Here is a 57,671-nt window from a genome sequence, read left to right as displayed (position 1 = left end):
TGACATCTTCTTGCCAATTTTTGGTATCGTTTAGCTTTTTTAAAATTTCTATATGATCTATCAAAAAATCAGCATTAGCAGTAAATAGCTCTAATTCAAGAATATTTATTTTTTGAACTTGGCTGAGGTATTGATGTTGCTCATTTAACTCCAGAATAATATTTCCTATTTTCTTTAAAATCTCCTGCTTATTCATCATATTGATTATATTTTTTGGCTCAACGATGTTGGTAAATACTCAGTCAAAAATAACATTAAAATTCTGATATTCGTTTCACTCAACGCTTACAGAAGCAAATAATTATATTATTAAAGACAATATCTTGAAAAGAAAAAGCGAATTTGGCGGAAACATAGAAGTTATTTGTGGCTCTATGTTTTCTGGTAAAACAGAAGAGTTAATCAGAAGGTTAAGAAGAGCTGAGATTGCTAAATTGCAGGTAGAGATTTTTAAACCTAAAACCGATACCCGTTATGATGAAGTTGCTGTTGTATCTCACGATTTAAATTCTATACACTCTACCCCGGTTGAGCATTCATCAGCCATACTATTATACGGTAGTAATACCCAGGTGGTTGGTATTGATGAAGCACAGTTTTTTGATGAGGAATTACCCGATGTTTGTATTAAACTTGCGAATAAAGGTATAAGGGTGATTGTTGCTGGTTTAGACATGGATTTTACAGGCAAGCCTTTTGGGCCTATGCCCGCTTTAATGGCCATTGCCGAAGAGGTTACCAAGGTACAGGCAGTTTGTGTAAAATGTGGAGGACCAGCACTCTATAGCTATAGACTGATAGAAAACACTAATAAAGTACTTTTAGGAGAGAAAGAAAGCTACGAGCCTCGTTGCAGGGTTTGTTACCACAATTCTTAGTTTGTTAAAATTAGCTTAACAACTTCTTTGGTTTGGCGATACTGAAACTCTGCAAAATAAATTCCAGCAGATAAATCATCAAGTGTGGTAGAAAGGGTGTGCTTGCCTGCACCTAGAAGGGCAGTGCCATAAATTTGCTTGATTTTCTTTCCAGTAATATCATACAAATCAACAAATAAACTGCCTGCTTCTGGCAAAGCAACATCAAAAAAAGTATTTCCTTTTGTTGGGTTTGGATAATTTTGAGAAACCTCGAATTTCAAAACTGGCTCTGCTTCAAAAAGCTGTAAGCTTGCAAACTTTTCTTGTGCTGCATCTGCTGATAGGATGATATCATTTAAATTGTCTCCGCCTATAAAGGCAAAAGCTACTTGTATAGAATCTTTTGATGCCACATTGTAAGGGCCTACACCCATGGTATACATCACATCTAAACCGCCTAAACTTTCGCCAAGTTCTGTTTTAAATATACCACTACTTAAACTGGTAAATTTTTCTGCCCGGGTAAAAGAATCATCTTCTAAAATATCACCAACCAATTGGTAAGACATGGGGTAAAATTGTACAGATGCGTTTGTATTTAGCACTTTAACGGCTGTATAAGGATTTCCGGGGTTTACAGAATAGGTATATGCTAATGATTTATCAGGCCTGTATTTTACAATATTTTCTTCACTATTATCAATATCCCAATCACAAAATAAACCTACATACAAGCCATTTAATGGCACAATACTATTATTTTTAATCAAGTACTCTACGATAACATATTTATCATCTGGGGCATTTTTATAAGCATAATGCTTATTTATAACTTGTACATCTAAGGGACTGTTAGAGCCATAATCATTAAAAGTTGAGGCTGCAACCAGCACATTTGTATCATCAATTTCTTTTAAAGGTCTGGCGATTTTAAGAAAATCTTCCTCGGCTCTGCCAATTTGTGGAGCTCTTGCATTATTAGAAATTCTACTTGTACTATTCCCTATCATTAAGGAAGCTTCATAAAGTAAATTTTTATTCTGATACACAAACCCTAAGCCGTTTTGAGCATCCTGAGCGCTAAATCCTACCCTTCCGTTACTTGTTAATGTTGTAGCTATTTGATTTTCATTGATATTCAAATAATCAAGATTTACCCTCAATGCAAAAAACTCTTCATCCTGGTAATTTGAGGATGCGTATTGAAGTTTAAAAATTACCTCAACATTTTCTTGAGTTCTTGGGGCTAAGAATACTTTGAAAAAACCAAGTTGCTTGGTTTCATCTTGATTTAATTGCGTTAAAACTAAATTTGATGTAATAACGGTTACATCAGGATTATCTGTGCTGAGGGTTACATTTAAATTGGATACATTCCCTAAAATGCTTTTTAAATCTATAGCCAGTTCAACCGTATCTCCGCCGGCTAAAACTCCGTCAGAATTATCTTGTAAGATGATATTTTGCTTTCTGATGGCTATAGCAGGTGTACTTTCTAATGCTTTAGCAATATTTAACCTGCCTTTGCCCAGTTTATTTACAAAATTGCTATTCCCACTTAAGCTGTAAATATTATCGGTACTTAATCTTAAAATTTCTCCGATGGCAGGCCCAGATAGCTGAGGATATTTTGCAGCAACTAGAGCCGCTGCACTGGATACTAAAGGAGTAGCCATAGATGTACCTGATTTTGTTCCGTAAGTATCATTATTTAGCGTACTCCAAATATTTTGACCGGGTGCGGCAATATCTACATCAAAACCATAGCTAGAACTGCTTGATTTAATATCACTATTATTGACGTTTGCAACAGCCAAAACGCCATTATAAGCTGCTGGATAGTCTAATCCTTCTTTCGCACTATTACCTGCTGCTGCAATTACCAAACATCCGTTACTTACCGCAAAATTAATCACATCCTGTCCGTAAGCACTAAAGCCAGGCCCACCCCAAGAACAGTTGATAATTTTTACTCCTTTATTAACTGCATATAAAATGGCCTCGTAACCTCTGTATATAGCTGTAGCATTATCATCAGAACCTGCTTTTAAAATCATTAATTTGGCATCTTTAGCCAAACTAGCTATCCCAACACCATTATTAGCTACAGCAGAGGCAATGCCAGCAACATGCATTCCGTGGTCTAAACTATCAGACGGAATATCGGGATTGTTATCTGGTCTTCCGTTTGTAAAAGAAGCTCCAACAAAATCCCAACCTCTGTAATTATCAATGTAGCCATCGCCATCATCATCTATACCATTTACAGGATCATTATTGTTCAGATAAATGTTAGCGGCTAAATCTTCGTGTTCTAAGTCTGCCCCAGAATCTACAACGGCAATAATTTGCCCGTTTGCAGCATTTTGTATATTCCATGCTTCTACAGCATTTACCCGCAAAAGATGATTCTGAGTTCCTTGCTGAAAAAATGGATCATTAGGCTCAGAAGAGGTATGGTAGATATATCTTGGCTCGGCATATTCTACTTCTTCTTGTTCTAGTAAGGTGTTTATAACATTTTCTATAGACTGGCTAGAACGGTATTCTATTTCATAAACCTTATTTAAACCTGCCTTATCCAAAGCTAATTGTTTGTGGATAGGTAAGTCATAGATATGGTTTAATTTTATAACAGGTTCATGCTTTAAAAACTGAATTTTTTGTTTTCCAGAGGCGATGTTGTTTTGTACGGAGCGTGTTGCAGCAGTACTGATATTTTTGTATTTAATGATTAAGCTATTAGGGATAATATCTTTGACGGTAACACCTGGAGGCAGTTTAAACTTTTTATTTTTCAACCCATCATTAGCTAGCGTGGTAAAAACGCTAAACAGCCAGAAACACACTAATAATGAAGAGCTTATTCTCATATATCGCTAAAGGTTTTGCTAAGGTATGGATTTTAAAGAAATGTTAGCATGTAAAAACCCTATTTTTAACCGTAAAAACACCATAATGTAACAAAAGCATTATATGCTCATGACAATACCATGACGATTACAACCTAAGATAGTGTTAATTTTACACCATCGTAAAGAACGTAAGTGTTTATACGAATTTTAAAGTGTCCTATCATAAAAATTAGGTTTATAATTGGTTAGTTTAAGCTCCATTCCTCCCCGGTTTGGGGCTTAACGTTTTTATGGGCTTTTGTGTATTATCTACTTGACGATGCTCGTTGAACAATTTCTGTCTTTACTTTAATAGTTTTTATCTCTTCATGCTCTTTTTGTTTCATCACTTCGCTAAAATAAAGCTCGGCAATTTGCTCGCCCATTTCATAACTAAATTGGTTTACGGATGATAAAGAAGGCTGAACAAGTTGTGTAAACATTTCGTTTGCAAAACCTATAATGCCAACATCCTTCGGAGATGATAAATTTAATTGCTGTAAAGCCTCTAGTACCCCTAAAGAAACATAATCAGAAGTGCATAAAAAAGCATCGGGTTTTACATTAGTCTGGAGTAAATGCAGTGCTTCTTGTTTACCACTTGCCGTAGAAATAATTTCATCCTTCACAAAGTCTTCGTAAAAAGTTAATCCGAAGTCTTTGAGTGCATTTTTATACCCTTGTTTTCTTTCCTGATAAAGATTTAAATGAGCAGGACCACCAAAATAAGCTATGTTTTGGTAACCTTGTTTGGCTAAATGCGCTACTGCTTGATAAGAGGCTGCTTCATTATCATTTACAACAGTATAGCTATCTATGGCTGGCGATATTCTATCAAACTGTATGAAATGGATGTGGTTATTCTTGATTTCTTCTAGGTGTGCTGTTGATTGTGTTTCTAGCGATAAAGAGATGAGGATGCAATCTACATTTTGTCTGATTAAAGTTTGTACCGCATTCACCTCTTTTTCTAGTGATTCTTCTGTTTGACAAATAATTAAACTATGCTGATGCTGCACACAAACTTTTTCTATCCCGGCGATGATATTAGCAAAAAAAGACTCATTTATTTTAGGTACGATAACGCCAATAATACGCGTAAAACCTCGTCTTAAATTAGCAGCATTGGTATTATGCACATAATTAAGCTCTTTAGCTTTATCCTCCACCATCTTTTTTATTTTGCTACTGATGGCATGCGAATTATTCAATGCCTTCGATACAGACGATGGTGCAATGTTTAATGATTTTGCTAAATCATAAATGGTTATTCTCTTTTCTCTTTTGGCCATGGGAACGATAGCCATAAAACTACATAAAACAGTTTAAAAAAAATGAAAGAATATTTTAGAAATCGATTTCCTATAGCCTATATTTGTTGCTAACCTACTATAAGCTTTAAAAAAAATGAAATCAAACAACAAACCTTTATTTGCGGTAATCCTAATTACCTCACTATTCTTTTTATGGGGTTTTGCTTTAAACCTCAACCCTATTCTTATCCCTCACTTAAAAAAAGCTTGTCAGCTAACAGATACACAATCTGCCTTTATAGACTCTGCTTCTTATATTGCTTACTTTTTATTTGCCATACCGGCAGGTAAATTTATGAAGCGTTTTGGTTATAAAGGCGGTATCATTTTTGGATTAATGATGTTTGCCATTGGTGCATTCTTATTTTATCCGGCAGCAGAAACACGTTCTTTTGTATTCTTTTTAGCTGCTTTATTCATCATTGCTAGTGGCTTAACCTTTTTAGAAACTGCGGCCAACCCGTATATGACAGTCTTGGGCGACCCTGCCACAGGCACACAGCGACTAAACTTTGCGCAATCTTTTAATGGCTTAGCAGCTTTTTTAGCTCCGGCTATAGGTGGGCGTTTCATCCTATCAGGAAAAGAATTTAATACCGATACGCAAAGTGGATTGTCTCCTGCTGAAATAGATAGCTTTTTACAACAGGAAGCAGCATCTGTACAGTTGCCCTTTATTGTAATTGGGATAGTGGTATTGCTGGTAGCTATATTTTTGTGGAGAACCCATTTGCCAGAAATAAAAGAAGATGATTCTTTAGAAAGCAAGGGTTCTATCTTGAAAGAAAAAAACCTAATACAAGGCGTTCTGGCTCAATTCTTCTATGTTGGTGCACAAGTTTGTATCAGTAGCTTTTTTATACGTTTTTGTGGTTATGTTGTAGGTATCAATGAAGTATCGGCAGCTTATTATTTATCTGGTGCTTTATTAGGCTTTATGATTGGCAGGTTTGCTGGTACGTTCTTTATGAGGTTTATTGCTCCACCAAAATTATTGGCTGCTTATACCATTATTGTTATTTTACTTTTATTGGTAGCGGTATTTACATCGGGTATGTTTACTATTTATGCACTTACAGCGGTACAATTCTTCCTTTCTATTATGTTCCCTACCATTTTTGCTTTAAGCGTAAGAGGCTTAGGAAGTAAAACAAAAGACGGTTCATCATTGGTGATTATGTCTATTGTAGGTGGTGCAGTTTTCCCGGTGATTATGGGTGCAGTATCAGACATCAGCAATATACAAATAGCTTATATTGTACCTGCTATTTGCTTATTCATGGTTTTATATTTTGCCATTAAAAACATCAAGATAGAAAACTTAAAACTTACAGCAGCTCATTAATTTTTTATGGATAGTAGCAAAGGACTTCAAATACCAAAAGTAATTTTTGGAACCAGCAGCCTGGGTAATTTATTTACGGCTTTAGATGATGATACCAAACTAGAAATTGTTAAACAATGCTTTCTACATTCTGATAAGCCCGTGGTGTTTGATAGTGCCGGTAAATATGGTGCTGGATTGGCTTTAGAAGCTCTAGGCAATTGCCTGAAGAAACTAAACGTTAAACCAGAAGAAGTGATGATTAGCAATAAACTGGGTTGGCTACGTACTGAGCTTAAAACTGCTGAACCTACTTTTGAGCCTTATGTTTGGAAAAACCTTAAAAACGATGCGGTACAAAAAATAAGCTACGATGGTATTTTAGAGTGCTTTGAGCAAGGCAACCAGCTATTGGGGGCTTATATCCCGCAGATGGTCTCTGTACATGACCCAGATGAGTATTTAATTTCAGCAAGCTCGGCAGAAGACCGTTTAAAAAGGTATCAAAACATTTTGGATGCTTACAAAGCCTTGTTTGATTTGAAAAGCCAGGGTAAAGTTAAAGCTATTGGTATAGGTGCTAAAGATTGGAAGATTATTAAAGAGCTTAGCGCCGATTTAGATTTTGACTGGGTGATGATAGCTAACAGCATGACAGTTTATAGTCACCCGAAAGAGTTACTAGATTTTATGACCGCTTTAAGCCAAAAAGGTGTAAGCATCATCAATTCGGCAGTATTTAATGCTGGCTTTTTAACAGGTGGAGATTTTTACAATTACGTTCCTGTAAGTAGAGATAAGCCTCAATATCAAGAGTTATTTAAATGGAGAGATCAGTTTTATAAAATCTGTGCCAACTTTGATGTTAAACCCGCAAGTGCTTGTGTACAGTTTGGTTTATTGGCACCCGGTGTAAAAAGTATAGCACTTAATACCAGTAATCCTAAGCGTGTTGAAGGTAATATAGCCATGGCAAATGATTACATTTGTGACGCTTTTTGGCAAAAACTTGAAGAAGAAAATTTAATCACCTTTAAACCTTAACTTAAGCATTTAGTACAATTATGAAAATAGATGCACATCAACATTTCTGGGTTTACGACCCTATAAAATACGATTGGATTTCTGATGATATGTCTATCATCAGGCAAAATCATTTACCTGAAGATTTACATCCTATTTTAAAAGAAAACGGTTTAGATGGTTGTATTACGGTACAAGCTCATCAATCAGAAGAAGAAAATGATTTCCAGCTCGCTAACGCTTCTAAAAATGATTTCATCAAAGGTGTAGTAGGTTGGGTTGATTTACAAGCTGACAATATAGAAGAACGTTTGGCTTATTACCAGCAGTTTCCAATTATGAAAGGTTTCCGCCATGTTTTACAAGGCGAACAAGATAGAGCATTGATGTTAAAAAAATCGTTCATGAATGGCATTTCTAAGCTTCAGCAATTTGGTTTTACTTATGATATCCTGATTTTTGAAGACCAAATTAACTTCTCCAGCACTTTGGTTGAGGCTTTTCCAAATCAGCCTTTCGTATTAGACCATATCGCTAAACCGGATATTAAACATCAAAAAATTACGGACTGGGAAAAAGCTATCAAAAAACTAGCTCAGTATGAAAATGTATCCTGCAAAGTATCGGGTATGGTTACAGAAGCCGATTGGAAGCATTGGAAACAAGAAGATTTTGAGCCTTATCTGGATATTGTTTTTAACGCCTTTGGTACAGATAGGCTGATGTATGGTAGCGATTGGCCGGTTTGCCGCGTTGCTGCTGATTATAAGCAGGTTTTAGATATTTTTAAAACTTACATACAATCTTTATCCAGCACAGAGCAAAGCAAGGTGATGGGAGAAAATGCTGCCCAATTTTATAACATATAACAGAAATTATTAATGAAAGTATTAGCATGCCAGGAACCGGGGAAATTTGTTTATAAAACAGCCGCAGAACCTGTTTTAGAAAAAGGAAAAGCCATTATTAAGATAAAAAGAATAGGCATTTGTGGTACAGATTTACATGCTTTTGAAGGTACGCAACCTTTCTTTAGCTACCCTAGGATATTGGGTCATGAGCTGGCTGGCGAACTTATAGCCGTGGATGGTGCACCTGATTTTAAAGTTGGAGAGTCGGTAAGTTTCATCCCTTATTTTAACTGTGGCAAATGTGTGGCTTGTAGAAATCAGAAGCCTAATTGTTGTGCCGCTATACAAGTTTTTGGTGTTCATATTGATGGTGGTATGGCAGAATATGTATCGGTACCCTCTTATGCCTTATTGCATGGCAATCAATTAAGTTTTGATGCTTTGGCGTTGGTAGAACCTTTGGCTATTGGTGCACATGGCGTAAGAAGAGCACAAGTTACACCTGGCGAATTTGTTTTGGTAATTGGTGCCGGACCTATTGGTTTAGGTACGATGGAGTTTGCTCGAATAGCCGGGGCAAAAGTAATTGCTTTAGATATTAATGAAAACCGACTTGCTTTTTGTAAAGAGCGCTTAAAAGTTGACTATACTATTCATGCTTTGCAAGCAGATGTTAACGAAGAACTAAAAACTATTACACAGGGAGATATGCCAACCGTAGTTATTGACGCTACCGGGAACTTAAAGGCTATCAACAATGCTTTCCAATATATGGCGCATGGAGCAAGATTTGTTTTGATAGGCTTACAAAAAGGAGATATCAGCTTTAATCATCCAGAGTTTCATAAAAGAGAGGCTACTTTAATGAGTAGTAGGAATGCCACCCGTGAGGATTTTGAACATGTGATAAAAGCTATGGAAAACAATGAAGTTGACCCTACAACTTATATTACACACCGTGTAAAGTTTGATGAGGTTAAAGATCAATTTCATACCTGGCTAAATCCAGAAAATGGCGTTATTAAAGCTGTAGTAGATTTGGATTAAAATACAAACAGGCGTTTTTGAAAAACATTGTATATCAAATTGAGCGAGGTTTACTGTACTCTGATATACTCAGAAAAAACCCAGGCACCCCTGGCTAGCTAATAGACAGGGGCCTCAGCCTGACAAAAAATGGTGATTTAACAATCTCTTATTTTTTATGCTATTTCAGGAGCATATTCTGCCATTTATAATCTATCCCATTCAGATGTATCATGAAAACTTATCTCTGGAAACTGTTTTGCTGTATATTCTAAATCCCATTGTGAGGAAGAAAAGAAAACGGGTCTGCTTTCTTTATCGTAACCTATACGAGAGGCTTGGGCTTTTAAGAACTGTTGCATAGCTGCCGGTGTAGTTGCAGACACCCAACTTGATTTAGAAAAATTTAAGGGTCTGAAAATACACGAAGCTCCGTATTCTTGTTTCAATCTAAATTGAATCACCTCAAACTGTAACTCTCCTACAGTACCAATAATTTTTCTGTTTCCAGGATTTACGGTAAACAATTGTGCTACTCCTTCATCACTCAACTGGTTAATACCCTTTTCTAACTGTTTCGTCTTCATAGGGTCGGTATTTTCCAATTCTCTAAATATTTCTGGCGAAAAACTAGGTATCCCCAAAAATTGCAGCTTTTCTCCTTCTGTAAGCGTATCTCCAATTTTAAAGTTTCCGGCATCGTATAAACCTATAACATCTCCGGGATAAGCTTCTTCTACTAAACTTTTATTATCTGCCATGAAACTGGTTGGAGAGGCAAATTTTAATTTCTTATCTAATCGGGTATGGTAATAAAAAGTATTTCTTAAGAAAGTGCCCGAGGTAATTCTGCAAAATGCTATCCTATCGCGGTGGTTGGGATCTAAGTTGGCATGTATTTTAAATACAAAACCTGTAAACTTAGTTTCCGTAGGCGTTATTGACCTTAGGTTAGCTTCGCGTCCTTGTGGCGTAGGGGCAATTTCAATAAAAGTATCTAAGAGCTCCTGTACACCAAAATTATTGATTGCACTACCAAAGAAAACAGGAGCTAAATAGCCCGAACGGTATAAGCCTAAATCAAATGGTTCTGCTACTTCTTCAATTAACTCTGCTTCTTCCCTTAATTTATTTGCAGCATTTTGCCCCAACATTTGGTCTAATTCTGGCTGGTTTAAATCGTTTATGGCGATAACATCGTCTGCAATTTCCTTTTTATTAGGGCTATAAAGGTTTAAAGATTTTTTGTGAAGTTGATAAACTCCTTTAAAAGTATGTCCGATTCCAATTGGCCAGCTTAATGGTCTTGTAGAGATATTCAGCTCTTTTTCTAATTCTTCCAGCAAATCAAAAGGGTCTTTACCCTCTCTATCCATTTTGTTGATGAAAATGATAACAGGTGTATGCCTCATTCTGCAAACCTGCATCAATTTACGTGTCTGCTCCTCAACCCCTTTAACACAGTCTACCACTAGGATTACCGAGTCGACCGCTGTTAAGGTACGATAAGTATCTTCAGCGAAATCTTTGTGACCTGGGGTATCTAAGATGTTGATTTTAATATCTTTGTATTCAAACCCCATCACGGAAGTAGCCACCGAAATACCACGTTGCTTTTCTATCTCCATAAAATCGGAGGTAGCGGTTTTTTCGGCTTTGTTACGTTTTACAGTTCCTGCCTTTTGTATAGCACCTCCAAATAAAAGGAGTTTTTCTGTTAGTGTAGTTTTACCGGCATCGGGGTGACTGATAATTCCGAAGGTTCTTCTTTTATTGATTTCTTTTTCTAACATTTTGATGAGGTACTTTAAACAGGGCGCAAAAATAAGCAATTTATCGGATGCTGAGGTAGATTGTATTAAAACATAATTTTGGATTAAGTTAAGATCTAATGCCTGCCTACTTTAGGTAAGCATTCCAATAAATTAATATAAAATAATGCGTTTAGATGGTTTTTAGCGCCTCTATTGCCAGCGAGGCTTGTTCCTTTTGTGAGACCAGAAGGAATCAAAGGAATCTTCAATGAATTTATGAATACCCCTAAAATTAATAAAAACTAATAAATAAAGTTCTAAATTGTTGCTCATGTGTTTCGGTTAGCTTGTTTTTGGTGAATCAAAAAAAGCAAAATTCATGTTTCACTTTAGAACAACTTTAGTAGCTTTGTAATGTGAGTAAAAATCAGAAGCACAGAAAGATAATATTTTATAAGAACTACTTTCAAGACTTCTTTATTAAACAAAATAAAAAAGTAAAAGCAAAAATTGTTTGGACTTTCTAATTGTTTGAAGACTTACAAAGAGTTCCAGAAACTTATCTTAAACATATTGAAAATACTGATGGACTTTATGAAATACGGGTTCAACTAGGTAGCGATATTTTTAGAATTTTTTGCTTTTTTGATGAAGGAAAACTGGTTGTTTTAGCTAACGGTTTCCAAAAGAAAACGCAAAAGACTCCAAAGAAAGAAATAGAAATAGCACTTAAAATAAAAGCAGAATATGAAAGCGAAAAATAAAAGCTTAATGACTCTTGAAGAGTTCAAAGAAAAAAACTACGGGAAACGTGGGACAAAAGAGCGTGATGAACTTGAGGCAGGTTATGAAGTATTTAAAATCGGTGCTTTGATTCATGATACAAGAATAGAATTGGGAATGACGCAAGAGCAACTTGCCGAAAAAGTGGGAACAAGCAAATCTTATATTTCAAAAATTGAGAACAACATCAAAGAAGCTCGTATTTCTACGCTTCAAAAAATTATTGAACTTGGTTTTGGTGGGCGACTTGAACTGAATGTGAAAATTTAGTAGAAATGATTAGCTTCTAAATCAATCTTAACACAATACGATGAAAGATCCTGCTAAGCCTTATCCGTCATTACCGGATAATCCGGATCTTCCAGAATATTTACATCAATTATCCCTTGGGCATTGGCTAATAAACGTCTGCAATCATCACTTAAATGTTTTAAGTGCAATTTTTTGCCTGCTTCTTGGTATCGGACTGTAAGTTTATAAACTGCATCTATACCAGACATATCTACTATCCGGCTTTCTTTAAAATCAATAATCACTTCAAGAGGATCGTTGAGTACATCAAATTTTTCTGTAAAATGAGCTACTGACGCAAAAAAGAGTGGTCCATATACTTCATAATGCTTTATCCCTCGCTCATCTATATATTTTCTGGCTCTTATTCGCTTAGCACTTTCCCAAGCAAATACCAATGCAGAAATAATTACTCCAATAAGAACTGCTAAAGCCAAATTATGTAACCAAATGGTAATAACAGCCACCATAATACCCGTAAAAACATCATGTTTAGGCATTTTATTAATGATGCGTAAACTTATCCACTCAAAAGTACCAATAGCAACCATAAACATGACACCAACTAAAGCCGCTATTGGCACTTTTTCTATAACCGGAGCACCTACTAAAACAATTAATAAAATGGTTAATGCAGCAATAATACCTGATAGCCTTGCTTTTGCACCTGCTGATAGATTGATAAGTGTTTGGGCAATCATGGCGCAACCACCCATACCATAAAAAAATCCGTTCAATAAGTTTGCTCCGCCTAGTGCCAAACACTCTTTATTGCCTCTGCCTTTGGTGTTTGTCATTTCATCAACTAAATTAAGCGTTAACAAGCTTTCTGTAAGGCCCACACCTGCCATAATGATGGCATAAGGAAAAATAACTTCTAAAGTATTTAGGTTGAAAGGTATCTGAGGGATGTAAAACGGAGGAAAACCTCCACTTACCGAGGCAATATCTTGTACTGTTTTGGTATCAATACCTAAAAATAAAACTAATAAAAACACGAAGATGATGGCAACCAGAGACGCGGGAACTACTTTAGTAATTTTTGGAAATATCAAAATAATACTGATGGTGAGTAGAATTAAACCTACCATGGTATACAGTGCTTGACCTGTTAACCACATTTCTTGTCCGTTAACTGCTGTTTTTAACTGTTGAAACTGGGAAGTAAAGATGATAACCGCCAAACCATTAACAAAACCATACATAACCGGCTGAGGAACTAAGCTAATAAATTTCCCGAGCTTAAAGAGCCCCACCAGAATTTGGATTATTCCTGCTAAGGCAACCGCTGCAAATACATAATCTAAACCATGCGATTGCATTAAAGCTATCAGAACAACTGCTGTAGCCCCTGCCCCACCAGAAACCATACCTGGCCTACCACCAAAAACAGCGGTTACTAAACCCATTATAAAAGCGGCGTATAAACCTACCAACGGAGGAAAACCAGCCAATATAGCAAAGGATAAAGATTCTGGAACCATTGTCATCGCTACGGTTAAACCTGCCAAAATCTCTATTTTATAGTCTACTTTTTGTTTAAAATCAAAAAGGGGTAAAGAAAATTTCATGTTTGATGAATAAAAGCAAATGGATAATACAGGATCTATGTTAGCCTACGTGGCAATGGTTCATTTTTATACTAAACCAATATTTGTGGGTATTTAGAACCTTGTACGACTCCTCTTCTTTCTATTTCGTTATCAATATAAGTTTGGATTTCTGATTTTTTTAAGCCCCATTTTGGAGCTATTAACATCTCTAAATCTGATATTCCAAAAAGACGTTGAATAATGATATCTGGACGAACTAAGGGTAATATCTCGCAAAGAAAATCAGTATATTCTGCTAAACTAAAGAGCTTAAAAGGTTCCTTTTTATACTTTGCGCCCATGATAGAGCCTTCTACGATATGTAAATGATGAAACTTAACGAAATTTATTTGCGGAAAACGGTTTATCTCATCAGCATATTTAAGCATCATGGGTTTGGTTTCTCCGGGTAAACCAAAAATAGTGTGTACACAAATATCTAATTTGGTATTCTCTAACAGTTTCATAATGTCTACAAACTCATCATGAGAACAGCCCCGGTTAATTTGTGCTAACGTTTCGTTATAAATAGACTCCATCCCCATCTCTAAATCAACATCAAGCCTATCGGTATAACTTTCTAATAAAGCTATTTTTTCGGCATCTAAACAATCGGGTCTGGTACCAACAGATAAGCCTACTACATCAGTAGTATCAACACTTAAAGCCTCATCATACATGGTTTTTAAATAATGTGCTGGCGCATAAGTATTGGTATTAGGCTGAAAATAAATGATGAATTTTTCTGCTTTGTAGTGTTTTCTAGCTCTTTCCATTCCAAACTCTATTTGCTCTTTCATGGTAGCCATAGTTCTGGAGGTTGGCGTAAAAGAATCCACATTACAGTAGGTGCAACCGCCATAACCTTTAGAACCATCGCGATTGGGGCAAGTAAAACCACCGTCAACAATAACTTTATACACACGTTTTACCTGATACTTTTCCTTTAAGTAAGCACTGTAGTAATTATAATTTTTTTCGCCGAATGCGAGAGATTTTTCCACTATTAAAAGATATTTTTGCAAAGATACGAAATGATGATTAATACAAATTGATGGACTATGCTGAGAATCTATTATAAAAAAAATACCCGTCTTGCAAAAGAGACAGATGTAGAGCTTTTAAGGGAAATACCTATGGAGAGCCTAGTTTGGGTAGATTTGCAGAACCCTACGGTAGAGGAAAAAGTTACCATAGAAACTTATTTTGATATTAAATATTCATCAGAAGAAGAATCTCAAGAGATAGAAAGTTCATCACGCTTTAGCGAAATGGATAATGAAATCATCATTAATTCTAATTTTTTAGCCTTGAGACAACAAGGATTTGATTACTGTCCGGTTTCTATCATCCTTGAAAAAGGTATATTATTTACCTATCGCGATGATGATTTGAAAACTTTTGGTGAAGCTGTAAAAAAGATAAAAGCCAACCCAACTTTATATGTTAATGGTTTCCAGATACTTTCTACCATTTTAGAAACCTGTATAGACCAAGATGCAGATTTGATTGAAAATATCGCCAAAGTAATATCAGAATTAAATAAAAGTTTAAAAGCAACCAGCGAAAAAGTAGATGAAGAAGATTTATTAAAGATTTCATCGCTCCAAAATGATAACATGATGTTGAGAGAAAACATCATTGATAAGCAAAGAATGATCTCTGCCCTGATGAAATCATCAACTTTTCCACAGGAATATATGGGCGTGTTAAGAATCATGATTAAAGATATTAGCTCCTTATTAGAACATAATAAATTTGCTTTTGAGCGATTAGAGTATCTTCAAGACACTTTTATGGGTTTAATTAATATTGAGCAAAACCGTATCATCAAGATATTTACCGTTGCTACGGTTGCCTTTATGCCTCCTACCTTAATTGCCAGCATTTATGGTATGAACTTTAAACTTATGCCCGAGCTTGATTGGCAGTATGGTTATGCACTAGCCATCCTATTCATGTTTGTTTCTTCTTTTGGTACTTTAATCTATTTTAAGAAAAAGAAATGGCTTTAGTTTTGCATCATGTTTCAAAAAAATAAAACATGAAACATTTAAAGTTAGCCTTTAGTGCATTTATAATTTTTGCCTTTATACTTTCTGGTTGTGCCTACCAAACAGCCGGAAATAGTGGTAAAGTACCTCCCGGACAAGCCAAGAAAATGACAGGCAGTAAATCTGCCAAACCTTTTGCACCAGGCCAAAGAAAAAAATAATTCTATTTTTTTTGTGATGATACAATAAGTGGTTTAAAAATTGTGATGGATGAAGCTGTTCATATCACAATTTATTATCTCATGAAAAATATTAGTCATTTCGTTAATTTCAAGGCCGCCAGCACTTCAGTTTTGCAGTGGATAACGTCTATTTCTAAAGTTACAGAAGCAAAATCAGCATTTTGCGATACACAACTTAAACAAAGTACCAGAGAGAAACAACTAAACCTTGTTGCAGAAACAGACAGTAGTGAAGCCTATTCTAAACAGGTAGATCAAACGACTTTATTACCTGAGTTTTTACAAGGTAATTTTTCTAACCAAATACACTATCCTATTTATAACGCACAGGAGATTTTAAAATCAGAACATCGTTTTAAACAGGTTATAGACACCCAATTTATCGTCATCAATTGCGCTTATGTGGATGAAAATGGTTTAAGGTTAGATGCTTTAACTTCTAAAATTGTGAATGATGCTAAATGTCCCGTTTTGTTTATCCCTGATGATGTACAAGAGCCACAGCAGCTTAAAAGTATTGTTTATTGCACTGATATTAGGTTTACAGAGGTAAGATTTATGAGAGCTTTTGGACAAGTAGCTAAACATTTAAACTGCGATTTAACCATAGCACACGCTTCTGATAATGGTATACCTGATTTAGATATTGAATACGGCAAACAACTATTTAACGATTGCTTTGCGGGAAGAGTAAACGATTGTAAAATGAGTCTGGAGAACTTGAGACGTTTAGATATACAAAAATATCCAGACTTAATTCATGAATATTTATTGGGTGATGTTTACAGTATGATCAATAAAAACCATTTATTAAAAGACGGAGATTATTTAGATTCGGTAGCTGTTAAATTGGCCAGAATAGCTAAAAAACCAATATTAGTGGTTAATAATTAAGAGAGACGAACAAATTTTTAATAGGGAGCTGATGAAAATGAGCTCCCTATTTTTTTTGCCCCTATAAAGAGCCATAAGATTATTACTAAAAAAGGCTTTTGTACATCATCAATTAGTTAAATTTGTTTTTAAAAACTCTTCAGCGCTATGCAAGAAAACTCCATTTATAAACCAAAAAATAAAATACGATTTGTAACAGCTGCCTCTTTATTTGACGGTCATGATGCCACTATCAATATCATGAGAAGGATTTTACAGTCGTCAGGAGCCGAAGTTATACATCTGGGGCATAACAGATCTGTTGAAGAGGTTGTAAACTGCGCTATACAGGAAGATGTGCAAGGCATTGCGCTAACATCTTACCAAGGCGGGCATATCGAGTATTTTAAATATATGTTTGACTTGCTGAAAGAAAAAAAAGCAGGTCATATTAAAATTTTTGGTGGTGGAGGTGGAGTTATTCTACAAGCAGAAATAGAAGAGTTGCACCAATATGGTATCGCTAAAATATTCTCTCCGGATGATGGCCGTACTATGGGTTTGCAAGGCATGATTAACTACATGCTTGAAAGTTGCGATTTTAACCCAATAGCAAGCTATCAACCACAGTTAAGCAGTATAAAAAATCAAGACTTTAAAGAAATAGCGCATGGTATAACACTTGCAGAAAATGAGGCTCAACAACATGGAGATTTCATTGAAGCATTAAAAAATCTTACTGATAAAAAAACTCCAGTTTTAGGCATTACAGGAACAGGCGGTGCAGGAAAATCATCTTTAACAGATGAATTGGTAAGGCGCTTTTTAACCTATACGGATAAGAGTTTAGCCATTATCTCGGTAGATCCATCTAAAAGAAAAACTGGTGGCGCACTTTTAGGAGACCGTATCCGCATGAATGCGATTAATACGCCCAGAGTATATATGCGTTCTTTAGCTACCAGACAAGCAAATTTGGCACTTTCTAAATATCTTGAAGAGTCTATAGCTATTTGTAAAGCTGCTGGTTTTGATATGATTATTGTAGAAACATCTGGTATAGGGCAATCTGATACAGCTATTACAGATTATGTTGATGTTTCTTTATATGTGATGACACCTGAATTTGGTGCCGCCACACAACTAGAAAAAATTGATATGCTTGATTTTGCTGATTTGGTAGCCATTAATAAATCAGATAAAAAAGGTGCACAAGACGCAATTAGAGATGTAAGAAAGCAATTTAAGCGCAACCATTTATTGTTTGAAACTCCGGATGAAGATTTACCCATCTTCACTACGATGGCTTCACAGTTTAATGACCCTGGAACCAATCAGCTATTTAAGGCTATCATCCATCAAATTGAAACAAAAACAGGTTTAAATTTCAATATTAAAACTGATATTGCTACTGCGGATCATGAAAAAAAATACATCATCCCACCACATAGAAGTCGATATTTAGCAGAAATAACAGAAGCAAATTTTGCTTATGCTAATTGGGTAGAGCAGCAAGCAAGTATTGCTCAAAAGATGTATCAAGTTAATGGAGCGGCAGATTTATCTTTAACTTACAAACAAGAACAAGCTGCTGAGGATTTAAAAGAGATTTACAATCACCTAGAAGAACAATTAGACATGTATTGTAAAAATCTGTTGAAAGAATGGCCTCAAACTTTAGAAAAATATCAACAGGATGAATTTATTTATCAGGTTAGAGATAAAGAGATTAAACAGGCTTTAAAAACAGTTTCTTTATCAAAACTTAAAATCCCTAAAATTTCTTTACCTAAATATGAAGCTTGGGGCGATGTTTTAAGATGGTTACTTACCGAAAATTTACCTGGCGAATTTCCTTATGCTGCTGGAGTTTTCCCTTTAAAAAGAGCAGGTGAAGACCCAACCAGAATGTTTGCTGGTGAAGGCGGACCAGAACGTACCAATAAAAGATTCCATTATGTATCTTTAGGTCAGGATGCAAAAAGATTATCTACTGCGTTTGACTCTGTTACTTTATATGGCGAAGACCCACACAGCAGACCTGATGTTTATGGTAAAATTGGAAACTCGGGTGTAAGTATTGCTACTTTAGATGATGCCAAAAAGCTATACTCTGGCTTTAACTTATGTGACCCTAGCACATCGGTATCTATGACGATTAACGGACCAGCGCCCATGCTCTTAGGTTTTTTCATGAATGCCGCTATTGACCAACAATGTGAAATTTACATTAAAGAAAATGGCTTAGAAGCAGAGATTGAAGCTAAAATACAAGCTATTTATCAAGCTAAAAAGCAGACAAGACCAGTTTATAAAGGAGCTTTACCAGAAGGAAATAACGGACTTGGTTTAATGCTTTTAGGGGTTACTGGGGATGAAGTTTTACCTTTAGCTATCTACAACCAAATTAAAGAAAAAGCTATTGCAACCGTTAGAGGTACGGTACAAGCAGATATTTTAAAAGAAGACCAAGCCCAAAATACTTGTATTTTCTCCACAGAGTTTGCTTTAAGAATGATGGGCGATATACAGCAATATTTTATTGACCAAAAAGTTAGAAACTTCTACTCGGTTTCTATTTCGGGTTATCATATTGCAGAAGCTGGTGCAAACCCCATTACACAATTGGCATTTACTTTGGCAAATGGTTTCACTTTTGTTGAGTATTATTTAAGCAGAGGAATGCATATTGATGATTTTGCACCTAATTTATCTTTCTTTTTTTCTAACGGTATAGACCCAGAATATGCCGTGATAGGAAGAGTTGCCAGAAGAATTTGGGCAAAAGCCATTAAAGAAAAATATAAAGGGAATGACAGGTCTCAAAAATTAAAATATCATATCCAAACTTCAGGAAGGTCATTACATGCCCAAGAGATAGATTTTAATGATATTAGAACCACGCTACAAGCGCTTTATGCCATTTATGATAATTGTAACTCTTTACATACCAACGCTTATGACGAGGCTATAACCACGCCAACAGAAGCATCTGTAAGAAGAGCTATGGCGATACAACTCATTATTAATAAAGAATTAGGCTTAGCTAAAAACGAAAACCCTTTACAAGGTGCTTTTATCATAGAAGAACTTACCAACTTAGTTGAAGAAGCGGTTTTGTTAGAATTTAACAGATTAAATGAGCGTGGCGGAGTTTTAGGCGCTATGGAAACCATGTACCAAAGAAGCAAAATACAAGAAGAATCTTTACACTACGAAACACTTAAGCATAATGGAGATTTCCCTATTATTGGTGTAAATACTTTTTTAAGTAAAGATGGCTCGCCTACGGTTGCACCGGGAGAAGTTATTAGAGCAACAACAGAAGAAAAAGAATATCAAATACAAACTCTAGAGGCATTCAAAGCAAGAAATTTGGATAAATCAAGTATAGAGATAGATGCATTGAAAAAAACAGCCATCCAAAACGGCAATATATTTGAAAGTTTAATGGAAGCTACAAAATATTGCTCGTTAGGGCAATTATCTCAGGCACTTTACGAAGTTGGTGGACAGTACAGACGAAATATGTAAGTTTTTGCAAGTATTTCAGCAGAAACGTTAATTTAATATTAACAAATCATTAACTTTTCAATTTGATTAAGCTATTGTTATCAGAATATTAATTTTGCGCAAATTTTAATATTTACTTAACAATTATTTATCAATGTATTTAAAAGCTGTTAATGTATTAAGTTGCCTTTTACTGTTTATAACACTAACTTTTTCTCATTTATCTCAAGCTCAAACTAAAGATACTTTAGTATTAAAACCTAAAACATCAATAGAGAAATGGTACGATAAAATTTCATTAAGAGGTTATGCGCAATTAAGGTATAACGGACTTCTGGAAAGTAACCCAGACTTAAAATGCGAACAATGCGACAGATCTTGGGGCGATGGAGGAGATTTCTTCTTAAGACGAATCCGATTAATCTTTTTCGGGCAAATAAGTAAGCAGGTTTATATTTATATTCAACCAGATTTTGCAAGCTCAGCAGGTACTTCATCAAATTTTGGGCAAATAAGAGATGCTTATGTTGATGTAGGCTTAGATAGCGATAATGAATTTAGGTTTAGATTTGGCCAGAGTAAAGTACCTTATGGCTTTGAAAACATGCAGTCTAGCCAAAACAGAATTACGTTAGACCGTAATGATGCTATTAATAGTGCAGCAGCTAATGAACGAGATTTAGGTTTATTCTTCTACTGGGCACCAAAAGAAATTAGGCAAAGATTTTCTGATTTGGTGAAACTAGGTTTAAAAGGCTCTGGAGATTATGGTGTTTTTGGCTTTGGTGCTTACAATGGACAAACCGCAAACAGAGCAGATTTAAACAACAAACAACACTTAGTAGCTCGCTTATCTTATCCTTTTTTGTTTGGTAAACAGTTTATAGAACCTGGCATACAGGCTTATAAAGGTAAATATGTAATGGCGGCAGACCAATTAAGTTCTGGTGTTAAAACCAACACCAGCAGCAACTATTTAGATCAAAGAATTGCGGCAACTTTGGTAGTTTACCCACAACCCTTTGGTATACAAGCAGAATACAACATAGGTAAAGGGCCTGAGTTTAACAAACAAACCGATTCTATTGAAGTAAAATCTTTAAACGGAGGTTATATCATGTTTAATTACATGACAAGAATCAATAAACATCTATTATATCCTTTCATTAAAGCACAATATTATGATGGTGGCAAAAAACATGAAAGAGATGCCCGCAGTTATCTAGTTAAAGAATTAGAAATTGGTGCAGAGTGGGAACCCAATAATTTCTTAGAATTGGTAGTTAACTATACTTTTTCTTCCAGAAGATTTGAAGATTTTGCGCTTCAGGATAACTTACAAAGAGGAAGCTTATTGAGGATACAAGCGCAAGTAAATTTCTAAGTTGCAGCAACCACAAAACATAAAAAAAGCTATTGGAGAATTTTCCAATAGCTTTTTTTGTTAACATTTATCGTTGCTATATTTCCATTACTCGAGGCTTAAATCTTGAAACGGTACAGCCACCATAAAATGACTGGGTTGCATTAGTAAGCTTACTTATTTGGGTGTTGCCTAAGGCCGGGCTTTCTGCTGTATCTTTTTTTATGCCAACGCTACATGTCCAAACTAAAAAAAGGATGCCCCCTTTTCTAGCGCAAGTCTTAGTGCCAAAGCCAGTGCATCTGCCTGACTTGTGCTTTATTCTAATTCTCAACCATTATCATAGCCTATGCTCGGTCACAAGTCTCCTTACTTTCTTTGCCAACCCTCGGAAGAATTGCATCAGTTGGGTTGTTAAACTTGTATTTTGTACTCATGCTTAAATGTATATTTTATTTACATAAAGCACAAGTCAGGCTCTCGCTCTTTGTCCATTTCGCTAAGACTTGCGCTAGTGGGGGAGCTACAAGTTCGCACCATCTTAATTAAAAAATTATTTGTTCAAAAAACCTTTTGTATTTATCCCCTCCAGCATTAATTACACACTGTTCTAAAAAAAACATATTTTTTATTTCATCATTTGTATCAGCTAAATTTTGAAGTCTTTGAGAATACATTTCAAAAATTGGCAATAATGCATTGAGGAAGGAGTCAATATTTCTTGCGCAATAAGATAGTTTGGTTAACTCATAATTATCATATTCAATGACTTCCGATTGTAAACTATCAAAAGCTAAAAAAGTATAGGAACTTTGTGCAAAAACGAATTTATTGTCCTTATTGATGATTTCACTTAATAATATAAAATCCGAAAACCTAAAGTATGACAAATCATAATATTGAAACAACTTAGATAAATCGGTTTCTTCTATATCAAAAATCTTTTCATTTCCTTTTGGTTGCGGACTATAATTTCTAAGTATATAATTGGGAATACTTTTAAACCCATTTTTTTTTAATAATTCTTCAGATGGTTTAAATCCCTCTAAAGTCTCAATGTATTTCTTTAAATCCATTTATTAAATCCCCTTTTGGAAGTTTGCAGCCTTAGCCCTGTGCATCGGATACTTGTGCCTAGTTTACCAAATCATCACACCTATTTATTACTTTCTTAGAATTCTTTCCATCCATTCTCTGCAAATTAAGTTTTTTTGCCTTATACAAAATATTAAAGTCTTTGCTTATATCTGGCACAAGAAGCCTTTACCCGCTTGGCTTGAATCTCATTGCGCCAAACTGGGGGGCACATTTAGCGAAGTCGAAATCTTCTCTGATATACCCAGAAAAGGCTTCGACTCCGCTCAGCCTGACACAAAATGGTAATTTGAGACAGCCTTTTTTTATCATTATTTAAGTTTAACCTTAAGGCCAAATACCCATATTCATATAAGAAACGGCTATTTTATCAACTGCAGCAACAAAAGCGGCTGTTCTTAAACTCCCTGTATTTTTAACATTTTTAATTTCTCTTATTTCATGATAAGACCTTACCATGGTATCCTCTAATCCAGAGTTTACCAATTCTAATTCTGATGGTCCTTTGGCTATCATAGCTCTTTGCTGAGGCGTTAAGGTAACCCCAGTAGTGCTTTCTATCATGCTCAAGATGTTCAAGTTATTGGTTTCATCGTATCTCCTATCCATTCTACCGAAAGCTACGTGAGATAAATTTTTTAACCACTCGAAATAAGAAACTGTTACCCCGCCTGCATTAGCATACATATCAGGAATAATCATTCCACCATTTTTAATAAAGTAATCTGCCGCATCTGGTGTGGTTGGACCATTAGCACCTTCAGCAATGATTTTAGCTTTTATTCTGGCAACGTTAGTTATGGTAATTTGATTTTCTAAAGCTGCAGGAACCAATATATCGCAATCTTGCTCTAAGCCTTCAGCAGAGTGTTCAAACTCTGATGTAGCTTTTGCATATCCTAAAATGCTACCAGTTTCTTTCCTGTGTCTTACTACATCATTAACATCTAAACCGTTGGCATTGTAAATAGCTCCATCAAACTCGCAGATACCTACAATAATACCACCTTGCTCACTTAAAAATTTAGCTGCATGGAAACCCACATTACCTAAACCTTGTACAATGATGCGTTTCCCATCAATACCTGCTGTTAAGCCTAATGCTTTCATATCTTCTGCAACAGAAACACATTCTCTCACCGCATAAGCTACACCTCTGCCTGTTGCTTCTCTTCTGCCTGCAATACCATGTAAAGCAATAGGCTTACCCGTAACACAACCTAAAGCGTCTAAAGAACCGGGGTTCATGGTTAAATAGGTATCAGCAATCCAAGACATCTCACGCTCTCCAGTGCCATAATCTGGTGCAGGGACATCAATACCAGGACCTATAAAGTTTTTCTTGATAAGCTCTACCGTATAGCGTCTGGTGATGTTTTCCAACTCTGCAACCGTGTAGTTTTTAGGATTGATTTTGATACCGCCTTTAGCACCACCAAAAGGAACATTAACAATAGCGCACTTATACGTCATTAAAGCTGCAAGGGCCATAACTTCATCTTCGTTTACGATATCGCTATACCTAATACCGCCTTTTGTAGGCAACATGTGGTGAGAGTGTTGTACACGCCAAGCATGAATAATCTCGTAACTATTGCCTTTTCTGATAGGAAATTGAAGATGATAGATGCTATTACAGGCTTTTATTTGTGCTAATAAGCCTTTATCATGATTGGTAAATGCTGCCGCCTGATCTACATATTGGCATACATCATTAAAAAAATGGTAGTCATCAAAAATAACCTCTCCTGCTTTGGTCATAGTAGTAATTTTTATGGTTTATAAAAAATTTTATACAAGTTGAGAGAAATATTTGTCTTCTCCAAATTGATAAAACCTTAGTGTTTTAACCACACAGGGGCATTTTTGTTTTAAATGTTTGTTTTTAAGGAAGATGAAGCCTATTTATCCTTTTCGATTTTTTTTAATCTTCTATCTATAGAAAATAGGTAAAAAAACAAGCCCAAAAATAACAAAGCCATCACAGCTACTACCACGTAAATTTTACCAGAAGAACGTAGGGTTTCTGCCATTTCAACGGACTGTGCTTGTGCAAATTGTACAACCAAAAAGAATATGGCAGTTAAGGAGAAAAATCTTTTCATTATTGAATTTGGTTATTTTTATTTTCTAATACTCTAATTCTATAGCGAAGTGTCATGATCCAGGTAGCTACTAAAATCCATCCTAATACAGCAGGGTAAAAAACATAGCGCATATTACTGTCTAAATCATAAGCACCAAAACCTGGGTTTCCACCGTTACCGGGATGTAAAGAATCTGTTAGTCGTGGTAACACAAAAATAAGTACTACCATGATGGGGAAGGCAAAGATGTTGTAAATAGCAGAAATTTTTGCTCTTTTCTGCTCTTCATCAATAGAGCCTCTTAAGATGATGTATGCTAAATACATTAAAGTAGCAATGGCAGAACCATTTAATTTTGGATCATTTGGCCAAGGTGCGCCCCAGGTAAAGTTAGCCCAAATCATGCCGGTACCTAAACCCAAAAAACCAAAGATAATACCTGTATTAACACTTTCTACAGCAATTAAATCATCGTTTTCTTTTCCTGAGCCCAAGTATTTAATACTATAAATAACAGAAACCAGGTAAATAATAATCATGGCAAACCACATAGGTACATGATAATACAAGTTTCTGATACTTTCATGTAAGATTGGAAGTGCCGGAACGGCTATCAATAAACCTCCGATAACAGAGAATAATACTAAAATTACAGACAACACTTTCCACCAATTTTTATACATCATTGCTTAAAAATTAATCTCGCCAAAGGTAAGGAAATAGTAATAAAGAAACAGCAATTACTACGATATTAATAAGGCATAAAACGCCAATTTCATCATAAGAAACAGAAGGGTCTAAGCCATCCATTGCATTTTTAGAAAGCTTAATAATCAGCATCAATAAAGGAATAATAACAGGAAAACTTAATATAGCCATTAAAGTACCATTATTACCCGCTTTTGATGCTATGGCAGATATCATGGTGAAAACTGTAGAAAAACTAATACTGCCCAATAAAACTGCTATTAAGTATAACCCTAAATTAGCTACCGCATTCTGAAATACGATTTGATAAGCCAGAAAAGCGATAGCAGACATAATGATCATCAATAAAATATTATAAATAATTTTAGAGATGATGATAGCTTGCGGACTAGCAATGGTGTAATAGTATAATAAGCGCCCTTTACTTTCTTGCATAAAACTTTTTGCGATGGCATTGATAGCTGCAAAAAGTAAAATAATCCAGAAAAGCGCATTCCAAACCAAAGGTGGAGTGGTTTTAAATGATAAATAACAAACAAAAACGGTAGAGATAACATAGAGTAAAATACCATTGAAGGCATATTTAGAGCGCCATTCTAATAAAATCTCTTTGTATAATAAACTCTTGACTTGTTTAATTAATATCATGCAGTAGCAAAGATAGTAAAAGCTCATATATAAGCTAAACATCGGCGTAAAGCCTTATATTTTTATGATATTTGATTGATGAACGTACAGAGTATTGAAAGTCCTTTAGGCTTTGTTATTATTAAAGAAGAAAATAATGCCATTTGTGAAATTAGTTTTGCTGATATACCACAAGAAAATGGCACAAAAACCGATGTTTTAACATTGGCTATAACTGAACTTCAACAATATTTTAATGGAGATTTAAAAAGCTTTACTTTCCCTATCAAACAAAGCGGTACAGATTTTCAACAACAAGTTTGGAGTACTTTGCAAGAACTAAATTTTGCAGAGGTTATCTCTTATACCACTTTAGCCATCCGGATGAAGAATTTATTAGCCATAAGAGCCATTGCAGCCGCCAATGGCAAAAATAAAATCATGATTGCTATACCTTGCCACCGTGTTGTAGGCATGGCTGGCGAACTTACCGGCTATGCTGGTGGTTTATGGCGCAAACAATGGTTATTAGAACATGAAACTAAAATTGCCGGGATAGGGCAAACTAAACTGTTTTAGTATTTCCCATTAAACGAGCAACATATTTACCTATAATATCAAATTCTAAATTTACCATATCGCCAGGTTTTACGCTTTGTAAGTTGGTATGCTCGTAAGTATATGGAATGATAGCTACAGAAAACTGCCCGGGTTTAGAGTTTACTACAGTTAAACTTATTCCATTTACGCAGATAGAACCTTTTTCTACTGTAACATTGCCTTTATCCTCATCATAACTAAAAGTATAAAACCAGCTTCCTTCTTGCTCTTCTAAGGCAATACAAATACCGGTTTGGTCTACATGGCCTTGTACAATATGCCCATCTAACCTACCATTCATTTGCATGCAGCGTTCTAAGTTTACCAAACTACCTTCTTGGATACTTCCCAAGTTGGTTTTTTGTAAGGTTTCATAAATTGCGGTAACGGTGTGGCTTTCCGCATCTTGCGAAACAACAGTTAAGCAAATGCCATTATGCGCTACAGATTGGTCTATTTTTAAATCTTTACTTATTGTGGAAGATACGGTAATATGTAAGTTTTCTTGCTCTTTTCTTAAGCTTGTAACGGTTCCTAAAGTTTCTATAATACCAGTAAACATGTATTGTTTTATTTGTTGAATTACCAATTTCTTCTATTTCTTAACCAGTTTGAAGTTTCTTGTGCTGCTGTTGTTAATTGCTTATTGCTTGATTTCGTAAACAGCTTGTAGGCCAAAATTGCAGCTATTTTTTCTTCCTCATCATCTTGTTTCTTTAATACTTCTGGTTTAAAATACTTAGCTACAAAATGCGTATCAAAATTTCCTGATGTAAAAGCTTCATGCTGCATGACAAAGCTACCAAAAGGTAAGGTAGTTTCAATACCACTTATTTGATATTCTTGAATTGCCCGCAACATTCTTTCTATAGCTTCTTCCCTATTTTTACCGTAGGCAACCAATTTTGCTATCATAGGGTCGTAATATATAGGTATTTCCATACCTTGCTCAAAACCGTCATCAACCCTTATACCAATACCTTTAGGCGTTTTATAAGTTTTTAGCGTCCCAATATCGGGCAAGAAATTATTGGCTGGGTCTTCCGCATAAACCCTCAACTCTATAGCGTGGCCTCTGATACTTAAATCGTCCTGAGTAAAAGAAAGTTTTTCGCCTCGGGCTATTTTTATTTGCTCTTTTACTAAATCTACTCCGGTAATCATTTCAGTTACCGGATGTTCTACCTGCAAGCGGGTATTCATCTCCAGAAAAAAGAAATTCTTATCCGCATCTAAAATAAATTCTACCGTACCAGCTCCGGTATAATTTACAGAACGAGCCACATCTACCGCACATTGTCCCATTTCGGCTCTTGTATCTGCATCTAAAACAGCAGAAGGAGCTTCTTCTACCACTTTTTGGTGGCGACGTTGTACAGAACATTCGCGTTCAAAAAGATGAACAATATTTCCATGTTGGTCTCCTAAAACCTGAATTTCTATATGCCGTGGTGATGTTACATATTTTTCTATAAAAACAGCTCCATCACCAAAGGCAGATTCTGCTTCGGAAATTGCCAATTTCATTTGCTCTTCAAAATCTTCTACTTGATGCACCAAGCGCATTCCTTTGCCACCACCACCAGCAGCAGCTTTTATCAAAACAGGAAAGCCAATACTTGTTGCTTTTTCTTTTGCCTGCTCTATATCTGTAATAGCTTCTTCGGTACCGGGCACTAAGGGAATTTGATATTTTAATGCCGCAGCTTTTGCTGATAATTTATTACCCATTATCTCCATGGCTTCTGGCGATGGCCCAATCAGGATGATACCTGCCGCTTCTACTTTTCTGGCAAATTCTGGGTTTTCTGACAAAAAACCGTAACCCGGATGAATGGCTTCGGCACCTGTTAATTTACAGGCATCAATTACCTTTTGGATGTTTAAATAAGATGTTGTGGAGGCAGCTTCACCAAGACAAATAGCTTCATCAGCATAGCGTACATGTAGGGCATTTCTATCAGCTTCAGAAAAAACTGCAACGGTTTTGATACCCATCTCTTTAGCAGAGCGCATAATTCTGAGGGCTATTTCGCCCCTATTAGCTACCAATATTTTTTTCATACGGCTAAAATTATCCCAACAAAATACGCATTTAAGGAGATAAACTAACTAAGCACCGACATGTTTTCTGAATCTAAGATTTTTACCAATAATTTTTCTTCGGGGAGAAGACTATCTTCTAAATCCTCATCAATATCGTATTGGTACAAAGTACCTTTCTCATAACTATGGAGTACAATAGGGTGTATATAGTATTTCTTACAAACCGTACGTGTATTACCCAATTTGCGGGCAACCTCATCAATAGCTTGTACTATATTCTTCTTACATATTTGTTCTTGATCAGCTTTTTCCATCTGCTTTAAGGTACATAAGGCATGTACGCTGCCAGCCCAAGTTCTAAAATCTTTAGCGGTAAAGTCTTCTCCAGTAATACTTTTAAGATATTGGTTTACATCGCCAGACTCAACACGATAATGCTTCCCTTCATCATCATAATATTGAAATAATTCTTTACCAGGGATATCTTTACACCTCTTTACTAGTGTAGCTAGTTTTCTACTTTGTAAATTGATGTTATGCTGCACACCTTTTTTACCTTTAAAAATAAAATTAACCTTGTTACCTGTAAATTTTACATGCTTATCTCTTAAAGTGGTTAGCCCAAAAGAGCCGTAAAGCTTGCTATACTCGGCATTTCCAATTCTGATATGTGTAAGCTCTATCAGTTTCACCACCAAAGCCAATACTTTCTCAAAAGGTAATCCTTTTCTATTTAAATCTGTTTCTACTTGTTTTCTGATGTGTGGGAGTGCTTCTGCAAACTTTCTTAATCGATAAAACTTGGCTTCATTTCTTATTTTATTCCATTCTGGATGATAGCGATATTGTTTTCTACCTTTCGCATCAATACCTGTAAATTGTAAGTGTGTATTTTCTGAGGGGGAAATCCAAACATGCTCGTAAGCTGGCGGGATAACTAATTTTTTAAATCTTTCCAATACTTTTTTATCAGTAACTTTTTTCCCATCTTCATCTTTAAAAATAAAACCACCCTTTGTTTTAAACCTGTTATAGCCTGCTTGTTGGTTGTTGATGTAACGTAAACCTATGGCCTTAGCAGTAATTTTAGGGTCGAGACCAATTTTTGCCAGTATTTTTTGTTGCTTATTCATTCCAAAAATTAAACATGCAATATCATGCCATTATGTTTAGTGAAACATTTCAAGTAATTTTCGAGTATTAGGTAAAGAAATATTTATTACTTTGCAATTGAAACCTTTTCAAAGCATTATGGCTACAACCAATTCGTTAGAAGAAGAAAGAATGAACGAGATTTATAAAATCACGTCTCTTTTAATTCAAACAAATATTCATGATTTTACAGAAATTCTAAATATTTCATGTGGCTTTCTACAGATGGAAACTGGTATTATTTCTCAGGTTATTCAGGAAGATTACCATATTATTGATTTTGATTCTAATAATAAGGAATTGCAACTTAAAAATCAGGTTTTTGATTTAAAAGATACTTTCTGTGAAATTACCATTAGAGAGAATAATGTTTTTGATGTCGACGATGCAGCAAATTCTCATTTAAAAGGTCATCCTTGTTACAGTAAATTTCAAACTCGTTCTTACATAGGTGTTCCTATCATATCAGAAGGGAAAAAATTTGGCACTCTAAATTTTTCTTCCTCTTATGCCAATCCTAAAAAATTTAATCAAGCTGATAGAGATTTTGTACAATATCTTGGGCAGTGGATAAGTAATTATTTAGACAAAAGATCTTTTGAAAAGCAAATAGCAGAAAAAAATGAAGAACTCTTAAAACTTAATCAAGAGTTAGAAAAAAACAATGAAAATCTGCAAAAAATCATGCAAGAGAAAGATCAGCTTTCGCAGATATTACTTCATGATTTAAAATCGCCGTTAAGCAATATTAAAATGTTATCTTTCTTATTTGAGGAAATGGTAACCAATAGCGAAACAGAAGAACTTTTTGGTATTTTTAACAAAAGTATGCAAGATGTATTTCATCTTATCAGCCAGATGGAAACACTTAACAGTATGGAGAGCACACCTATTAAACCTTATATTGAAGAGTTAGAATTAAATGCTTTTGTAAAAGATATTATAGGTAATTTCTTAAAATCTGCTGATGAAAAAAATATCAGCTTAAATTACGAGCCTTTACCCACAGCGCTAAACATCAAAACAGATAGTAATTTATTAACAAGAGTATTAAATAATCTTTTTTCAAATGCTATCAAATTTTCATCTTTTAACAAGCAAGTTTTTATTACGCTTCAAACCCAAGATGACCAGTTTAGTGTAAGTATTAAAGATGAAGGCCCGGGTATTCATCCTCATGAAATGGACAAGCTTTTTAAACGTTTTACCCTATTATCAAACAAGCCAACCAATAACGAAAGTTCTTCTGGCCTGGGCCTATATATTGTTAAGGAATTGCTAGAAAAATTAAAAGGTAGTATTGATGTCATGAGCACACCGGGGCAAGGTAGCCTATTTAAAGTAAATTTGCCTCTTACTTTAGTTGCAAATTAATACCATCAAAATGTCTTTTAAAGCTGTACCTGTTACCATACTTACCGGATTTTTAGGTGCCGGTAAAACTACTTTTTTAAACCATCTGATTGCAGAAAATCCGCAGAAAAAATTCGTTATTATAGAAAACGAATTTGGTGAAATTAATATAGACAGTCAGTTAGTTATCAATACCGATGAAAATATTTTTGAACTTTCTAACGGTTGCATTTGCTGTTCTGTAAACGGAGACTTGGCGGCTTTGCTAAACAAGCTAGTTACGGGTCCCTACGATTATGACCATTTAATTATTGAAACAACGGGTATAGCAGATCCGTCTGCCGTAGCGGCTACCTTTTTAACAGATTATAATATCCAAACTGCTTTTAAATTAGATGGTGTTATAGGTATTGTAGATACCATAAATATATTAGATGTTTTAGGTATTGAAGAAGAAGCATCCAAACAAATTGCTTTTTCAGATTTTTTAATTTTCAATAAAAGTAGCGAAGCTTCGGCAGCAATTTTAGCAGAAGTAAAAGCAAAAGTTAAAGCATTAAACCCATTTGCTGATTTCGTTTTTACCGATTATAGTAAAACCCCAAGCACAACCTTATTACAACTACATGCTTATGATAAATCTAAAGTTAGGTTTAATTTAGGTTTTAAAACAGATGATAAACCTCTTCTTCAACTAAAGCCAGAAACACATCATCATAATATCGTATCACAAAGCTATATCTTAAAACCAAGTTTCGACTTACTAAAACTAAGGCATTATTTTAGTGTGATGCTGATGATACAAGGTGCTTATTTTTACAGGATAAAAGGAATCTTAAACATAGAAGGATTTAAAAAACAACTCATCATCCAATCTGTTAAAGGGGCGCCTGTATTTACAGAAGGAGATGACTGGAAAAATGATGAAGAAAGAGAAACAAGAATTGTTTTTATTGGTAAAAACCTAAAGAGAGAGATTTTAGAGAAAGGCCTTAAACAATGTTTTTATCCATAAAATTTATTTTTTTATGCAAAAAACACTTAGTGTATTTTGTACAATAAGAAGATTTACCTATCTTTAAAAACCTAATTTAAATTAACATGATTATAATTGCCGATGGAGGCTCGACCAAAACAAACTGGTGCTTAATTACTGAAGATGGGAAAAAAGTACTTTTCAATACTGAAGGTTACAACCCTTATTTCTCTAATACCGAGTATATTTTAGAATCATTAAAGAAAAATATTGCATCTGATTTGCCTATAGCAGCTATTAAAGAAGTTAATTATTATGGTGCTGGGGTACATAACGATGAAAAAGCAGAAATTGTAGCAAAAGCAATGAGGGCCTTTTTCACCAATGCGAAAGTAAACATCGGACATGATTTATTAGCAGCTGCAAGAGCCCTATTAGGCGATGAAAGAGGCTTTGCCGCCATACTAGGCACAGGCACTAATACTTGTATTTATGATGGTGAAGACATAGAGTTTAACATTGATTCTCTGGCTTATATTTTAGGAGATGAAGGTAGTGGCTGTTATATTGGTAAAAAACTTTTATCAGATTATATAAGGGGTTATATGCCAGAAAATGTGAGAGCAGTATTTTGGGAAACCTTTAAACTAACGCCAGATGATATTTTAGATCAGGTTTATACAAAACCACTTCCAAACAGATTTTGTGCAAGTTTCAGCAAATTTGTTTACGATATTACGGTTAATATAGAATACTCTAGAAATTTAGTTAAATCGTCTTTTGATGATTTTTTCAAAAATATGGTAAGCCATTATCCTAACTATACTTCTTATAAGTTTAATTGTATTGGCTCTGTTGCTTATAACTTTAGAAATGTTTTAGAAGAAGTTGCCCAAGAATACGGGATGGAAATGGGTGTTATCATCCGCTCTCCTATAGATAATTTGGTAGATTACCACGTAAGAAAATTTAATAAAAAATAAAAATGGCGCTTAATGCGCCATTTTTATTTAATAATTTGCGAGAGCTTACTCTTTACCAAAAGACAGCTCGTTATGGAAATATTTACTGTATTTACGCTTATCAAATTTGTATAGTTTTGCTGCTCTATAAGAAACACCTTTTTGTTTCTCATCAAGTTCTTTCAAAATATCGTAAGCCAACATTTTCTTTCTAAAGTTTCTTTTATCTAGCTTTTTATTTAAGATAACCTCGTACAGATTTTGTAATTGCGTAAGGGTAAACTTCTCTGGTAAAAGCTCAAAAGCAATAGGTTGATAGCTAATCTTATTCTTAATTTTCTCAAAACCTTTCTTAAAAATTTCAGTGTGGTCAAAAGCTAATTGAGGCAAATCTTTTACTGAAACCCAAACAGCTTTTCTGGCATAATTGGTAACAGGTTTTAATTCTTTTTGCCCGTTTAATCTTATCATAGCAAAATAAGCCACCGTAATTACCCTACCTTGTGGGTGTCTATTAACCTCACCAAAAGTATAAAACTGCTGCATGTAAATACCTTTTAAACCGGTTAACTCGTATAATATACGTTCTGCTGCCTCATCTATACTTTCATTTTCATAAACAAAGTTTCCAGGCAAGGCAAACCATTCTTTAAAAGGCTCTTCATTTCGCTCGATAAGCAAAACTTTTAATTCACCCTCATCAAATCCAAAAATGATACAATCAGCCGAGAAAATCGACTCAAAACGTAAAGGTAAATTTTCCAAATCTTAGCGTTTATAAAAATTCAATTATCAAATTTGAAAAAAAAAATTGACAAAATCTCACTTAGTGTAAAAAATACACCGTATATTAGTAAGCCTTAAACCAATGTTCAAAATAAAAATGTCGAAAATTAAGAAAATAGCAGTGTTTACTTCCGGTGGAGACGCCCCAGGAATGAATGCATGTATAAGAGCTGTTGTGAGAACAGGTATTCATTTTGGTTGTGAGATGATTGGAATAAAACAAGGTTATCAAGGAATGATAGATGAGAACTTTATAGTGATGAATCGTCATTCGGTAAGTAATATCATGCAATTAGGCGGTACTATCTTAAAAACTGCCCGCTGTTTGGAATTTAGAACGGAGGAAGGGATGGAAAAAGCTTATCAAAATTTAAAAAAACAAGGAATAGATGCCTTGGTTGCGATAGGTGGAGATGGAACATTTACAGGTGCAGAAAGGTTCTCAAACAAATACGATATTCCTGTAATTTGTGTACCAGGCACTATTGATAACGACCTTTATGGTTCTGATTTTACTTTAGGTTTTGATACCGCAACTAATACAGTAATAGAAGCTATTGATAAAATAAGAGACACGGCAGAATCTCATGACCGCTTATTCTTTATAGAAGTAATGGGAAGAGATGCTGGATGTATAGCTTTAAGAGCTGGTATTGCAGGCGGTGCAGAAGCTATTATGTTACCAGAAAAAGATACAGCTATAGAGGATTTAATTTCAACACTAGAGCATGGGGCGGCTAACTTAAAATCATCTAGTATTGTAATTGTTGCCGAAGGAGATAAAAACGGAGGTGCTTATAACGTAGCTAAAAGAGTAAAAGAAAAATTTGATTACTACGATACTAAAGTTACCATTTTAGGCCATTTACAAAGAGGCGGTAGCCCAAGTAGTTTTGATAGAATTTTGGGCAGTAGAATGGGTTTTGCAGCGGTAAAAGCATTATTGGCTGGCCAAACCAGAAAAATGGTTGGTTTGCATGGCAATACTATTGCACTTACTGATTTAAGTGAAGCACTATCAGGACATGAGTTTAAGTTAGAAGACGATTTAATGGAAATGTCTAGCATATTAGCATAAAAAAATGGTTGCAGTAGTTTACAGTGGATCTAGATATGCCAATTGGCGGATTGCCCATAAGGGTACAGAAACCATTGAGCTTAGAACTGTAGGTATAAATCCTTTTTTTAATGATGAAAAATATATTCTTCAAGTTTTAAATAAGAATATACAACTGATTCATAACGCAGAAAAAATAAAGAAAATATACTTTTTTGGTGCAGGAGCAACATCAAAAGAAAGAAGTGAGATAGTAAGTAACGCATTTTCCCAATTTTTTAGATACAGTAAGATATTTGTACATAACGATTTGCTGGCTGCCGCAAAAGCAAGCTGCGACGATAAAACAGGTATTGTATGTATTATGGGCAGCGGCTCTAACGCAGCTTTTTTTGATGGAAGAAGAATTATAGACAACAACTATGGTTTAGGTTACGCTATTGCGGATGAAGGTTCTTCTAATTGGTTAGGTAAAAACTTAATCAAAGCCTATATCACCCAAACTTTACCATCAGATATAAACCTACTTTTTAAGAAAAAGTACGATTTAGATAAAAAACAAATTCTAGATAAGATATATAAACAAGCACATCCAAACATTTTTATAAGTTCTTTAGTAGATTTGCTAACAGAAAATAGGGAAAACCCTTTTGTTAAAGATTTTGTAAAAAATGGATTTCGTGAGTTTATCAACATTTATCTTATTCCTTTGATAGAAAAATACGGCAAAAAACAACCCATTTATTTTGTTGGAACTGTTGCCGCAAACTTTCAGGATTATTTAAGAGAAACTGCCAAAGAGCATCATATTAAAATATCCACTATCATTAAAGAACCTATTTATAACTTATTGAATTATTACGCAAATAAAAATTAAAACAAATGAAAATTGGAATTAACGGATTCGGAAGAATTGGAAGATTAGCTTTCAGAGCTGCAATAAACAGAAAAGACATTCAGGTTGTGGGTATCAACGATTTAATTGATGTTGATTACATGGCTTACATGTTAAAATACGATTCTACACACGGAAGATTTGATGGTACTGTAGAAGTAAAAGACGGCAACCTGATAGTTAATGGCCAAAGCATTAGAGTAACAGCAGAAAAAGATCCTGCTAACTTAAAATGGAATGAAATTGGTGCTGAATATATTATTGAATCTACTGGCTTTTTCTTAACCCAAGAAACAGCACAAAAACATATTGAAGCAGGTGCTAAGAAAGTAGTGATGTCTGCTCCTGCTAAAGATGATACCCCTACTTTTGTGATGGGTGTTAACCATAAAACTTTAAGAGCAGATCAAAACATCGTTTCTAACGCCTCTTGTACTACTAACTGTTTAGCTCCTATCACTAAAGTATTAAACGATAACTTTGGTGTATTAGAAGGTTTAATGACTACAGTACACGCGGCTACTGCAACTCAAAAAACTGTAGACGGACCATCTGTTAAAGATTGGAGAGGTGGACGTGGCGCTTACCAAAACATCATCCCTTCATCTACTGGTGCTGCAAAAGCTGTGGGTTTAGTTATCCCAGAAATTAAAGGAAAATTAACTGGTATGGCTTTCCGTGTTCCAACTGCTGACGTTTCTGTAGTTGACTTAACTGTACGTTTAGAAAAACCGGCTTCTTACGAGGATATTAAAAAAGCTATGAAAGCTGCATCAGAAGGCGAGTTAAAAGGTATTTTAGGTTATACCGAGGATGAAGTTGTTTCTACAGATTTCTTAGGAGATGCTCGTACTTCAATTTTTGATGCAAAAGCTGGTATTTCTTTAAATGATAACTTTGTTAAAGTTGTATCTTGGTACGATAACGAGTGGGGTTACTCTAACAAAATTGTTGATTTATTACAACACATGGCTACTTTATAAGAAGATAGCTTATCTTAAAAAAGCTTTCCCGATACATTTCTGGAAAGCTTTTTTATTTATATACCTCAGGATGATGTATTTGAATATATTCTTGAAGCTCTGTCTTTAGAAAAATATACTTTGCCTCTGCTTCTTTACAAGTCCACTTTTCAACTCCTTTACCCTGCTCTATCACTTCCATAATTCTAAAACGCTTAACCAAAATATCCATTTGATTATTGTAACTTTCAATCACAGGGTCTTTTAAAAGATGATGATTGCGTTTTTTAAATTGAGTTCCGAAATGAATGCGATTTACCATCATGACCAAAGCTTTAATGTATAAAAAATAGATAGAAACATGAGGAGAGTATGATGTTTCTAAAACTGAGAGTATCGCTTAAGATGATTAAAGCTAACAAATAATTCTATGAAAATCTAATTTAGAAACACAAATAATATTAAAAACACAAAAAAGCACCGCCATTTTTATAAATGTTTCAACATTTATTTTCAAAACTTGCTATCTTAAAATCTCGATATTATTTCTTGATCATGCTTAATTGTTTCTATTAAAAAATTACTGCAACCGATTGCAATAATATTAATTTTTAACTACCTTGCTTCATCTTTAACTTAAACCTGATACAAAAGATTTTGTAATGAAGAAAGAGATAACCATATATGACCTGGCAGAAAAACTAAACATTTCTGCAACAACCGTTAGTAGAGGACTTCAGAATCATCCGGCTATAAATAAAAATACCAAGAAGAAAATATTCGATTTGGCAAAAGAATTAGGTTATCAATCTAATAAATTTGCAAGCAACCTCCGTAAACAAAAAACACATACTATAGGCGTAATAGTACCCAGATTAAATAGCCTTTTTATGTCTTCCGTATTATCAGGTATAGAAAAGGTAGTAAATAATGCTGGGTATAATCTTATCATCAGCCAATCTTTTGAGCAAGAAGAAAAAGAGAAAAAAAATGCCCTCACCATGTTTAATAATAGAGTTGATGCTTTAATTGTATCTCTTTCTTACGATTCATCAGACTTTTCTCACTTCAACAATTTTATTAATAAAGAAATACCTATCATATTTTTTGATCGGGTTACAGATAGCTTACCAGCTACAAAAGTTGTGATAGATAATTTTAAAGCTGGTTATGATGCTACCATGCACCTTATTGAGCAAAATTGTAAAAGTATTATGCACATTACGGGTAACTTAACCAGAAATGTTTATAAAGACCGCTATGAAGGCTACAGAAAAGCCCTTGCAGATAGAAATATCCCTTTTTCTGAGGATTTATTTATCACCAATGATTTAAGCGAACAGGAAATTTATAATGCCGTTACCCATAATATTTTAAAAAGAAAACAGCTTCCTGATGGTTTATTTGCTACAAACGATTCTGCAGCAGCCTATGCTTTAATGCTTTTTAAAGAAGCCGGGCTACGAGTACCAGAAGATATAGCAATTGTTGGTTTTAATAATGATTTTATTTCTAAAGTAACAGAACCTGCAATCACTACTATCAATTATCCGGGTAATGAAATGGGAGAAAATGTAGCCCGTATTTTAATTAACCATTTAGATGGCGAAGGAGATTTAAGTGTTACCAGTACTGTAATCCTAAACTCAGAGCTTATCGTAAGAGGCTCATCTTTAAAGAAATAAAGCATGAAAAAACTTGGGGTTCTTGTGATTATTATTCTTACTTATTTTGGTGTTTTAGCTGATGATGGCTACAAGCTTTGGCTAAAATATGAGCCTCTTAATGACATAAAATTAGTAGAAACTTATCAAAAAAATATTACTGCTTTATATGTTTATCAAAAATCAGAAACACTTAGCATTGCAACAAAAGAATTTACAGTTGCTTTTAAGGGTTTAACAGGTAAATCAATCCATACAACCAATACCTCAATAGAAAAAAACACTGTTTTATTGCTTAAGGCAGAGGATTTACAACAATTAAACATCAAACATCAAGTACCAGAAAACAAAGAAGGCTATATCATAAAATCTATCCAACATCAAGGGAAACCCGTTATTTTAATAAGTTCTAAAACAGATAAAGGACTTTTATATGGCGTTTTCCATCTCATTAAACAATTACAACTTAAACAAAGCATTTCAAATTTAAACATTTGGGAAGAGCCTAAAATTAAACATCGTATACTTAACCATTGGGATAATTTAGACCGTAGCGTAGAGCGTGGTTATGCCGGCTTTTCTATTTGGGATTGGCATAAACTACCTCATTATATTGACCAACGTTATATTGATTATGCCCGGGCAAATGCTTCTATTGCTATTAATGGTACTGTTTTAAATAATGTGAATGCTAATTCTCTTATCCTTACGGATGCTTGGTTAAAAAAAGTAAAAGCGCTAGCTGATGTTTTTAGACCCTATGGCATAAGGGTATATCTAACCGCCCGTTTTAGCGCCCCTATAGAAATAGGCAAATTACCAACTGCCGACCCTCTGGATGAAAAAGTACAACTTTGGTGGCAGCAAAAAGCAAAAGAAATTTATACTAGCATTCCAGATTTTGGAGGCTTTTTGGTAAAGGCCAATTCCGAAGGCCAGCCTGGGCCGCAAAACTATGGAAGAACCCATGCTGATGGTGCAAATATGCTAGCCAAAGCACTTGAACCTTATGACGGAATAGTGATGTGGAGAGCTTTTGTTTATGATAATGAAGTACCAGAAGATAGGGCAAAACAAGCTTTTAACGAGTTCAAACCTTTGGATGGCAATTTCCACAAAAATGTAATTATACAAGTTAAAAACGGTGCTATAGATTTTCAACCTCGTGAACCCTTTCATCCACTATTTGGTGCTTTAACAAAAACACCTGTAATGGCCGAGTTTCAATTAACACAAGAATATTTAGGCTTTGCTACCCATTTGGCTTATTTAGCACCTTTATTTAAAGAATGTTTAGATGCAGATACCTATGCAAAAGGTAAAAATTCACCGGTTGCTAAAGTTATTGATGGCTCATTATATAAAAATCAATTAACTGCTATCGCTGGCGTTGCAAATATTGGTAATGATATTAACTGGTGCGGGCATCCTTTTGCGCAAGCAAATTGGTATGCTTACGGTAGATTAGCTTGGAATCATCAATTATCTTCTTCGGCTATTGCCAATGAATGGCTAAACACTACGTTTACTAGTCTTCAAGCAACATCAGGTAATTTGTTAAATGATATGATGCTAAAGTCGAGAGAAACCGTAGTAAATTATATGACGCCATTAGGTTTGCATCATATCATGGGGTGGGACCACCATTATGGCCCTGCACCTTGGATAAAAGATAAACCTCGGGCAGATTGGACATCAATCTACTATCATCAAGCAGATAAAAATGGTATTGGTTTTAACAGAACAACAAGCGGTAGTAAAGCTACTTTACAGTACTTCCCTCCTGTTACACAGCAGTTTGATGATGTAAAAAGCTGTCCAGAAGAATATTTATTATGGTTTCATCATTTACCTTGGGATTATAAGCTAAAATCTGGCGATAGTTTATGGGACGGAATCGTAAAAAAATACTATAAAGGTGCTGATGAAGTAAAAGAAATGCAAAAAATTTGGGATACGGTAGAAAACGACATCGATAGCCAAACGTATCAACAAGTAAAACAATTATTAGCTATACAATACCAAGAAGCTGTATGGTGGCGAGATGCCTGTGTCTTATATTTTCAATCATTTTCTGGTAAGCCTATACCCATTGGCCTACCAAAGCCTAAACACAACTTAAAATACTATCAAGATTTAGAATTTAAGTTTGTACCTGGCATCTGATAAAATTATACCCCTTTTTTAAACGCTTATTAAACATGAACAAGAAATTAAATCACCCATTAAAATCAATCCTTTTTTTTGCTCTTTTTATGCTATCGATTGCAGGATGTAAATTAACTCAAAAACCCACTGCATATCAGCAAGATAACAAAGGACTAAAAGATTTTTATAAAAACTATTTTTCTATGGGAGTAGCAGTTGGCCCTAGAAATCTTAGCGGCGATGAAGCTATTCTTATCAAAAGACATTATAACAGCGTTACAGCAGAAAACGCCATGAAAATGGGGCCTTTACAACCCAGAGAAGGTTATTTTTTTTGGCGAGATGCAGATTCTATTGTAAACTTTGCTACCAGAAATAACATCAAAGTAAGAGGTCACAATTTATGCTGGCATGAGCAAACTCCAAACTGGATTTTTACCGGTAAAGATGGCAAACAAGTATCTAAAGAGGTTTTATTACAAAGGCTAAAAGACCACATTTTTGCCGTAGCTGGTAGGTATAAAGGAAAAATTTACGCATGGGATGTTGTAAATGAGGCTATTGATGATAACCCTAACAATTTCTTGAGAAACTCTAAATGGTTTGAAATATGCGGAATAGATTTTATCGTAAAAGCTTTTGAATACGCACACGAAGCAGACCCCAATGCTAAACTTTTTTATAACGATTATAATACCGAAAGACCAGAAAAAAGAGATCGCATTTATAAACTTCTAAAATTACTTAAAGAACAAGGAGTACCTATTCATGGTGTTGGCTTACAAGCGCATTGGTCTTTAGAAGAACCTACAGAGCAAGAATTAAGAAAAGCCATCATACAGTATGCTTCTTTAGGTTTAGAAATACAATTTACAGAAGTTGATATGTCTATCTATAAATGGGAAAAAGAAAGAAGAGAGAAAAGAGCAGATGAATCTGATTTATTTACCGCAGAACTAGAAGAAAAACAAGCTCAACAATATGAAATGGTGTTTAGGGTAATGCGTGAGTATAAAAATGTTGTTAGCAATGTTACTTTCTGGAACGTTTCTGATAGGTATACTTGGCTAGACCAATACCCAGTAAGAGGCAGAAAAAATTACCCTTTACTTTTTGATATTCAATTAAAACCTAAGAAAGCTTACTGGAGCGTTGTCAATTTTAAGAAATAAGTATGAAAAAGATTATTTTAACCATTACCTGTGTTTTTTCTGTTGTTTTTTGTTTGGCATCAGGTTTAGATAAAATTGTAAATAGAAACTATACGAAAGGAAGTTTTTCTATAGCCAATAATGGTAAAGTAGCCCATATCATCATCAGTGAAAACGATTTTATTGGCGTTAAAAGGGCTGCAAAAGACTTACAAACCGATATTTTTAAGGTTACAGGAAAAACTCCTGAATTACTGATAGATAAAAAAAGTACGCTCCCCATTATTATAGGAACTATTGGTCAAAGTACAATCATTGATAAAATGATTAAGCACAATAATATCAATGTTGCTGGTATTGCAGGCCAATGGGAAAGTACTTTAATTGAAGTTGTTAAAAATCCTTTACCTGGCATAGATAGCGCTTTGGTGATTGCAGGAAGCGACAAAAGAGGCACCATCTATGGTATATATGAAATATCTTATCAAATTGGCGTTTCACCTTGGTATTACTGGGCTGATGTTCCTGTAAAAACAAGTCAGCAGTTATTTGTAATAGCTGGCAGACATGTTATTTCTTCGCCGGCAGTACAATATAGAGGCATATTTTTAAATGATGAAGCACCAGCTTTAAGCGGATGGAGCAAAAAACAATTTGGAGGCTTTAATCATCAATTTTATGAAAAAGTATTTAAACTGATTTTACGCTTAAAAGGTAATTATTTATGGCCCGCTATGTGGGGAAGCGCTTTCAATGATGATGACCCTATAAACCCTGTTAAAGCAGATGAATACGGTATTGTGATGGGTACTTCGCATCATGAACCTTTAATGAGGGCACATGACGAGTGGCGCAGATATGGCTCTGGCAAATGGAATTACGAAACCAATACCGCAAAACTGCAAAGCTTTTGGGAAGATGGCTTTAAACGTACTTTAGGCAAAGAACAAATTGTTACTATTGGTATGCGTGGCGATGGCGATGAACCCATGACAGAAGGCACAGCCATAGATTTATTAGAACGTATTGTAAAAGACCAAAGAGCTATTATAGAAAAAGTTAGTGGTAAAGCAGCATCAGCAACCCCACAATTATGGGCTTTGTACAAAGAAGTTCAGGATTATTATGATAAAGGGATGCGTGTACCAGATGATGTAACCTTGCTTTTATGCGATGATAACTGGGGCAACATCAGGAAATTACCAAAACTTAATGAGCAACCCAGAAGCGGTGGATATGGTATTTATTATCACTTTGACTATGTAGGCGGACCAAGAAACTACAAATGGATAAATACCAATCCTATACAAAAGATATGGGAACAAATGAACCTAGCTTATGAACACGATGCTAATAAAATTTGGATTGTTAATGTTGGCGATTTAAAACCTATGGAGTTCCCTATCGAATTCTTTTTAGATTATGCCTGGGCACCAGATGCTATACCGGCAGAAAAACTCAAAGAATATGGTATAAAATGGGCTACTAAACAATTTGGAGACTCTTATGCTATAGAAATTGCCGAATTGATAGAACTGTATAGCAAATACAATGGCCGTGTTAAACCAGAACTTTTAGACGCTAATACCTACAGCTTAACTCATTATAACGAATTTGAAACTGTTACTCAAGACTATCAAAACCTAGCTAAAAGAGCTTTAGAACTATATAAAAATATATCAGCAACACAAAAAGATGCTTACTATCAACTGGTTTTGCATCCGGTAACGGCAAGTGCCAATTTATATGAGTTATATTTTACGGTTGCCAAAAACAGGCTATATGCTAAACAAGGTAGAAATACCACCAATACTTTAGCTAAAGAAGCAAAAAAATTGTTTGAAAAAGATGCTGCCATCAGTAAATTTTATAACGATACTTTGGCTGGTGGTAAATGGAAACACATGATGGACCAAACGCATATTGGTTATACTTATTGGCAACAACCTCCGGTAGATAAAATACCTGATACCCAAGAAATCACTATCCAAGAAAAAGCACAATTAGGTATTGCTATAGAGGGTAGTTTAAAATCCTGGGCGGGAAAAACTACAGTTGATGAACCTTTTCCAGTATTTAATTTTTATACTAAACAAAAGCATTTTATAGAATTATTTAACAAAGGCACTAAGAGCGTAAATTATAAGATTAAAACACCAAATTTTATTAAAGCCAGTGTTGTTAATGGGAGATTAGAAACACAGGAAAGAATTTATCTGGAGGTTGATTATACTAAACTACCCATTACAAAAATAAATACTTCAGTTATAATATCCGGAAATGATAATTCTAAAATTACCTTACCCATTATAATTGATAACACTAGGTTTAAGGATGAAAAAATAACTGGTTTTGTTGAACAAGATGGCTATGTAGCTATAGAAGCTGTGCATTTTACAAAAGCCATAAACAAACGCCCTATTTTTTGGAAAGAAATAAAAAACTATGGCAAAACTTCTGGCGGGATGATAGCAGTACCTGTAACCAGCGAAACACAAACGCTAGATAAGAACACACCGCATTTAGCATTTGATATTTACCTAAAAAACACAGGAAATTTCACTTTAAACGCTTACATATCGCCTACCATAAATTTCACTCATACAGATGGGTTAAAGTTTGCCCTGTCTATAGACGATGGTGAACCTGTTATTGTAAATATCAGCAAAGATGATCAGGATAATAAAGCCTGGGAAAAATCGGTAGCAGAAAGTATTAAAATCTTTAAAATACCCTTTAACATCAGTCAAAATGGAAAACACACTCTTAAATATTGGATGATTAGCCCTGGCGTTGTTTTACAAAAACTTGTATTAGATACTGGTGGCTTAAAACCATCTTTCTTAGGTCCAAAAGAAACATTTATAAACCATAAATAAATTATATGAAAACTCATTTTAAACCCATGTTTACAGCCTGTATGTTAGGCATCGCAATAAGCGCTATAGCTTGCCAAAACAATTCAATAAAAGCGGTACAAACCGATGATCAAAAACAAGATACATCTAAATTTTTAACGCAACCATTGATTTCTGATATTTATACCGCAGACCCATCTGCACATGTTTTTGAAGGTAAAATTTACATTTATCCTTCGCATGATATAGAAGCAGGTACACCAGAGAATGATAATGGTGATCATTTTGATATGCGAGATTATCACATTTTATCTATGGATAGTATCAACGGGAAGGTAACAAACCATGGCGTTGCTTTAGACATTAAAGATATACCCTGGGCTGGCCGCCAACTTTGGGCACCCGATGCAGCTTATAAAAATGGTACTTACTATTTATATTTCCCTGTTAAGGATAAAAATGATGTATTTAGAATAGGCGTTGCCACATCAAAAACTCCTACCGGACCATTTAAAGCAGAACCCCAACCTATTAAAGGAAGCTTTAGTATAGACCCAGCAGTTTTCACGGATGATGATGGCAGCTCTTATATGTATTTTGGTGGTATTTGGGGTGGCCAGTTACAAAGATGGAAAGATGGAAAATACGATGCTAATGGTTCTAAAACTGATTCTCAGAAAGAAGATGAACCAGCATTAACTGCAAAAATTGCGAAGCTGAGTGATGATATGTTAAGCTTTGCAGAACCTGTAAAAGATGTTGTTATTTTAGATAAAGAAGGTAAACCGTTGTTAACAAAAGACCATGATAGAAGATTTTTTGAAGGCGCCTGGATGCATAAATACAACGGAAAATATTATTTTACTTACTCTACAGGCGATACACACTTCTTAGCCTCAGCAGTTGGCGATAACCCATACGGACCCTTTACTTACCAAGGAACTTTTATGGAACCTGTACAAGGCTGGACTACCCACCACTCTATTGTTGAGGTTAAAGGTAAATGGTATATTTTTTATCATGATACACAATTATCTGGCAAAACACATTTAAGAAATATTAAGGTTACAGAGTTAACCCACCATGCAGATGGAACTTTAGGTTTAATAAAACCTCTAAAGAAATAATATGATAAAAGTTGGTTAGTGTATAAAAGAAAAAGCGGCAGTTTTTTAACCGCCGCTTTTCTTATTTTATATGAAGGTTATGTTATTGTTTTAAATCAACACCTTCATAATCTAAATATTTAAAAGAAGCTGTATTTGTTGATGCTTTACCGTTAGCACTCGCATACAAAGCAAATAAAGCACCTACAAAACCACCTGCTTGTTGCGTACTTAAATATTTTCCATCTAAATTTGACGCTAAAATTTTCCATTTTTGAGATTGCTGGGCGTAAGAAAAATCATAACTAGCACCTTTTGCTTCTATTTTAAGCCAAACTTTAGTATTTGTTGCTGTAAGCTTCTGTTCCTGTAATAAATCCATACTTTTTGAAGCTTTATTGCCTTTAAAAAGCTGAATTACTGGAGAGCCATTAGCAACAGATTTACTTATGTAATAGAAATGGAATTCGTTCTGAAAAATCAACAAACCAGCCTTCTCATTTTCTTTTGCAGCTTTAAAATCCATCTCTGTAACTACGGTAGCAAAAGCATGTTGCTGGCGTTTACCTACAAATGCCGGATTAGAAAAATCCATACACGTTTCTGGCTTTAATTGTAGTGTTAAACCTTTTTGGGCTGATAATTTTAACCAACTTTTATCATGAGATCTTAAAAATAAGAAAGAATAATCAAGCGTATCTTTAAACGTGTGGCGATACGTAAATGCACCGCTTTGCGGTGTGGCATTTTGTTTAACCTCTGGCCAATTCACCGTAAATTGATATTGAATTTCCTGATGATCAGGGTTAATGATAGGCCACCCATCGGCAGTCCATTTCACAGGTGCTAAAAAAGTTTCGCGGCCAGTATTATAATAATTTCCTTCATAGGGTCTAACAGCTAAAAATATCGCATAAGTATTTCCATCTGGGCCCTCAACCAAATCTGCATGACCTGCCGATGTGATTGGGTTTTTACGATTAGGATCTAAATGCCTTTGCGTTAAAATAGGGTTTTTATCATAAGGGATATAAGGTCCTCTTACGTTTTTACTTCTCAAAATAACCTGAGAGTGATTTACAGAGGTACCTCCTTCTGCGGCACACAGGTAATAATAATCGTTTCTTTTATAAATATGAGGACCTTCTATCCAAACAGGTTTGGTAGAAATATCAACACCACCATTCACTAAAATAGTTTCCTCGCCTTTTACGCTAAAGTTTTCTTTATCCAACTCATACATCCTAATGGTACGATGCCCATCATACAAAGGTTTACGCTCTGGCGCATCGCTATTGTAAATGATATAAGCTTTATCTTCATCAAAAAATAAAGATGGGTCTATACCTTTTACTTTAGGTAATAAAATTGGATTACTCCATGGCCCAGCCGGATTTTTTGCTGTCATGATAAAATTACCATCATGGTCAATATCTGTACAGGTGATGTAGAAAAGTCCATCGTAGTAACTGATAGCAGGTGCAAAAAGTCCGCGAGATACCTGCTCTCCCATAAAATCCATTTGGGCTGGGCGGGTAACAACGCTACCTATCTGCTTCCAATTTTTTAAATCTTTACTATGGAAAACTGGAATACCAGGCAAATAAACAAAGGTAGAGTTAACCAAATAATAATCAGTTCCGACTTTTACAATACTAGGGTCTGGATAAAACCCACTAAGAATAGGGTTGTTAATAATAGTTTGGGCCTGTGTGGTTGCTATCCACATCAAGGCAAATAATAAGTAATATTTACGCATGTTTTTTTATTTATCTGTGGCAAAAGGTGATGCTGGTAAACCTGCTTGGTTGTATAAATTAGCTCCTTCCGGATGATCAGCCCAAGCATAACGTACCGCAACCGGGTTTTTAATTTGAGGATGTTTAACTATAATTTGTTTTCCTGAAATAACGGCTTCTGCTTTTAAAAACACTTTATCCGCTCCAGCAATGTAAAACTCTTTTAGTTTACCGCCTTTGGCTAGCAAGCCGCCGTCAACATGGTTAAAGCTGAGGATAATTTCATCATTTTTAACCTGCATACGCCTATATATGGGCCCACTGTGGGTGATGTTTTTTTCATGATAAGCAAGTTTTCTAGCTGCCAGGGCTAAACGCTCTCCTACTGTTTTTTTGTTTAAAGGATGAATATCATTCCACTCGCCAATATCTATTGCTACTGCCATAGCTGTATGCTTTAAGGTTAAGGTTTGAAGTTGTGCATTTCTAAGCTCGGCCCAATTACTCTCTTTAAAAGTATCTTGTGCTTTCATAAAATTTGCCAATTGCACATATAAAAAAGGCATTTGGGGTTGTTTCCATCTTGTTCTCCATGTCTGGATTAAATCTGCAAAAAGCTGCCTATATTCTTGATATTTGCCTGTATTAGACTCTCCCTGATACCATATTACTCCTTTTATAGGATAATTTAGGAGGGGTGCTATCATGGCATTAAACAAACCCGCTGGTTGGTAATGGAAAGTAGTTTGACCCATTGGCATGGGCTGGCTGGCATAACCTAAAGCAATTTTCCAATCTCCTTTTAAATCTATTTTATTGCTTCCTAATATTAAAGCGTATTCCTTGTCTAAAACAAAGCCGCCTTTTCCAATATTACTCACCACTCTTATAGTGATAGCGTTTTTTCCAGGCTTTAAAAGCCCTTGTGGGATGTTATATCTTCTGGGTGGATATTGGTAACCAGTTGTACCCACCTGCTTACCATTTACATAAACCACATCTCTATCCACAATAGCACCTAAAACCAATAAAGCTGGTTTCAAAAGCATTTCATCCGTTAGATACAAATCTCTTCTTAGCCATACCACACCATTTAAGTTTTGATCTTTATCCTGAGCCTGTTTGGTAAAGCTTTGTTTATCCCAAAAGCCTGGTATAGAAAAATTATCCCAGTGGCTATCCTCATATTCCGCTTCAAACCATTTGTTTTTTAAGCCTTCATCGTTATTATCAATATTATTATTCCAAGTGTTTACCTTAATGTTATCTTTTTTTCTAATGCTATCTACCAAGTTGGTGTTTTTATATTTTTGGGTTAAGGTTAGGTAATGCGGATAAGACTGAAGTGCTTCTTCACTTAACCAAGCTTCGGCCGGAGAGCCTCCTACACTTACCCGAATAATACCTATCGGGATTTGATATTTTGTATATAAAGATTGTGCAAAGAAGTAACCTACAGCCGTAAAATCTAAAATGTTTTCTGGTGTAACAGCTTTCCATTCGCCAGATGAAAAATCATCTTTCTCTTCTGTAAAAGCATAGGAAGTTTGCACACCAAATTGCCTAATTTTAGTATTGTTAGCATTTTTGATAACATCAGGATATAAAACTTCTACCCTACGCATAGGAAGTTCCATATTAGATTGCCCTGATGCGACCCACACATCCCCTATTAATATATCTTTGATGATGATATGGTTATTCCCTTTAATATCCATTTCAAATGGTCCACCTGCGTTATGAGTTTTTAGGTTGATGCTCCATTTACCAGTAGTATTGGTTACTGTCTTATAAACTTTATGATTAAATGTTAAGGTTATGTTTTCTCCTATACTTGCCCATCCCCATATTTTAAGGACGGTATTTCTTTGAAGAACCATGCCATCAGCAATAAGGCGAGGCAACTTTACATCAGCTAAGGTAATATGGGATATGATGAGTAGAAATAGGAATAAACTTATGCGCTTCATGGAAAATACCTTTTTAAAAATAACGGTAAGCTCTTCTAAAAGAACCTACCGTTTAAACCTAACCAATTATTATTAAATCTATCTTCCTTGTAATGCCATTCTTACACCTGCGAAAGCTGGTTTTTTAGAAAAATTAGCATTAAAGAGCAATGCAAACTCCGGACGATCGGCTCTGTTTAACCACCCTCTAGGATCATCTACACCCCAAATGGTTATACCGCCACGCTGTGCAGCAGGTACATATTTTAAATAAGTTTCTACTACAAATTTGTACATTTCTGCTTGTAGAGCAAGAGAAAACTCATCTGGAACATAAGCAGCTGCATTACCTACGTTAACTCTGATATCTAACTCGGTAATTTTAACTTTTAAACCTGTAGAAGCTAATTTTCTTAAAGAATTGATGATACCCGCTCTTGAAGAATTAGTAGTAATGTGCATTTGCGTACCAATACCTGTAATAGGCACATTTTGCGCTTTTAAGCGATTACAAAGTGCAACCATAGAGTCTACTTTGATTTGGTTACCTTGCTCTAAATTAAAATCGTTGATGTATAAATCTGCATTAGCATCAGCTTGTCTGGCATACCTGAAAGCGTTAGCAATATAATCGCGACCCAGAAATTTAAACCAGTAATATTCTGTAGGGCTATTTGTACCATCCCTTAAAGTTCCATCTTCTGCTAAAACCTCGTTTAAAACATCCCAACTGGTAACACCTCTTGTTTTGTAACGGTTAATCATTCCTTGAATAAATGTTTTCATAGCATTATCAACACTTATTCTTACTTGAGCTAAATCAACACTAGGAACTGGTGTAGCATCAACTACAGTTACATCATCAACAAAGTAGGTATTGGCCTTAGCTCCTAAATCAAATAAAATACGTGTTTGAGCATCTTGGGCTCTAAAAGTCCAACTTATAGGAGTCCAATCTGTACCTACAGTTTGATCTCCTTGATACTGAGCTGTTGGGGAAGTTGATAATCTCATAGTACCCCCTGGAGCCGCTGCTTTTATATAAAAAGTTACTCTATAATCAACACCTACGGTTGTACGCATTGTATCGCTTGCTAATTGTACTCTCCATTGCCCCCCTGGGTTATCTGTAGCAACAACAGCTTTCATAGAGCGTGTACCTGTTCTAACTTCGCCACCAGTACCAGCAGAGAAAGATGCTGCACCATTAAATTTAGACCAGTTTGTATAATCTGCCCCAGTACCGCTTTCAAAACCACCATTTAATAAAATATTTGGTCTTGGTGGCGGCGCAGTACCTCCTAAACTAGCTAAATAAGTTCCATTTTGTTGAGAGTGCCAAACCAGTGTATGACCATGAATAGTTAAACCAGCGGCAGTAGCAGCAGTGGCTAAAGCATCGGCTCTAGTAAAATCAAATGTTCCATTATCTCTCACGATAGCATTATGTTTCATGGAGTTTTCAAATGTTATCATAGATGCATTTGAAACAACGGCATTTCTGTAAGCTGCATTATTCTCGAAAGTAGGATTATCTACTGCAAAGCCAATTGGAAAATCTGCCAGATCTTGTAAGGAGCCAATAGTATCTGTAAAATCGCCTTTATTTAAGCTGTTAAATTCTACTTCTCTTTGGCAAGAGCTTAGTATTGTTGCTCCTAAAGCAAACAATACCATAGACTTTATCATTTTATTTTTCATTTTTCTATGTCTTTAATTATTAGAACTAATTATAACCTGTGTTTTGTGGATATGGAGGTCCGGAGGTAACCAAATCAATTTGTCTTTGTGGTATTGGTCTTAACATGTGGAAGTCCTGAATATTAGCTGCTGCTTCTGCATTATACGCTTTTACTCTAGTTACCAGAGATCGGGTTCTTACTAAATCCCACCATCTCAAGTGTTCGCCATAAAACTCTCTTGTTCTTTCGTTTAATATAAAGTCTAAGGTAATATCAGCAGCAGTAATTTGTAGCGCATTAGCTGCTGCTACATTTTGTGCTGGCGTTCTATTTGGATTAAATGCGGCTCTTCTTCTCACCACATTTATCATATCGGCAGCTCTATCATTTCTACCTGCTTTATGGTAAGCTTCTGCGGCAATTAAATAAACATCAGAAAACCTAAACATAATGAAAGGACGAGTTGATGGATCGTTAACAGCCGGACGATTGGGGTCATCATATTTTTTCATAGACGGATAAAATACATTGGTGTAAGCATTACCACCATTAGCACCTGTTGGCGTAAAAATTACACCTTTAAATGCTTGTCTTCTTGCTGCGCTAACTTCAAAAGGAGGCATCCAAATTGCGGTATCAACGCCTACAACAAGTGTTCCGCGAGGGGTCACTACATTAGGGGCATTAGCAGTAGCTGCATTAGCTATCCAAACGGTTTGGAAAGTTTTATCAAAGCGAGTATCATTCTCGCGATTGGTAAAAGCTACATTAACTACGTAATTGGTATTAGGGCGCATGCGTATAAAAGGTCTTCCATTGGCAATATCTCTTGTCATTACCGCTGCACCACCTGTACCCGGATAATTTGCATTTACAGTTGGGTAGTTTGGTCTTTGGAAATAAGCTGTACCGTTAATTCTACCGCCTGCGGCTGTTGGAACAAACTCTCCAAAACGAGGATCGCTGTTATAGTCTACCACAAATAAAGTTTCTTTACCATACTCGTTACCAGGTTTATGTGCGTCTGCATAATCTTCCCACAAATCAACACCATAAGCTGCTTTATTATCTATTAAATTCTGAGCAATAGATGCCGCTGTTTGAAAATCATTGGGTTGGGCAACATCAGACCAGCCTCTGGTAGCATAAACTTTAGCTAATAAATACAATGCCGTTGCTTGTGTAGCAGGTTTACCACTAAAAGGATTTGTTGAGGTTGGAGTAGCAGGAGGAGTTACCTGTAATTCTGTTGAAGCCTCAGTTAAATCTTTGATAATAAAGTTATAGATGTCTTCTTTAGGGGATGGGGCAGCTGCTGTAGTTGGTACAGTATTAAAAGTAGTATTTAAGGGTATATTGCCAAAAGTTATAAGCAGATTATAATATAAAAATGCTCTCATAAATTTAGCCTGAGCAAGAGCTCTGGTTTTTTCTATTTGAGTTGGAAAATTAGCTGCTGGACCAAACTCAAGTACACCATTTAAAGTATTGATATCTTGATAAGAAATCTGAAAAGTTGGAGAATAATCATTAGATAAACTTGCCAGATTATTGTAAGTCATAGTATTGATAGACCCTCCAGCACTAGCTCCAGCCAAAACCTCATCTGTACCACCTTGCGTTTGGATAGAAAATCCTTCTGTTCCCCACAAGAAACGCATATCAGAATATGCACCAGTTATACCAGCAACTATTCCTGCTGGTGATGCCAGATAATCTTGACTTAAAGCAGTTCTTTGTTCTTCAACTAGTAATTTTTGACAGCCAGAAAATCCTAATATTGATATCGAAGCTGTTATTAAAAAAAATTTGTTATATAGTTTCATCTTGATAAACTTTTAAAATTTAACATTAACACCTAATTGAAATGTTCTGGTAGGTGGATTATTTAAATTAACAGTGATTGCTCTACCATTAACATTTTCGCCTGCAACACTTGATGTAGCCACACCACCATAACCATTTCCTTCTGGGTCTATGGCTAAACCACTTCTTACCAAAGGAGACCATAATATGAAAGGATTTACGACAGTAGCATTGATTCTTACAGAACTTAAGCCTGTTTTGGTTAAAAGTTTTGGCGATAAATTATAACCTAAGTTGATACTTCTAACTTTTATAAAAGAACCATCTCTGTAAGCCAATGTTGAGGCGTATAAAAATCTATCAGCGCTAGCATCTGGCGCAGGAAAATCATTTGTTGGGTTTAAAGGTGTCCAATAATTTACTTTATATTGGTTCACCCTAGAGTTATTAAAGAAAGGATATCCTCTATCGCTACCATCGGCAGTTAAATAAGGTAAAGCAACGGTTTGCCCAATTCTTGCAAAAGTTACAATAGATAAATCAAATGCTTTGTAAGAAAATCTGTTGGTAAAACCTGCATCAAAATCTGGCTGAAAATTACCTAAAACTTGTAAATCTGCAGCGCTGATGTTAAAGTCGTTATTAACGTCTTCTACCCTTATTTGTCCTGGTATTTGTCCGTATCTAGCGGCTAGATCAGCTTCATTAGTTTGCCAGATACCAATTTTCCTGTAATCTCTGATGATATTGATAGGCTGTCCAATAATCCATCCATTAGCGAAATCTGCTTGTAAGCCGTCTCTTAAGAATGTAACTTCATTTCTAAATAAAGAAAAGAATAAATCTGTAGACCAGTTAAAGCCATCTTTTTTAACAATATTTGCACTACTTACACTAAATTCAAATCCATTTCCTTTAGTTCTACCAGAGTTTTGTAGTGTATTACTACCCCCAGCAGTTAGTGGTAAGGGTAAATCTTGTAAAATATCTCTGGTATTTTGAGTATAGTACTCAATAGCGCCAGTTATTCTATTGTTAAACAACCCAAATTCTAAACCTAAATTGTAATTTTCGGTTTTCTCCCATTCTAGAGCTTTATTTGCTAATCTGGTTACTAAGGCCCCAATTTGACCGTTTGAACCAAAGTTATAAGGATAATTACTTGATAAGTTACCTTGAGTGATATAAGGTGGAACCGTTTGATTTGAGGTAATACCATAACCCACCCTTAGTTTTAAGTTAGAGATAGCATTAATATTTCTCATAAAGCCTTCGTCTGAAATATTCCATCCTAATGCCAAAGCAGGATAAGAATAATATTGGAAGCCTGGTGATAGAACTGAAGAACCATCTCTCCTTACTGTCGCAGTTAATAGATATTTCCCTTTAAAAGAGTAATTTAAACGAGCCATGTAAGAGATTAAACCTCTTTCTACAAAAGCTCCACCATCTGCAACTATGGTTGCTGATGCTAGATTTAAATTATAGTTTTGGATATAATCAGCGGGAACACCATTCGCTCTGAAACCACTACTAACATTACGGTTTTTCTCCATACTAAATAAACCTGTAAAAGTTATGTTATGATCTTTAGCAAAAACTTTATTGTAGGTAACTAAGTTTTCCCACAAAACTGCCCAGTTTTCTGAATTTGTTACAGATGCACTTGATTGTTCTGCTAACCTACTTGAATTAAAGAAAGTGTTTGGAGCTGTATAAGCCCCCCCTTGAACTTGACCATAAGTTAAACCCAAATTTGTTCTTAATTTTAAACCTTCAATAAGTTGATATTCTCCATAAAGACTATTAAAGGTTGCTAATCTTCTGCTTGGATTAATATTAGCGTCATCCCTGATGGTTAAAGGAGTTACCTGTTCTACATCTAAGGTACCTTCTTGAGGTCTTAGATTAACACTACCATCTGCGTTATAAGGAGAAAATAAAGGACTAATTCTTAAAGTACCACCTACAGGAAAACGGTTACCTCCTTCACTAATACCAACACTATTTAATGAATTAACACCTACTTTAAATCTTTTATTAATTTGGTGATCTATTGTTGTTCTTAAAGTTATTCTTCTGTAATCCTGACCATATACTATACCTTCTTCTTGACGATAACCAGCTCCTAATGAAAATTTAGTTGCCTCGTTACCTCCAGATATACCAAGTTGATGGTCTGTAGTAAAACCTTGTCTAAATATGATATCCTGCCAGTTGGTATTAACACCAGCTGCTAAATTGGCTGCTTCTACCTGTGTAATTGCATAAGGATTTGTTCCCGGAGAAATAGAGTTTCCTCTAGCAGCAGCCAATTTAAATTCTGCAAATTCTTGCCCATTAAAGAAGTTATATTCTGCTAAACGTTCATTTAATCCGTAAAAAGCATCGTAACTAATCACGGCTTTACCAGCTTTACCTCTTTTAGTGGTGATTAAAATAACACCACTTGCACCTCTAGACCCGTAAATGGCAGTTGCTGATGCGTCTTTTAAAATATCTAATGCTTCAATATCATTAGGGTTGATTTCATTGATACCCCCTGTAAAAGGTATTCCATCTAAAATAATTAAAGGAGAGTTTTGGCTGTTAGCATCATTTGCAGAACGTCCTAAAGAACGCTCCCCTCTTATGCGTATTTGACCACTAGCACCTAATTGTGTACTATTACTTTGAATATCAACACCGGCTGCTCTACCTTTTAATTGGTCTATTACGTTAGTTGTTGGTACTTCTCTTAAGGCATCTCCGCTAACAGATACCACAGAACCCGTTACATCTCGTTTCTTTTGAGTACCATACCCTACAACAATCACTTCTTCTAAGCTTTTGGCATCAGGTACGAGGTTGATGGTAAGATTGTTCCTATTAGCTACATTAATTTCTTGTTTAATATAACCAATAAAAGAAATTACCAATGTACTTTGTTGTGAAGGTACAGCAATAGTAAAAGAACCATCTGCTGCTGTTTGTGTACTTGCCGTTGCACCTTTAACTTGAACCGCAGCACCAGGCAAAGGCTGCCCGGTTTCATCTATTACCTTACCTTTTATAGAAATTTGTGCCCCCGCCAATAGAGGTACAAAACACAGCAGCAACAACAGCATTGCCGTTGCTGTTAAATAGTTTTTTAATTTAGGTTTATTCATCATTTGGAATTTAATTTTAAAAGCCTAGAGCCTCCTCTGAAAAATTAGTTGATTTAATGAATGCTAATTCACTTGTGGGATAGCTATTTGAAAGCAAAGCTTGCCCGGATATACGATTTGATAAAAACAGAACTGCGTACCACTTGCTCATGGTTTCGGCAAATCCCGACACATAAAATTTAGGGTAATTTTTAAACATATAATTCTTATTAATTGGTTTAAAACATTTTGGAGTTTAAGCCTTGATAAAGACCATCACTCTTAATTGGTTAATCTAAAGTAGAGATTAAAAAATTAATTTGCAACCGATTGCATAAATTTTTTTCATTTTTTTTATAAAAGTACATTCAGTGCCATTTAAGGGGTTTATGAATAGTTGTTATCGGTTGCAAAATATCTGTTAGTTTTTGCTATTTCTAAGCCAACACGATGTCGCAAATTTTATAGATTCGATATGATTCTCCACTTTATAAAGGAGAACAAAACTTTTAGGAAAGAGGAATTTGGGGTAACAAAAGATTGATACTTGATTTTCTTAGATCAAACTATAGAGACGTTAATAAACAAAACGCTTAATTAGCTCATTCTTTAGGAAATACCTATGAGCATGCAAACCCTAACATGAAACAAGGTGATGGCATTTATAACCAATATGTTTAACTAAAAAAGCAATTCTTTAATAAAATAGACGAGCAGATTATCGTTATATAGCTTATAATTTAGAGATAATTGTATTTTGAAATGATAGTTTATCACAAAATGACAAAACCTTCATTTTTTAAATACTTTCTTTATCAATATTATACTGTTGTACAATCTTTTTCACACTTGATACTGAGATTTTCTTTAGTGCATCAACCCGGCTAGCGTATTTAGCTCCCAAAATAGCTTTTATATTAGCTTTAGAGATTTGTAATAAATCTTTCTTTGACTTTTTACACAAAAAAATCTGTTGATAATAGCTGCCTGTAGTATCCTTTTTTAAGAAATAAAAAGTTTTACCTTCAGCTAAATTAGCTAAAGGATTTGAAGAAGCTTTTAAACTATACCAATTAAAAGACACAAAATTCATTTTACCTTTACAGATATAGTCTTTGTAGACACTTGTTCCAGCCGATAAATCATTGTTACCATCTTTCATCCTATTTACATTAAATGGAATACGATTAACATCTACAACAGCTAACTTGGCTTTTCTTATACTTTTTTGTTGACTTAAAGCAGGATGAACGATGACACTCAAACAGAATAATAAGTAGACATATTTCATTTAAATTGGGTTTTTATAAGCAATATAAAAATTATTCATCATTTCAGAATAATATTTTTAATTAAATTCTAATAGAAGTAAGCACCTTCTTAATTTAAACCATACCCACCAACAGCATTAAAAGAATAGTCGTTTATTCTGTATAAA

46 protein-coding genes (1 of these 46 running past the window's edge) are annotated in these 57,671 nt (G+C 35.0%); 24 read left to right on the top strand and 22 right to left on the bottom strand.

Annotated features, from left to right (window positions below):
* On the bottom strand, positions 1 to 199 hold the beginning of the coding sequence (locus B2745_RS16250; RefSeq protein ID WP_304068864.1) for a hypothetical protein. The gene continues 797 nt to the left of window position 1, outside the view; the window shows 199 of its 996 coding nt (coding positions 1-199); its start codon is at positions 197 to 199; the stop codon falls past the left edge of the window.
* A 124-nt stretch (positions 200 to 323) separates the two neighbouring features.
* On the opposite strand from B2745_RS16250, the gene B2745_RS16245 reads away from it, so the two are divergent.
* Complete coding sequence (locus tag B2745_RS16245; protein WP_304068862.1) at positions 324 to 878, top strand: thymidine kinase; 555 nt, start codon at positions 324 to 326, stop codon at positions 876 to 878.
* Here the strand turns inward: B2745_RS16245 and B2745_RS16240 are convergent.
* Entirely contained in the window at positions 875 to 3,733 is a 2,859-nt protein-coding gene (locus tag B2745_RS16240; protein WP_304068860.1) for a S8 family serine peptidase, read from the bottom strand. The two genes, B2745_RS16245 and B2745_RS16240, sit on opposite strands and share 4 nt — an antisense overlap.
* A 287-nt stretch (positions 3,734 to 4,020) precedes the next feature.
* Entirely contained in the window at positions 4,021 to 5,061 is a 1,041-nt protein-coding gene (locus B2745_RS16235) for a LacI family DNA-binding transcriptional regulator (RefSeq protein ID WP_304068858.1), read from the bottom strand.
* Between the two features lie 100 nt (positions 5,062 to 5,161).
* Between B2745_RS16235 and fucP the strand changes: the two genes are divergently transcribed.
* From fucP to B2745_RS16215, 4 genes are read left to right on the top strand one after another with little or no spacing between them, the layout of a single operon-like run.
* Complete coding sequence (gene fucP / locus B2745_RS16230; RefSeq protein WP_304068857.1) at positions 5,162 to 6,412, top strand: L-fucose:H+ symporter permease; 1,251 nt, start codon at positions 5,162 to 5,164, stop codon at positions 6,410 to 6,412.
* Between the two features lie 6 nt (positions 6,413 to 6,418).
* A complete protein-coding gene (locus B2745_RS16225) occupies positions 6,419 to 7,435 on the top strand; it encodes an aldo/keto reductase (RefSeq protein ID WP_304068856.1) in 1,017 nt (338 codons plus the stop codon).
* A gap of 20 nt (positions 7,436 to 7,455) precedes the next feature.
* Positions 7,456 to 8,283 carry an amidohydrolase family protein gene (locus B2745_RS16220; protein ID WP_304068855.1) on the top strand — a complete coding sequence of 276 codons (828 nt, stop codon included), beginning with the start codon at positions 7,456 to 7,458 and terminating at the stop codon, positions 8,281 to 8,283.
* Between the two features lie 12 nt (positions 8,284 to 8,295).
* Positions 8,296 to 9,312, top strand: coding sequence for a zinc-binding alcohol dehydrogenase family protein (locus tag B2745_RS16215; protein ID WP_304068853.1), 1,017 nt, complete (start codon positions 8,296 to 8,298; stop codon positions 9,310 to 9,312).
* A 185-nt stretch (positions 9,313 to 9,497) separates the two neighbouring features.
* Here B2745_RS16215 and B2745_RS16210 read toward each other — a convergent pair whose 3' ends face one another.
* Positions 9,498 to 11,084, bottom strand: a complete 1,587-nt coding sequence (locus tag B2745_RS16210; protein WP_304068852.1) for a peptide chain release factor 3 — start codon at positions 11,082 to 11,084, stop codon at positions 9,498 to 9,500.
* A gap of 488 nt (positions 11,085 to 11,572) precedes the next feature.
* On the opposite strand from B2745_RS16210, the gene B2745_RS16205 reads away from it, so the two are divergent.
* Together B2745_RS16205 and B2745_RS16200 are read left to right on the top strand one after the other, a co-directional pair.
* Positions 11,573 to 11,809: a type II toxin-antitoxin system RelE/ParE family toxin gene (locus tag B2745_RS16205; protein ID WP_304068850.1), complete on the top strand. Its 237-nt coding sequence runs from the start codon at positions 11,573 to 11,575 to the stop codon at positions 11,807 to 11,809.
* Entirely contained in the window at positions 11,793 to 12,098 is a 306-nt protein-coding gene (locus B2745_RS16200; RefSeq protein WP_304068848.1) for a helix-turn-helix domain-containing protein, read from the top strand. The genes B2745_RS16205 and B2745_RS16200 overlap by 17 nt, the downstream gene beginning before the upstream one ends.
* Before the next feature lie 53 nt (positions 12,099 to 12,151).
* Here the strand turns inward: B2745_RS16200 and B2745_RS16195 are convergent, their stop codons facing one another.
* Together B2745_RS16195 and B2745_RS16190 are read right to left on the bottom strand one after the other, a co-directional pair.
* Positions 12,152 to 13,690 carry a SulP family inorganic anion transporter gene (locus tag B2745_RS16195; protein WP_304068846.1) on the bottom strand — a complete coding sequence of 513 codons (1,539 nt, stop codon included), beginning with the start codon at positions 13,688 to 13,690 and terminating at the stop codon, positions 12,152 to 12,154.
* A gap of 71 nt (positions 13,691 to 13,761) precedes the next feature.
* Positions 13,762 to 14,715 carry a TIGR01212 family radical SAM protein gene (locus tag B2745_RS16190; RefSeq protein WP_304068844.1) on the bottom strand — a complete coding sequence of 318 codons (954 nt, stop codon included), beginning with the start codon at positions 14,713 to 14,715 and terminating at the stop codon, positions 13,762 to 13,764.
* Between the two features lie 57 nt (positions 14,716 to 14,772).
* Between B2745_RS16190 and corA the strand changes: the two genes are divergently transcribed.
* From corA to B2745_RS16165, 5 genes are all read left to right on the top strand, one after another.
* Positions 14,773 to 15,726, top strand: a complete 954-nt coding sequence (corA, locus tag B2745_RS16185) for a magnesium/cobalt transporter CorA (RefSeq protein WP_304068842.1) — start codon at positions 14,773 to 14,775, stop codon at positions 15,724 to 15,726.
* 29 nt (positions 15,727 to 15,755) lie between these two features.
* A complete protein-coding gene (locus tag B2745_RS16180; protein ID WP_304068840.1) occupies positions 15,756 to 15,926 on the top strand; it encodes a quinol oxidase subunit 4 in 171 nt (56 codons plus the stop codon).
* A gap of 81 nt (positions 15,927 to 16,007) precedes the next feature.
* Positions 16,008 to 16,841 carry a hypothetical protein gene (locus tag B2745_RS16175; protein ID WP_304068838.1) on the top strand — a complete coding sequence of 278 codons (834 nt, stop codon included), beginning with the start codon at positions 16,008 to 16,010 and terminating at the stop codon, positions 16,839 to 16,841.
* Between the two features lie 147 nt (positions 16,842 to 16,988).
* A complete protein-coding gene (locus B2745_RS16170) occupies positions 16,989 to 20,354 on the top strand; it encodes a methylmalonyl-CoA mutase family protein (protein ID WP_304068836.1) in 3,366 nt (1,121 codons plus the stop codon).
* Positions 20,355 to 20,487: 133 nt separating this feature from the next.
* Positions 20,488 to 21,717, top strand: coding sequence for a porin (locus B2745_RS16165; protein ID WP_304068834.1), 1,230 nt, complete (start codon positions 20,488 to 20,490; stop codon positions 21,715 to 21,717).
* Positions 21,718 to 22,241: 524 nt separating this feature from the next.
* Here B2745_RS16165 and B2745_RS16160 read toward each other — a convergent pair.
* The 5 genes from B2745_RS16160 to B2745_RS16140 form a co-directional block, all read right to left on the bottom strand.
* Positions 22,242 to 22,772, bottom strand: coding sequence for a hypothetical protein (locus B2745_RS16160; RefSeq protein ID WP_304068832.1), 531 nt, complete (start codon positions 22,770 to 22,772; stop codon positions 22,242 to 22,244).
* 346 nt (positions 22,773 to 23,118) lie between these two features.
* Positions 23,119 to 24,552 carry a Glu/Leu/Phe/Val family dehydrogenase gene (locus tag B2745_RS16155; RefSeq protein WP_304068830.1) on the bottom strand — a complete coding sequence of 478 codons (1,434 nt, stop codon included), beginning with the start codon at positions 24,550 to 24,552 and terminating at the stop codon, positions 23,119 to 23,121.
* Between the two features lie 140 nt (positions 24,553 to 24,692).
* Positions 24,693 to 24,896 carry a CcmD family protein gene (locus B2745_RS16150; protein ID WP_304068828.1) on the bottom strand — a complete coding sequence of 68 codons (204 nt, stop codon included), beginning with the start codon at positions 24,894 to 24,896 and terminating at the stop codon, positions 24,693 to 24,695.
* Entirely contained in the window at positions 24,896 to 25,561 is a 666-nt protein-coding gene (gene ccsA, locus B2745_RS16145; protein ID WP_304068873.1) for a cytochrome c biogenesis protein CcsA, read from the bottom strand. Before ccsA ends, B2745_RS16150 begins: the two co-directional genes overlap by 1 nt.
* Before the next feature lie 13 nt (positions 25,562 to 25,574).
* The gene (locus tag B2745_RS16140) at positions 25,575 to 26,234 is read right to left on the bottom strand and encodes a heme exporter protein CcmB (RefSeq protein ID WP_026903023.1); all 660 of its coding nucleotides are present in this window, start codon (positions 26,232 to 26,234) and stop codon (positions 25,575 to 25,577) included.
* A 78-nt stretch (positions 26,235 to 26,312) separates the two neighbouring features.
* Between B2745_RS16140 and B2745_RS16135 the strand changes: the two genes are divergently transcribed.
* A complete protein-coding gene (locus B2745_RS16135; RefSeq protein ID WP_304068826.1) occupies positions 26,313 to 26,792 on the top strand; it encodes a methylated-DNA--[protein]-cysteine S-methyltransferase in 480 nt (159 codons plus the stop codon).
* Here the strand turns inward: B2745_RS16135 and B2745_RS16130 are convergent.
* The 3 genes from B2745_RS16130 to B2745_RS16120 are packed head-to-tail and all read right to left on the bottom strand — an operon-like array spanning position 26,779 to position 29,992.
* The gene (locus B2745_RS16130) at positions 26,779 to 27,375 is read right to left on the bottom strand and encodes a riboflavin synthase (protein WP_304068824.1); all 597 of its coding nucleotides are present in this window, start codon (positions 27,373 to 27,375) and stop codon (positions 26,779 to 26,781) included. The genes B2745_RS16135 and B2745_RS16130 overlap by 14 nt on opposite strands.
* A gap of 20 nt (positions 27,376 to 27,395) precedes the next feature.
* Positions 27,396 to 28,877 carry an acetyl-CoA carboxylase biotin carboxylase subunit gene (gene accC, locus B2745_RS16125; protein WP_304068815.1) on the bottom strand — a complete coding sequence of 494 codons (1,482 nt, stop codon included), beginning with the start codon at positions 28,875 to 28,877 and terminating at the stop codon, positions 27,396 to 27,398.
* Positions 28,878 to 28,921: 44 nt separating this feature from the next.
* Positions 28,922 to 29,992, bottom strand: coding sequence for a DNA topoisomerase IB (locus B2745_RS16120; protein ID WP_304068813.1), 1,071 nt, complete (start codon positions 29,990 to 29,992; stop codon positions 28,922 to 28,924).
* A gap of 118 nt (positions 29,993 to 30,110) precedes the next feature.
* Here B2745_RS16120 and B2745_RS16115 point away from each other — a divergent pair, with 118 nt between their 5' ends.
* From B2745_RS16115 to B2745_RS16105, 3 genes are all read left to right on the top strand, one after another.
* Positions 30,111 to 31,385, top strand: a complete 1,275-nt coding sequence (locus B2745_RS16115) for a GAF domain-containing sensor histidine kinase (RefSeq protein WP_304068811.1) — start codon at positions 30,111 to 30,113, stop codon at positions 31,383 to 31,385.
* 10 nt (positions 31,386 to 31,395) lie between these two features.
* Entirely contained in the window at positions 31,396 to 32,379 is a 984-nt protein-coding gene (locus tag B2745_RS16110; RefSeq protein WP_304068809.1) for a CobW family GTP-binding protein, read from the top strand.
* Between the two features lie 86 nt (positions 32,380 to 32,465).
* Positions 32,466 to 33,323 (top strand): N-acetylglucosamine kinase, encoded by an 858-nt coding sequence (locus B2745_RS16105; protein WP_304068807.1) that lies wholly within the window; start codon positions 32,466 to 32,468, stop codon positions 33,321 to 33,323.
* 45 nt (positions 33,324 to 33,368) lie between these two features.
* Here the strand turns inward: B2745_RS16105 and B2745_RS16100 are convergent, their stop codons facing one another.
* Complete coding sequence (locus tag B2745_RS16100; RefSeq protein WP_051291026.1) at positions 33,369 to 34,067, bottom strand: NUDIX hydrolase; 699 nt, start codon at positions 34,065 to 34,067, stop codon at positions 33,369 to 33,371.
* 118 nt (positions 34,068 to 34,185) lie between these two features.
* Here B2745_RS16100 and pfkA point away from each other — a divergent pair, with 118 nt between their 5' ends.
* The 3 genes from pfkA to gap are packed head-to-tail and all read left to right on the top strand — an operon-like array spanning position 34,186 to position 37,023.
* The gene (gene pfkA / locus B2745_RS16095) at positions 34,186 to 35,166 is read left to right on the top strand and encodes a 6-phosphofructokinase (RefSeq protein WP_026903014.1); all 981 of its coding nucleotides are present in this window, start codon (positions 34,186 to 34,188) and stop codon (positions 35,164 to 35,166) included.
* A 4-nt stretch (positions 35,167 to 35,170) separates the two neighbouring features.
* Complete coding sequence (locus tag B2745_RS16090; protein ID WP_026903013.1) at positions 35,171 to 36,022, top strand: hypothetical protein; 852 nt, start codon at positions 35,171 to 35,173, stop codon at positions 36,020 to 36,022.
* A 5-nt stretch (positions 36,023 to 36,027) separates the two neighbouring features.
* Complete coding sequence (gap, locus tag B2745_RS16085) at positions 36,028 to 37,023, top strand: type I glyceraldehyde-3-phosphate dehydrogenase (protein WP_304068805.1); 996 nt, start codon at positions 36,028 to 36,030, stop codon at positions 37,021 to 37,023.
* Between the two features lie 52 nt (positions 37,024 to 37,075).
* Here the strand turns inward: gap and B2745_RS16080 are convergent, their stop codons facing one another.
* Positions 37,076 to 37,327, bottom strand: a complete 252-nt coding sequence (locus B2745_RS16080) for a hypothetical protein (RefSeq protein ID WP_304068803.1) — start codon at positions 37,325 to 37,327, stop codon at positions 37,076 to 37,078.
* A 337-nt stretch (positions 37,328 to 37,664) separates the two neighbouring features.
* On the opposite strand from B2745_RS16080, the gene B2745_RS16075 reads away from it, so the two are divergent.
* The 5 genes from B2745_RS16075 to B2745_RS16055 are packed head-to-tail and all read left to right on the top strand — an operon-like array spanning position 37,665 to position 45,950.
* On the top strand, positions 37,665 to 38,687 hold the full coding sequence (locus B2745_RS16075) for a LacI family DNA-binding transcriptional regulator (RefSeq protein WP_304068800.1): 1,023 nt from the start codon (positions 37,665 to 37,667) through the stop codon (positions 38,685 to 38,687).
* Between the two features lie 3 nt (positions 38,688 to 38,690).
* The gene (locus B2745_RS16070) at positions 38,691 to 40,832 is read left to right on the top strand and encodes an alpha-glucuronidase family glycosyl hydrolase (RefSeq protein WP_304068797.1); all 2,142 of its coding nucleotides are present in this window, start codon (positions 38,691 to 38,693) and stop codon (positions 40,830 to 40,832) included.
* 35 nt (positions 40,833 to 40,867) lie between these two features.
* The gene (locus B2745_RS16065) at positions 40,868 to 41,986 is read left to right on the top strand and encodes an endo-1,4-beta-xylanase (RefSeq protein WP_304068794.1); all 1,119 of its coding nucleotides are present in this window, start codon (positions 40,868 to 40,870) and stop codon (positions 41,984 to 41,986) included.
* Between the two features lie 2 nt (positions 41,987 to 41,988).
* Positions 41,989 to 44,844 carry a glycosyl hydrolase 115 family protein gene (locus B2745_RS16060; RefSeq protein WP_304068791.1) on the top strand — a complete coding sequence of 952 codons (2,856 nt, stop codon included), beginning with the start codon at positions 41,989 to 41,991 and terminating at the stop codon, positions 44,842 to 44,844.
* A gap of 5 nt (positions 44,845 to 44,849) precedes the next feature.
* On the top strand, positions 44,850 to 45,950 hold the full coding sequence (locus B2745_RS16055; RefSeq protein WP_304068788.1) for a glycoside hydrolase family 43 protein: 1,101 nt from the start codon (positions 44,850 to 44,852) through the stop codon (positions 45,948 to 45,950).
* Between the two features lie 82 nt (positions 45,951 to 46,032).
* Here B2745_RS16055 and B2745_RS16050 read toward each other — a convergent pair whose 3' ends face one another.
* The 6 genes from B2745_RS16050 to B2745_RS16025 all read right to left on the bottom strand — a co-directional run bounded on the left by B2745_RS16050 (position 46,033) and on the right by B2745_RS16025 (position 57,524).
* A complete protein-coding gene (locus B2745_RS16050) occupies positions 46,033 to 47,688 on the bottom strand; it encodes a glycoside hydrolase family 43 protein (protein ID WP_304068784.1) in 1,656 nt (551 codons plus the stop codon).
* Between the two features lie 6 nt (positions 47,689 to 47,694).
* Positions 47,695 to 49,638, bottom strand: coding sequence for a sialate O-acetylesterase (locus B2745_RS16045; RefSeq protein ID WP_304068782.1), 1,944 nt, complete (start codon positions 49,636 to 49,638; stop codon positions 47,695 to 47,697).
* 78 nt (positions 49,639 to 49,716) lie between these two features.
* Complete coding sequence (locus tag B2745_RS16040; protein WP_304068780.1) at positions 49,717 to 51,318, bottom strand: endo-1,4-beta-xylanase; 1,602 nt, start codon at positions 51,316 to 51,318, stop codon at positions 49,717 to 49,719.
* A 25-nt stretch (positions 51,319 to 51,343) separates the two neighbouring features.
* On the bottom strand, positions 51,344 to 53,125 hold the full coding sequence (locus tag B2745_RS16035) for a RagB/SusD family nutrient uptake outer membrane protein (protein WP_304068777.1): 1,782 nt from the start codon (positions 53,123 to 53,125) through the stop codon (positions 51,344 to 51,346).
* Positions 53,126 to 53,137: 12 nt separating this feature from the next.
* Positions 53,138 to 56,257 (bottom strand): SusC/RagA family TonB-linked outer membrane protein, encoded by a 3,120-nt coding sequence (locus tag B2745_RS16030; protein ID WP_304068774.1) that lies wholly within the window; start codon positions 56,255 to 56,257, stop codon positions 53,138 to 53,140.
* A gap of 775 nt (positions 56,258 to 57,032) precedes the next feature.
* Positions 57,033 to 57,524 carry a hypothetical protein gene (locus B2745_RS16025; protein ID WP_304068771.1) on the bottom strand — a complete coding sequence of 164 codons (492 nt, stop codon included), beginning with the start codon at positions 57,522 to 57,524 and terminating at the stop codon, positions 57,033 to 57,035.
* Positions 57,525 to 57,671 lie beyond the last annotated feature (147 nt).

The sequence above is a fragment of the Pedobacter glucosidilyticus genome, assembly GCF_002483235.1.
Classification (GTDB): domain Bacteria; phylum Bacteroidota; class Bacteroidia; order Sphingobacteriales; family Sphingobacteriaceae; genus Pseudopedobacter; species Pseudopedobacter glucosidilyticum_B.
Note: the sequence above shows the minus strand (reverse complement) of the source record. Positions and strands in the feature narration are given on the sequence as shown.

What these genes read in the sequence shown, in the direction of transcription:
- B2745_RS16240 (WP_304068860.1), bottom strand. Translation starts at nt 3,733, where the DNA reads ATGAGAATAAGCTCTTCATTATTAGTGTGTTTCTGGCTGTTTAGCGTT.
- B2745_RS16235 (WP_304068858.1), bottom strand. Translation starts at nt 5,061, where the DNA reads ATGGCTATCGTTCCCATGGCCAAAAGAGAAAAGAGAATAACCATTTAT.
- fucP (WP_304068857.1), top strand. Translation starts at nt 5,162, where the DNA reads ATGAAATCAAACAACAAACCTTTATTTGCGGTAATCCTAATTACCTCA.
- B2745_RS16225 (WP_304068856.1), top strand. Translation starts at nt 6,419, where the DNA reads ATGGATAGTAGCAAAGGACTTCAAATACCAAAAGTAATTTTTGGAACC.
- B2745_RS16220 (WP_304068855.1), top strand. Translation starts at nt 7,456, where the DNA reads ATGAAAATAGATGCACATCAACATTTCTGGGTTTACGACCCTATAAAA.
- B2745_RS16215 (WP_304068853.1), top strand. Translation starts at nt 8,296, where the DNA reads ATGAAAGTATTAGCATGCCAGGAACCGGGGAAATTTGTTTATAAAACA.
- B2745_RS16210 (WP_304068852.1), bottom strand. Translation starts at nt 11,084, where the DNA reads ATGTTAGAAAAAGAAATCAATAAAAGAAGAACCTTCGGAATTATCAGT.
- B2745_RS16200 (WP_304068848.1), top strand. Translation starts at nt 11,793, where the DNA reads ATGAAAGCGAAAAATAAAAGCTTAATGACTCTTGAAGAGTTCAAAGAA.
- B2745_RS16195 (WP_304068846.1), bottom strand. Translation starts at nt 13,690, where the DNA reads ATGAAATTTTCTTTACCCCTTTTTGATTTTAAACAAAAAGTAGACTAT.
- corA (WP_304068842.1), top strand. Translation starts at nt 14,773, where the DNA reads ATGCTGAGAATCTATTATAAAAAAAATACCCGTCTTGCAAAAGAGACA.
- B2745_RS16180 (WP_304068840.1), top strand. Translation starts at nt 15,756, where the DNA reads ATGAAACATTTAAAGTTAGCCTTTAGTGCATTTATAATTTTTGCCTTT.
- B2745_RS16175 (WP_304068838.1), top strand. Translation starts at nt 16,008, where the DNA reads ATGAAAAATATTAGTCATTTCGTTAATTTCAAGGCCGCCAGCACTTCA.
- B2745_RS16170 (WP_304068836.1), top strand. Translation starts at nt 16,989, where the DNA reads ATGCAAGAAAACTCCATTTATAAACCAAAAAATAAAATACGATTTGTA.
- B2745_RS16165 (WP_304068834.1), top strand. Translation starts at nt 20,488, where the DNA reads ATGTATTTAAAAGCTGTTAATGTATTAAGTTGCCTTTTACTGTTTATA.
- B2745_RS16160 (WP_304068832.1), bottom strand. Translation starts at nt 22,772, where the DNA reads ATGGATTTAAAGAAATACATTGAGACTTTAGAGGGATTTAAACCATCT.
- B2745_RS16155 (WP_304068830.1), bottom strand. Translation starts at nt 24,552, where the DNA reads ATGACCAAAGCAGGAGAGGTTATTTTTGATGACTACCATTTTTTTAAT.
- B2745_RS16150 (WP_304068828.1), bottom strand. Translation starts at nt 24,896, where the DNA reads ATGAAAAGATTTTTCTCCTTAACTGCCATATTCTTTTTGGTTGTACAA.
- ccsA (WP_304068873.1), bottom strand. Translation starts at nt 25,561, where the DNA reads ATGTATAAAAATTGGTGGAAAGTGTTGTCTGTAATTTTAGTATTATTC.
- B2745_RS16140 (WP_026903023.1), bottom strand. Translation starts at nt 26,234, where the DNA reads ATGATATTAATTAAACAAGTCAAGAGTTTATTATACAAAGAGATTTTA.
- B2745_RS16135 (WP_304068826.1), top strand. Translation starts at nt 26,313, where the DNA reads ATGAACGTACAGAGTATTGAAAGTCCTTTAGGCTTTGTTATTATTAAA.
- B2745_RS16130 (WP_304068824.1), bottom strand. Translation starts at nt 27,375, where the DNA reads ATGTTTACTGGTATTATAGAAACTTTAGGAACCGTTACAAGCTTAAGA.
- accC (WP_304068815.1), bottom strand. Translation starts at nt 28,877, where the DNA reads ATGAAAAAAATATTGGTAGCTAATAGGGGCGAAATAGCCCTCAGAATT.
- B2745_RS16120 (WP_304068813.1), bottom strand. Translation starts at nt 29,992, where the DNA reads ATGAATAAGCAACAAAAAATACTGGCAAAAATTGGTCTCGACCCTAAA.
- B2745_RS16115 (WP_304068811.1), top strand. Translation starts at nt 30,111, where the DNA reads ATGGCTACAACCAATTCGTTAGAAGAAGAAAGAATGAACGAGATTTAT.
- B2745_RS16110 (WP_304068809.1), top strand. Translation starts at nt 31,396, where the DNA reads ATGTCTTTTAAAGCTGTACCTGTTACCATACTTACCGGATTTTTAGGT.
- B2745_RS16105 (WP_304068807.1), top strand. Translation starts at nt 32,466, where the DNA reads ATGATTATAATTGCCGATGGAGGCTCGACCAAAACAAACTGGTGCTTA.
- pfkA (WP_026903014.1), top strand. Translation starts at nt 34,186, where the DNA reads ATGTCGAAAATTAAGAAAATAGCAGTGTTTACTTCCGGTGGAGACGCC.
- B2745_RS16090 (WP_026903013.1), top strand. Translation starts at nt 35,171, where the DNA reads ATGGTTGCAGTAGTTTACAGTGGATCTAGATATGCCAATTGGCGGATT.
- gap (WP_304068805.1), top strand. Translation starts at nt 36,028, where the DNA reads ATGAAAATTGGAATTAACGGATTCGGAAGAATTGGAAGATTAGCTTTC.
- B2745_RS16080 (WP_304068803.1), bottom strand. Translation starts at nt 37,327, where the DNA reads ATGATGGTAAATCGCATTCATTTCGGAACTCAATTTAAAAAACGCAAT.
- B2745_RS16075 (WP_304068800.1), top strand. Translation starts at nt 37,665, where the DNA reads ATGAAGAAAGAGATAACCATATATGACCTGGCAGAAAAACTAAACATT.
- B2745_RS16070 (WP_304068797.1), top strand. Translation starts at nt 38,691, where the DNA reads ATGAAAAAACTTGGGGTTCTTGTGATTATTATTCTTACTTATTTTGGT.
- B2745_RS16065 (WP_304068794.1), top strand. Translation starts at nt 40,868, where the DNA reads ATGAACAAGAAATTAAATCACCCATTAAAATCAATCCTTTTTTTTGCT.
- B2745_RS16060 (WP_304068791.1), top strand. Translation starts at nt 41,989, where the DNA reads ATGAAAAAGATTATTTTAACCATTACCTGTGTTTTTTCTGTTGTTTTT.
- B2745_RS16055 (WP_304068788.1), top strand. Translation starts at nt 44,850, where the DNA reads ATGAAAACTCATTTTAAACCCATGTTTACAGCCTGTATGTTAGGCATC.
- B2745_RS16050 (WP_304068784.1), bottom strand. Translation starts at nt 47,688, where the DNA reads ATGCGTAAATATTACTTATTATTTGCCTTGATGTGGATAGCAACCACA.
- B2745_RS16045 (WP_304068782.1), bottom strand. Translation starts at nt 49,638, where the DNA reads ATGAAGCGCATAAGTTTATTCCTATTTCTACTCATCATATCCCATATT.
- B2745_RS16040 (WP_304068780.1), bottom strand. Translation starts at nt 51,318, where the DNA reads ATGAAAAATAAAATGATAAAGTCTATGGTATTGTTTGCTTTAGGAGCA.
- B2745_RS16035 (WP_304068777.1), bottom strand. Translation starts at nt 53,125, where the DNA reads ATGAAACTATATAACAAATTTTTTTTAATAACAGCTTCGATATCAATA.
- B2745_RS16030 (WP_304068774.1), bottom strand. Translation starts at nt 56,257, where the DNA reads ATGATGAATAAACCTAAATTAAAAAACTATTTAACAGCAACGGCAATG.
- B2745_RS16025 (WP_304068771.1), bottom strand. Translation starts at nt 57,524, where the DNA reads ATGAAATATGTCTACTTATTATTCTGTTTGAGTGTCATCGTTCATCCT.